Raw genomic sequence first — 57671 nt, 5'->3', positions numbered from 1 at the left:
ACGAGCTTGCTGCGCCAGGTGGCGAGAAAGCGTTCGTTGCGCACCGTCCGCTCATCGGGCGGGCTCAGCTCGACCATCATGGAGGCGAGCTGATCGCCCCTGGGCTCGCCCCCGCCCGCACTGACAATCGTGCTGCCGAGTCGCGACACCGCGGTCTGCACCAGACCGCCGCCCAGTTCGCGTTCGGTTTCGACCAGGGCGCGCTCCATGTCGGCAAGGAAGGCCGCCGTTTGCGCGCGCGGCGTACCGGCTACGAAGGTCGCATTCGCATACACCATCTGCCCTTCCGGAGTCGGGAAAAACACGAAGTTGATGCGCCCGCCCGCCAGCAGGCCGATGGCAAGCACCATCGTCGCCAGCGTGATCGCGACCGTCGTGCCGCGCCAGTCGAGGGCCAGCGTGGCGGCACGACGGAAGGGGCCGTCGCGAAAGGACGTGAAGGCCTTGTCCAGCCGCTCGCGCATGCGCGAGGTCTTGCGCGACGCAGCGCCCTGCAGTGCATGCTTCAGATGGGACGGCAGAATCAGGAAGCTCTCGAGCAGCGAGGCCAGGATCACCATGATCATGACGAAGGGAATGTCGCCAAGGATATTGCCGATGATGCCACCGACCATCATCAGCGGAATGAAGGCTGCAACCGTGGTGAGCGACGCTGCCAGCACCGGCAGCAGCATGCGTCGCGCGCCGCCCAGCGCAGACTGTTCCGGCCCCTCACCCATGCTGCGGTGCGTGTCGGCATCTTCACTGACCACGATGGCATCGTCGACGATGATGCCCAGCGCCATGATCAGCGCGAACAGGCTCATCATGTTGATCGTGCCTCCGAACACCATCATCAGGCCCAGGGTGCCGAGAAAGGCGGTGGGAATACCGACCATCACCCAGAACGCCACCCGCGCGGGCAGGAAGACATAGAGCACCAGCACGACCAGCAGCAGGCCGGACAGACCGTTGCTGATCAGCAGCTGGATACGGTCGCGAATCAGCTCCCATTGCGCATCGAAGACTTCCAGGCTGATCGAGGCCGGCAGGCTGGGCCGCGTCTTCTGCAGCCACGCGTCGAAGGCTTCCGCCGCCTTCAGCGAATGACCGCTCTCGGCCCGCTGCAGCAGCATCTCGACCACCACATCGCCGCCCTCGCTCAGCGCCAGCGAGCCCGGGCGCGGCTCACGCGTGATGGTGGCAAGTTCGCCAAGCGTGATGCGTCCCCCGCCATCGCTGACGACCGCCAGATTGTCGAAAGCCAGCGCATCGCGACGTTGCTCCAGGCCGCGGATCTCGCGCGCGCCATCCTGCTCACCCGCCACACCGGCCGGCACGTCGCGGGAAATCTGCGCAACCCGATCGCCGACATCGACCAGGGACAGTCCCAGCGTTTGCAGGGCTGCGGACGGCAGTTCGATGGCGATGCGCTCCTCGGGCAGACCGGTGATCGTCACCCGGTCGATGCCACCCGCGAGCAGCTCGCTCTCGAAGCGTCGCACCCAGGGTCGCAGCTCCTCGACGCTGCTGCCGCGAATCAGCAGGCGGGCAATCTGGTCGTAACGCGAGACCCGGCTGACCTGCGGCGTCTCGGCGTCGCGCGGCAGGTTGCGGAACTCGTCCACCCGCTGCCGCACCTGGTCGAGCGCCTGCAGGGGCTCGGTTCCCTCATGCAGTTCGAGCGTAATGCTGGAGACGCCCTGCGCCGAGGTCGACGTCATCTTCTTGAGGCCGTCGATGGTCTTCAGGCGCTCTTCCAGCGGCGTGGTGATGCCGATCTCGACGTCTTCGGACGAGGCGCCGCTCCACACCACGCGCACCGAGATGATGTCGAGTTCGAACGTGGGAAAGAACTGCACGTTCATCCGGGTGACGCCGATCACACCGACGATGAAGGCGAGCAGCATCAGGACGTTGGCGGCCACCTTGTGACGCACCAGCGTTGCGAGCACCCCCTTCTGCTTCATGGTGTAGCCACCTCGACCGCAAGGCCATCGATGGCATTGGGCAAGTGCGTACGCATCACCGGTTCACCCGCGCGCGCATCGGGCACGCGCACCAGCAGCTGCACGTCATCGCCTTCGCGGCGCTCGCCGACGCGCGTCACCTTCAGGCTTGCAAGGCGACCGTCGCGCACCGCATAGATGCGGTCACCGCCATGCAGCGCGGCAAAGGGCAGGACCAGTACGTCCGCGACCGGCGGACGCTCGAGTACCGCGTTGACGAAGGCACCGACCGGCAGGTTGGCGCCGTCCTCGATGCGCAACAACACATCCACACCACGCGCGTCGGCTTCGCCGCTGATGCGCTGGAGGCGGGCACGGATGGTGGTGGCACCAAAGTCGGCCGTGGCCTGCAACTGCTCGCCGCGCGCCAGTGCCATGCGCAACTCCTCGGCGTAGATCGCAGGCACGCGTGCGCGCAGGAAGAGCGCGTCCGACGCATACAGGCTGAGCAGCGCCTGCCCCGGCTGCACCTGATCGCCGGCAGCGACTTCAACCTTGCCGATGCGCGCGGCAAAGGGCGCTACGATCTCGCCCCGGCGCGCGTCGCGCTCGGCCTCGGCCAGTTTTGCCTGCAGCTGCGAAAGCCGCGCCGGGTGTTCGGCGATCGCCTGCTGGCGCTGGGTCAGCGACAGGCGCACGCGCGCCACCTCCTCGCGGGTCTGGTCATACGCGCTTTCTGCGCCAAGGCGGGCGTTCTTGAGCTTTTCGAAGCGCGCCTGCTTGGCCTCGGCAAGTGCAAGCAAGGCCTTTTCCTGCTCGATGGCGGCGAGATCGCCGCGGTGGCGGATGCGTTCGCGATCGACATCGCCGCGCGCCTGTGCCACCCGTGGCTGCAGGTCACGCGGGTCGAGTCGCGCCAGCACCGTGCCGGCCGCCACGCGGTCGCCATCGCGCACCACCACCTCAAGCAGGCGCCCTGATACCGGCGCTGCCGCCCTCAGGCGGTCCGGTGCCTCGATCCGGCCGTAGAGCACCAGCGTGGGCCTGGCCTCGACCGGCACGCTGGCACTGGCTTCGATCCGCCACACGCGCTCGCGGACCTCGACGGCAGGGGGTGCAGGACGCGTTGATTTGAGAAGAACAAAGGCGCCGACGGCGGCGAGAATGATGACGAGCGGAAGCAAGCGACGGCGCATGGATGGGGGTCCGGTCGTGGAACAGACCTCACGGCCGCGTCCGGCCGAAAGCACTGGGGCCGGGCTCATTGGGCGCCGAGGTCTGATTCCAGATTTATATCAGCAACTGCTTATTTTACAGACAACGAACGCACCACGCCGAATCACTCGGTCAATCCGGACGCGGCACCTTCGAAATTCATCAGAAACGGGTCAGGGCGCTTCGCACAGGCAATGGGCATACACGTGTTGCGGATCGTTCCAGCGCAGCAGGTCGCGGGTCTCGACCTGGAGACGATTCAGCATCTGCGCCACCGGCCCGCTGCTCGCCGGACTGCCAGACCCCGCGAGACCGCTGAAACTCAGGAAGCGCTGCATCACCATCTGCGCAGGCGTCAGCCCAACCGACGGCCACACCAGCGAGTGGCGCTCGAGGCCGGCACGCTGCGCAGCCGCTGCGATCGCCGCCTCGATACCGCCGAGCTGATCCACCAGACCAAGCTCGAACGCGGCCTGACCGGTCCACACCCTGCCACGCGCAACCTGATTGACTTCGTCTTCCTTCATGTTGCGCGCAGCGCCAACGACTTGCAGAAAGCGCCGGTAGCCATGCTCGATACCGAGCTGCATGGCTTCGGCAGCCACCGGATCGAGCGGCCGGCGTGGGTCGAGTGCGCCGGCAAGGGGCGCGGTGGCCACGCCGTCGACAGTAATCCCGAGCCGGCGCAGCGGTTCGGCAAACTCGGGGAACATCGCAAACACACCGATCGAGCCGGTGACGGTGCCCGGGGCCGCCCAGATCTCGTCGGCGCCAGCCGCGATCCAGTAACCACCGGATGCGGCCACGGAGCTCATGGAGGCGATGACCGGCTTGCCCGCCTTGCGCGTCAGTTCGAGTTCGCGCCGGATCTGCTCGGAGGCCCAGGCGCTGCCGCCGGGACTGTCGATACGCACCACGAGTGCCTTGATCGCATCGTCTTCGCGTGCCTCGCGGATCATGCGGGCGAAGGTATCGCCGCCGACCACGCCGGGCGGTTGCTCGCCGTCCGCGATTGCGCCCTGCGCAACCAGCACGGCGATCTTGTCGGCAGCCGACTTTTCCGCCCCGCGCACGACCGCGAGATAGGCGCCGGCATCGATCTGATGAAAGTCCTTGCCCGAAGCATCGGTGCCAAAGCGCTCGGCAAGCTGGGCCCGCCACTCGTCGGGGGTCGAAAAGCGGTCGATCAGGCCTGCACGACGTGCGGCTTCGGCAGTGTCGCCGGCGGTTGCAGCGAGCGCATCGCGGTAGCCGACGATGTAGCCATCAAGCGCCTCGGGCGTGAGCTTGCGCGCAGCGGCCACATCGGTGCGGAAGTGCGCCCACAGGCCGTCGAGCAGATCGCGGGTTGCGCTGCGGTCCTCGTCGGACATGTCACTGCGGGTGAAGGGCTCGGAGAAGGACTTGTACTCGCCCACGCGGAACACATGGACCTTGACCCCGAGTGCATCGAGCGCACCGCGGAAATAGGTCGAATAGCGCGACAGGCCACGCAGCAGCACGAAGCCGTCGGGCGCAAGCTGCACCTCGTCGGCAATCGAGGCCAGATAGTACTGGCCCTGGGTGAAGCGGTCGCCGCGCGCGAGCACCGGGCGCCCGGTGGCCTTGAAGTCGGCAATGGCTGCACGCAGTTCGGCCAGCTTGGACAGGCTGGCCGCTTCGAGATCGTCGGTCTCGAGCACCAGGGCTGAAATCCGGCTGTCATCACGGGCGGCGCGCACGACTTCGAGCAGATCGTGCAGCACGGTCTGCCCGCCATCCTCACCCCGCATGCTGAGCAAGGCCAGCGGCTCCTCGAAGGTGCTCTGTTCCACCAGCGCGCCGGACGGGCGCAGCACCAGCGCCGCACCGTCGGGCACCTGCGGCTCGGGGTGGAAGAAGGTCATCAGCAGTGCCGCAAGCAGCACCAGCAGCAAGAGGTTGAAGACCGTGCGACGCAGCAGGTCCAGCGAACGCCACAGCGTTCTCAACACCCGCCCCAGAAACCTGAACATGCCACCGATCACGACCTTGCCTCTCTATTTGTTGTCGGCCATCAGCCGCGTCGACGAAACACCAGATCCCACACCCCGTGCCCCAGCCTCAGACCACGGTTCTCGAATTTCGTCAGCGGACGGTAGTCCGGTCGCGGCGCGAAGCCGTCTGCCGTGTTTTCGAGCGCTGGCTCGGCGGCAATCACTTCCAGCATCCAGTGCGCGTAGTTCTCCCAGTCGGTGGCGCAGTGCAGATAGCCACCGGGTGCGAGCTTGGAGGCCACCAGCGCGACGAAATCGGGCTGGATGATGCGACGCTTGTGATGCCGCGCCTTGCGCCACGGATCGGGGAAGAACACATGCACGCCCGCCAGCGTGCCATCCGGAATCATGTCGCGCAGAACCTCGACCGCATCGTGCTGCATGATACGGACATTGCCGAGCGCCTGCTCGGACACCAGTTTGCACAGCGCGCCGACGCCCGGCGTATGCACCTCGATGCCAAGGAAGTCCGTCCCGGGCGCCGCTGCGGCGATCTTCGCCGTGGTCTCGCCCATGCCGAAGCCGATCTCGAGGATCTTGGGTGACTTGCGCCCGAAGACCACATCGAGGTCAATCGGCGCAGTCTGATAAGGCACGCCGATCTTGGGCAGCATGTCGTCCATGAAGCGCTGCTGAGCACCCGACATCCGACCCTGGCGCAGCACGAAGCTGCGGATGCTGCGGCTGGAAAAGCGGTGTTCGGGGCTGTCCTGGCCGATGATCTCGACCCGTTCCGGTGTATCGCTCATGAACCGATCAGCCCCGTGGTCGGCGAGCTCGGATCGGCCGAATAGAACTTGCGCGGCATGCGTCCTGCACGGAAGGCCTCGCGACCGGCCTCGACGGCCTTCTTCATGGCGCTGGCCATCAGCACCGGCTGGCTGGCCGCGGCGATGGCGGTGTTCATCAGCACGCCGTCGCAGCCGAGCTCCATCGCGATTGCAGCGTCGGACGCAGTGCCCACACCAGCATCGACGATCACCGGCACGCGGGCATTGTCGATGATCAGGCGCAGGTTCCACGGATTGAGGATGCCCATGCCGGAACCGATCAGGGAGGCGAGCGGCATGATGGCCACGCAGCCGATTTCTTCCAGCATCTTGGCCTGAATCGGATCGTCGGCGCAGTACACCATGACGTCGAAGCCGTCCTTGACCAGGGTTTCCGCGGCCTTGAGCGTTTCCGGCATGTTCGGGAACAGCGACTTCGGATCGCCGAGTACTTCGAGCTTGACCAGGGCGTGGCCGTCGAGCAGTTCGCGACCGAGACGCAGGGTGCGCACCGCATCTTCGGCGGTATAGCAGCCAGCGGTGTTGGGCAGAATGGTGAACTGGTCGGGCGGCAGGGCGTCGAGCAGGTTGGGCTCGTCCGCATTCTGGCCAATATTGGTGCGCCGGATCGCCACGGTGACGATGTTCGTACCGCTGGCATCAATGGCTTCGCGCGTTTCGGCGAAATCCTTGTACTTGCCAGTACCGACCAGCAGACGGGAGCCATAGCTCTTGCCGGCAATCACCAGGGGATCGTGGATCATGTTGGGACCTGTAGAGGAAGATCAAAAAGGCCGCGTTGCGCGCTGACTGCAGACAACACGAACGGGACCACGAAGGTTCAGCCGCCCCCGACCGCAACCACGATCTCGAGGCGGTCGCCTTCGGCGAGCGCGGTTTCGCCATGGCGGGCACGCGGCACAATGTCGCCGTTGCGCTCGACCGCGAGACGTTTGCCAACGAGCCCGCGCCGCTCGAGCAGGGCAAGTACCGTGAGACCGTCGTCCAGGGTTTCGGGCTGACCGTTGAGAATGATGCTGATCATGCGGGATGATGTGGCGGGTTCAAGGCCTGCGATTTTACCACGCAGGCCACACGGGGCTTGTTGCGATTGCGGTGCCTCCACCGTGCTTGCGGACTGGGGCAACATGCCGGGCAGACGTTCGCGGCCTTCGGCTTCCCGGGTGAATGGGGCTCAGCGGGGAAACAAGGCGATGCATGTTTGAGCCCGGGTTTATCGGGCGAGTTTGCATCGCCGCCCCGATGAGCCCCATTCACCCGGCGCTCTCGACAGCCCGTCACGCTGCCCCAGCCCGCAATCACTGCACCATCGCTTCATCTGGAAAGCACCCGGTTTGACATTTGCAGGCACGCGCGCTAATTTCGCAGCACTTAGCGCCGATTTGATCCATAGCTTGCGGGCGCTTAATAAATACGGCTAAAGCGAGGGCAACCCAGTCCGCGTTTTTCAGCCGGCTGGGTTTTTTTGTTTTTAGCAGACACCGACCATGATCCAACCGCAATCCGTCGGCATCGTGGCGCCGCAGACGGCCCACTTTGCAACGCCCCTGCCGCTTCGCAGCGGCGGCTCGCTGCCGAGCTACGACCTGGTATACGAAACCTACGGCACGCTCAACGCCGACGCGTCGAATGCCGTGCTCGTCTGTCACGCGCTGTCAGGCTCGCACCACGTCGCCGGGCGCTACGCGGACGACCCCGACAGCCTGGGCTGGTGGGACAACCTGGTCGGGCCGGGCAAGCCGCTCGACACGCGCAAGTTCTTCGTCATCGGCGTCAATAACCTCGGCAGCTGCTTCGGTTCGAGCGGACCGAGCTCGATCAACCCGGCCACCGGCAAGCCCTGGGGCGCGGCCTTTCCCTTCGTCACCGTGGAAGACTGGGTCGACACCCAGGCCCGCCTGGCAGACCGGCTCGGCATCAAGCGCTTCGCCGCGGTCGTGGGCGGCAGCCTGGGCGGCATGCAGGCGCTGTCGTGGACGCTGCAGTATCCCGACCGTGTCGCTCACGCCGCCGTGATTGCATCGGCCCCCAAGCTCACGGCGCAGAACATCGCCTTCAATGAGGTGGCGCGCCAGGCCATTCTCACCGATCCCGACTTTCACGGCGGCAACTTCTACGATCACGGCGTGGTGCCGGTACGCGGGCTCAAGCTTGCGCGCATGATCGGCCACATCACCTATCTCTCCGATGACGCAATGGGAGAGAAGTTCGGTCGCAGCCTGCGTCACGGCAAGGCGGTCTACAGTTACGACGTCGAGTTCGAGATCGAGTCCTACCTGCGCTATCAGGGCGACAAGTTTGCCGGCTTCTTCGACGCCAACACCTATCTGCTGACCACGAAGGCACTGGATTACTACGACCCCGCCTTCGCCCACGCGGGCAATCTGCCCGCCGCCCTCGCCAGCGCCGAAGCCGACTTCCTCGTGGTGTCCTTCACCACCGACTGGCGCTTCTCGCCCTCGCGATCGAGGGAGATCGTCTACGCCCTGCTGCACAACCGGCGCAACGTCAGCTACGCCGAGATCGACTGCGCAGCAGGTCACGACTCCTTCCTGCTCGATGAACCCCAATACCACGCGGTGCTTTCCGCCTGGTTCGACCGCATCAAGGTGTAAGCATGGCTGCCTACCGTTATGACTATGAAGTCATCGCCCAGTGGATCGAGCCGGGCGAAAAAGTACTCGACCTCGGCTGCGGCGACGGCAGCCTGCTCAAGCACCTGATCGACGTCCGCCAGGTGCAGGGCTACGGCGTGGAGAACGACCCCGACAAGCTGCTGGCCTGCGTGAAGAACGGCGTCAATGTGATTCAGGCCAACATGGACAAGGGCCTGAGCGATTTCGAGGACGGCTTCTTCGACCACGTGATCATGAGCCTGTCGCTGCAGGCGATGCACAACACACAGGGCATCCTCGCCGAGATGCTGCGTGTCGGCCACGAAGCTGTGGTGAGCTTTCCCAACTTCGGCTACTGGCGTCACCGCCAGAGCATCATCAACGGCCGCATGCCGGTGTCCGAGAGCCTGCCGCACCAGTGGTTCAACACGCCCAACGTGCGCTTCTTCACCATCGCCGATTTCGACGCCCTGTGCGAAATGAACGGCATCGCCGTGCGCGAACGCCTGGCGTTCGACGATGGCAAGGTGGTGGTGGACGAACCGAACTTCCTCGGCAGCATGGCGGTGTACCGCCTCGGGCGCGACTGATCGACAGATCCGGCTGCTGAAATGCAAAACGCCCCGCCATTGCACCGGCGGGGCGTTTTTTCGTCCACGGAGATCAGTGGTTCAGGATCTGACCCAGGAAGAGCTTGGTGCGCTCGGACTTCGGATTGGAGAAGAAGACCTCGGGCTCGGCTTCCTCGACGATCTCGCCCTTGTCCATGAAGATCACGCGGTCGGCCACGGTGCGGGCAAAGCCCATTTCGTGGGTGACGCACAGCATCGTCATGCCGTCTTCAGCCAGTCCGATCATGGTGTCGAGCACTTCCTTGACCATCTCCGGGTCGAGCGCCGAGGTGGGTTCGTCGAAGAGCATGATCTTGGGCTTCATGCACAGCGCGCGCGCAATCGCCACCCGTTGCTGCTGACCGCCCGAAAGCTGGCCCGGGTACTTGTTCGCCTGCTCAGGAATCTTCACGCGGTTGAGGTACTCCATCGCGATCTCCTCCGCCTCACGCTTTGGAATCTTGCGCACCCACAACGGCGCCAGCGTGCAGTTCTCCAGCACGGTGAGGTGCGGGAAAAGGTTGAAGTGCTGGAACACCATGCCGACTTCGCGGCGGATGGCCTCGACGTGCTTGAGGTCGGAAGTGAGTTCGACGTCATCGACAATGATCTTGCCCTGTTGATGCTCTTCGAGGCGATTGATGCAGCGGATCGTCGTTGATTTTCCCGAACCGGACGGGCCGCACAGCACGATCCGTTCGCCCTGCCGCACGCTCAGGTTGATGTCCTTGAGCACGTGGAACTCGCCGTACCACTTGTGCATGCCTTCGATGCGGATCATTTCCTTGTCACCGAGCGCATGTTTGATCTTGGCTTCACTCATTACCTAAACTCCTAACGCTTGTGGCCCGTGTCGAGCTTGCGCTCCAGGTGCATCGAATAGCGGGACATACCGAAACAGAAAATCCAGAACATGAGGGCCGCAAATACATAGCCTTCTGTCGCGAAGCCGAGCCAGGCGGGGTCGACCGTGGCCTGGTGGATGCTGTTGAAGAGATCGAACAAGCCGATGATGATCACCAGGCTGGTGTCCTTGAACAGCGCGATGAAGGTGTTCACGATGCCCGGAATCACCAGCTTCAAAGCCTGCGGCAGAATGACCAGGCCCATCATGCGCCAGTAGCCAAGACCCATCGCACCGGCGGCCTCGTACTGTCCCTTCGGGATCGCCTGCATGCCACCCCGCACCACCTCGGCCACATAAGCGGCCTCGAACAGCGTGACCGCGATCAGCGCCCGCAGCAGCTTGTCGATGTTCACCTCTTCAGGCAGGAACAGCGGCAGCATCACCGAGGACATGAACAGCACGGTGATCAGCGGCACGCCGCGCCAGAACTCGATGAAGGTGACGCAGATCACCCTGACCACCGGCATGTCCGAGCGCCGTCCGAGTGCCAGCAGGATGCCCAGCGGCATGGCGCCCGCGATACCGACGACCGCAATCACCAGGGTCAGCATCAGGCCGCCCCACTTGCTGGTTTCCACCAGCGTCATTCCCATGAAACCGCCATGGAGCAGCCAGTAGGCAAGCACCGGGTAGGCCAGCAGGAAGGCCGCACCGTAACGCAGCTTCCGCGGCATGGCCTTGATGAACAGCGGCGCAGCGCCAAAGATGGCCAGCAGCACCGTCAGGTCCACCCGCCAGCGCAGTTCCTCCGGGTAGAAGCCATAGAAGAACTGCGCCATGCGCACCTTGATGAACACCCAGCACGCACCACCGCTGGTGCAGCTTTCACGGTTGTCACCAATCCAGTCGGCACTGAAAAACGCCCAGTTGAGGATGGGTGGGATGGTGATCCACACAATGTAGAGCGCGAAAAGCGTGAGCAGGGAGTTGAACCAGTTCGGAAACAGGTTCGCCCGGATCCAGCCCATGGCGCCGACCGACATGTTCGGCGGCGGAAGACTCGGTTTGAAAGTATGTGTAGTCATGAGCTCGACTCTCTAGCGTTCGACCAGGGCGATGCGCTTGTTGTACCAGTTCATCAGCATCGAGATGCTGAGACTGATGGCGAGATACACCGACATCGTGATGGCAATCGTCTCAATCGCCTGTCCGGTCTGGTTCAGCACCGTGCCCGCGAACAGCGACACCAGATCGGGGTAACCGATGGCGGCAGCAAGCGAGGAGTTCTTCACCAGGTTCAGGTACTGGCTGGTCAGCGGCGGAATGATCACCCGCATGGCCTGCGGGATGACGACCAGGCGCAGGATGAGCCCCGAACGCAGACCGAGCGAACGCGCCGCTTCAGTCTGGCCATGGCTGACGGCGAGGATGCCGGAACGCACGTTCTCGGCGATGAAGGCAGCGGTATAGATACTGAGCGCAAAGGTGATTGCGACCAGTTCCGGAATCACCGCCCAGCCGCCGACAAAGTTGAAGCCCGTCAGCTCGGGAAACGACCAGTGGAAGGGCTTGCCGAACAGCATTGCGGCCATGCCCGGGACGATCACCAGCAAGGCGAGGGAAACCCACAGCACGGGGAAACGTTGCCCGGTGTCTTCCTGACGACGGCGCGACCAGCGCGCAAGCCCGATCCAGGCTGCGATCACGATGACCAGACTGATCAGGAAGGGCATGAGTCCGCCCGCGGCCTCGGGCGCCGGCAGGTACACACCACGGATATTCACGAACACCGCTTCGCCAAAGCTGTAACTCTGCCGTGGCGAGGGCATGGCCCGCAGCACTGCGAAATACCAGAAGAAGATCTGCAGCAGCGGCGGAATGTTGCGGAAAATCTCGATGTAGACGGTGGCCAGCTTGTTGATCAGCCAGTTGGGCGACAGGCGCGCCACACCGAGCAGAAAGCCGAGCACCGTAGCGAAGAAAATGCCCAGCACCGACACCAGCAGGGTGTTGAGCAGGCCGATGACGAACACCCGGCCGTAGCTGTCGCGCTCGGTATAGTCGATCAGCGACTGCAGAATGCCGAAGCCGGCCGAATTGTCGAGAAAGGCAAAGCCAGAGGTGATGCCGCGATTGGCAAGGTTCTGCTGAGTATTGTGAAACAGGTACCAGCCTACGCCGACGACGACGAGGATGGAGAGGATCTGAAAGGTCCAGGCACGGGCCTTGGGATCGGTCAGTAGCGATCCCCGCGGAGCGGCAGCCTTGGGCGCATCACTTTGCATGGAAACGTCCTTGTAAACAAGAGTATGGCCACCGTCTTGCGACGGTGGCCATCCGGCTTAGCGTACCGGCGGTGCGTACTGCAGGCCGCCCTTGTTCCACAGTGCGTTGATGCCGCGTGCGATCTTCAGTTCGCTGCCTGCGCCAACGTTGCGGTCAAAGACTTCACCATAGTTGCCGACCTGCTTGACGACCTGAACGACCCAGTCCTTGGGCAGCTTGAGGTCCTTGCCCAGTTCACCCTCTGCACCCAGCAGACGGCGCACGTCCGGGTTCTTGGAGGCTTTTGCTTCCTGCTCCACGGTCTTCGCGGTCAGACCGGCTTCTTCGGCGTTGATCATCGCGAACAGGGTCCAGCGCACGATGTCGAACCATTCCTCGTCACCCTGACGCACGACGGGGCCAAGCGGCTCTTTCGAGATCACTTCCGGCAGCACGACGTAGCCTTCCGGGTTGGCGAGCTTGATGCGCTGCGCGTAAAGCTGGGACTGGTCGGAGGTCAGCACGTCGCAACGGCCGGCCTCAAGCGCCTTCACCGTCTCATCAGACTTGTCGTAGCTGATCGGGGTGTACTTCATGCCGGTCGTGCGGAAGTAGTCCGACAGGTTGAGTTCGGTGGTAGTACCGGCCTGAATACACACGGCCGCACCGTCGAGCTCCTTGGCACTCTTCACGCCGAGCTTCTTGCTGACCAGAAAGCCCTGGCCGTCGTAATAGGTCACACCGGCAAAGTTCAGGCCCATCGCCGAGTCACGCGAGCTGGTCCAGGTGGTGTTACGCGACAGCACATCGACTTCACCCGACTGCAGGGCGGTGAAGCGTTCCTTTGCGGTCAGCGGAGTGAACTTGACCTTCTTTGCATCGCCGAAAACCGCAGCGGCGACCGCACGGCAGACATCGACGTCGATCCCTTTGAACTGACCCTTTTCATCGGTGTAGGAGAAGCCGGGCAGGCCATCGCTGACACCACACTGTACGAAACCCTTCTTCATCACGGCATCCAGCGTCGAGCCGGCACTTGCCTGAGTGCTCACACCTAGTGCAGCAGTTGCGGCGACAAGTGCGAGGGTAGTCTTGACTACTTTCATACGACATCTCCAGAGATTACACAGGGTCTGCCGACACGCAATATTCCTTGGCGAAGCATTGCGCACCAGGCAGATGGACGAGGCACCAAAACGGGGCCGCGGATGCACCAAAAATGACTCATGCATTGCAGCAATATTTCCCGTCTGCACCCTTAGTATTAGAGCGAATCTCAATGATTGCAATGGCTCTAGGGAAACTACCTAGTGTCACAACTCGCGGATTCGGACGAAAAAAAACCGCTCTGGCAAATGTTTGCCAGAGCGGTTTCTAGCGCTTTCCGGCCTGTTTACCAGCCGTTCAAGCGCAGTCGTCTCCTGCCCGTAAACCCGTGTTCTTTTGCGGCGCACCATGCGGTGCCAAGCCGCTTTCAGCCAACAGTGAAGTTGCTCACATCCACTTTCATGACCGGTCGCGCGAGCACGACCGCAGTGACGGCAGCGAACTTCTTCGCCCAGTCCCCGCCTTGTTCAAAACGATGCTCGCCGCCGTACTTTGCAACGTTGAGGATCATGTCCAGCACCAGGATCTTGCCCATGGGGTTGGACGGGGTGCATTCGAGATCCTCGAACTCCTTCGCCAACCAGCTACGGGCCTGATCCCTTTCCATCCCGGCCACGTCCGCGTCGTGCACGAGAAACTCGTACTCGCGGTCTTCGCCGAATGACACGATCACGGTTTGCGACATGCCGGCCTCCTCCTTTGGTCTGGACTCATGTTGTGCCGCATTGTTGTCGGACTTGGAGGGAAGTGCAAGGAACGTATCGAATTGTGTAAACGTGGAATTATTCGGGACTTTCCGCGCTGCACTGCAAGGTTGTTTGCATAGAGGGCGGCTGTCAGAATCTCGGCTCGTTCCACCCCGGAACGACTGCATCATGGTGCACAACCAGAATCGGAACCCGCGTCATTTTCCCCCGCCAGAGCTCATCCCCGCCGCCACGCCACGACTTGCCGCGTCCGCTGCTCGTAGCCGTCAGCGCACTCATCGCAGCGTTCGCGATCGCGTTCTGGGCCTTCTACGCCCATCAGGCGGACGAGCTGGAGCGCGACGCCGGCGCCGAACTGCAGATGACTGCGCAGATGCTGAGCGACGACTTCGAGCGCTGGCGCGCCGAACGCATCGGCGACGGCGACGTGCTGCGCAGGAACGGCCTCGCGCTGTCACGGCTGGATGACGAGATTCGAAGGTCCGGGAACCTGTCGAATGCCGACATCCGTTACTGGCTCCGGGGCTATGTCGAGGTATTCGACTATGCAGGCGCCCTGGTCCTCGGCGCCGGGGCACACCCGCTGTTTGCGACGGGCCAGCCATTTGCGGTTTCGGCGGAATCACGCAGGCTGATTGCGCAGACCCTCGGAAACAGCGTGCCGGCGCTCAGCCAGCTGCAGTACGACGGCAACGGCGAAAGCTACATCGACCTCGTCGTCCCGGTGGCAAAGCCCGAAGAAGAGTGGGCGGTGCACTCGATCGTGCTGCGCATCCGGCCCGAGCGCCATGTGTTTCCAATGCTCGAACGACGGCTCGGATCCCGCCCGGGGAAACGCAACCTGTTGCTGATGGATGCTGGAACCCAGTTCATCCCGCTTGAGCCGAACCTGCGTACCCACACACTGCAGGCGCCAATTCCCGCAGACCAGCCCCTGCTGCGGGCCACCCTGGCATCGGCCACGGCACACAGCGGCACGCTCGAAGCCGGTAGCGCCCCGGTTCAGGCCGCGGCGAGCCGGATCACAGGCACCGACTGGGTCGTTCTGAGCCAGATCGATCGCTCGACAATGCTCAGCGGCCTGCGCGCGCGCGCGCTCGTCGCCGCGATCGTGATGGCTGCCCTGCTGCTGGCAGCTGCACTCGCCGTCAGGCGCTTCTGGCAGCAGGCATACCGCACATGCGACACGGCACTCGTGGCCGAATCCAGGCGCCGCGAGGCGGCGGAAGCGCTGCACGACGAACTCGAAGGCGCCATGTCGATGGCACAGCTGGGACGCTGGGAGCGCCACCTGAAGCAGGACCACCTGTGGTGGTCGCGGCAGACACGCGAGCTGATCGGCATCCCGGCCGACGAACCGGCAAGCTACGCGGGTTTCATGCGTCGTGTTCATCCTGCCGATCGCGAACAGCTGGCCTCGACGCTGAAGGCCGCCTACGCTTCGGGCGAGGGCGGTGCCTTCTCCTACCGGGTGATTCACCCCGATGGCACCGTGCACTACTTCCACAACGAGTTGCGCATCGAACTCGACGCGAACGGCAGACCGCTGCGCGCGATCGGCACGGTTCAGGACATCACCGCACAGCAGAACACTGCATTGGAGCTGCACCGCCAGACCGCCTACCTCACCGCCATCGTCAACCATCTTCCGCAAGGGATCAGCGTCTTCGACGAGCACCTGCGGCTGCAGTACTGGAACGCACTGTTCGTCGAGATACTCGAGCTTCCGCCCGAGGTCGTGGTCAGGAACGTCAGCTTCGACGAGCTGATCATGGTGGCCGCACAGCGCGGCGACTACGGTCCGGGCGACCCGTTCGAGAAGGTGCGCGAACGCCGCGCGCTGGCCGAGGAGTTCAAGCCGCATTGCATCGAGCGCACCAAACCCAGCGGACGTTCGCATCTCGTGATCGGCGAACCCCTGTGGCTCGATGGCAAGGTGGCGGGCTTCATCACCACCTACACCGACATCACCGAACGCAAGCGCATCGAAGAGGAGCTGGCACGTAACAACGAGACTCTCCGCACCATCATCGACAACATTCCGAGTGCCGTCTCGCTGATCGACGAAGACCTGCAGGTCGTTGCCTGCAACGATCAGCTCCGGCGTCTGCTCGACTTCCCCGACAGCCTCTTTGCGGCGGGGCTCCCCAGCCTCGAATCGCTGCTGCGGTTCAACGCCGAGCGCGGCGAGTACGGACCGGGCGATCCGGAGCTGATTACGCGCGAACTGCTCGAGCGTGCGCGACGTGGTGAGCCCCATCACTTCGAGCGCCTCCGTCCGGGCGGGATGGTGCTCGACATTCAGGGCCGGCCTGTCGGCAACGGCGGCTTCGTCACCATCTACACCGACATTACCGAGCGCCGCCGAACCGAAGAGCGCCTGCAGCTCGCAGACAAGGTGTTCGAGCACAGCCCGGAAGCCATCGTGATCACCGACGGCGAGCACCGCGTGCTGTCGGTCAATCCGGCGCACGAGGTGATCTCCGGCTTTTCCGGCAGCCGCGTCGTCGGCGAGGTCTTCGTGCCCGATCAGGCGGAAACGGCATCCGCGCACGACACGCCGTGGGAGGCAACGGCAGGCAGCGGCTTCTGGGCGGGCGAAACCACCGGTATCCGTGCCAATGGCGAGGCCTATTCACGCTGGCTGAGCATCAGCGTGGTGCGGGAGGCTGCCGGCGCGCCACCCACTCATTACATCGCGATCTTCTCCGACATCACCGAGCGCAAACGCGCCGAAGCGGCAATCAAGCACCTCGCCCATCACGACACCCTGACCGGGCTGGACAACCGCTTCTCGCTCGGTGTGCGCCTGCAGCAGGCGATCGCGACCGCAGTCCGCAACGCGCAGCCGCTCGCAGTGCTGTTTCTCGATCTGGACCGCTTCAAGACCATCAACGATTCGCTCGGCCATCATGTCGGCGATGCGCTCCTGGTGCAGGTCGCCGAACGGCTGCGCGAGACCGTGCGTGAAAGCGACATCGTCGCCCGCCTCGGCGGCGACGAGTTCGTGGTGATCCTGCAGGGCACCCACGACCAGAACGACGCCGCACATGCCGCCGCCAAGATCCTCGACCGCCTTTCCCTGCCCTACACCGTCGGGGAGAGCCTGCTGCACACCACACCTTCGATCGGGATCAGCCTCTTCCCCGGCGACGGCGACACCACCTCGGCGCTGATGCGCAACGCCGATACCGCGATGTATCACGCCAAGTCGCTCGGCCGTGCAAATTTCCAGTTCTACGCCGAGGAACTCAACCGCAGCGCAATGGAGCGCATCGAACTCGAACGCAAGTTGCGCCAGGCCCTCCAGCATCAACAGTTCGAACTCTGGTACCAGCCCCAGTACTGCGCGGCCAAGGGCACACTGAAGGGCGTCGAAGCCCTGCTGCGCTGGCGCCACCCGGTCGACGGGCTGATTCCGCCGGTCCGTTTCATTCCGATCGCAGAAGAAACCGGCATCATCGTGGAACTGGGCGACTGGGTGCTGGATACCGCCTGCGGTCAGGCCCGGCAGTGGCAGGTGGCCGGCTTGCCGCCCTTGCGCATGTCGGTCAACCTGTCCGCAAGGCAGCTGCGTGCAGGCGAACTCACCACCCGCGTGGCCGATGCGCTTGCCCGCAGCGAGCTGCGCCCGGACTTGCTCGAACTTGAGATCACCGAGAGTTCGATCATGGAAAAACCCGACGAGGCTGCCGCCTTGCTCACGCGACTCAAGCAGCTCGGCGTGCAGATCGCGATCGACGACTTCGGCACCGGTTACTCCTCGCTGTCCTACCTCAAGCTGTTCCCGCTCGATCACCTCAAGATCGACCGCTCCTTTGTCTCCGACATCGAGACCGACGCCAACGATGCCGCAATCGTCGCCGCTGCGGTCTCGCTGGCCCACAATCTGGGCCTGTCGGTCATCGCCGAGGGCGTGGAAACCGCAACCCAGGTCGCGCGCCTGCACGAGCTTGGTTGTGACGAACTGCAGGGCTACTACTTCAGCAAACCGCTGCCGGCAGCCGAAATCGAGGTGCTGATCCGCAAGGGCGCGGTAACACGCTGATTCCATGCGCGGCCGCCCCTGAGGCCGCCGATCTGGGATAATCGCCGCTTCGACCAAGCCAAAGCCGCCCGTGCCCCATTCCCGCCCTGCCTGGCTGAACACCCTGCTCAACCGCCGGATGCTGATCTGCATCTTCACCGGCTTTGCCTCGGGGTTGCCCCTCTACCTGCTGCTGAATCTGGTTCCGGCCTGGCTCAAGACCGAAGGTCTGTCTCTCAAGACGATCGGTGCCTTTGCCCTGATTCAGTTTCCCTACACCTGGAAATTCCTGTGGGCACCCCTGCTCGACCGCTTCGGCCTGCTGCCCTGGCTCGGGCGCCGGCGCAGCTGGATGTTCGTGTCGCAGCTGGGCCTCGTGGCCTCGATTGCCTGGCTCGGTCAGCTGTCACCGGTCGATCACCTGCCACTGGTGATCACCCTCACCGCCACGCTGGCCTTTCTCTCTGCCACCCAGGACATTGCGCTCGACGCCTTCCGCCGCGAGATCCTGCCTGACGAAGAGCTCGGCCTGGGCAACGCGATTCACGTCAATGCCTACCGTATCGCGGGGCTGGTGCCGGGGTCGCTGTCGCTGATCCTCGCCGATCACCTGCCGTGGAGCATGGTGTTCATGATCACCGCCGCCTTCATGCTGCCCGGCCTGTTCATGACCCTGTCGGTGAAAGAGCCCTTCGCTGCGGCCGGCAGCCCGCGCACCCTGCGCGACGCCGTGATCGAGCCATTCCGCGAGTTTTTCGGTCGCCACGGCGTGCAGTCCGCGCTGCTCGTGCTCGCCTTCCTGTTCTTCTACAAGCTCGGCGACTCGCTGTGCACCGCACTGGCCACGCCCTTCTATCTGGACATGGGCTACTCCAAGACCGAGATCGGCATCATCGCCAAGAACGCCGGCCTGTGGCCGATGGTGATCGGTGGCATCCTCGGCGGCATCTGGATGGTGAAGATCGGCATCAACCGCGCATTGTGGCTGTTCGGCGTGGTGCAGTTCGTCACCATTCTCGGCTTCGTGTGGATGGCATGGTTCGGACCCGGCGAATCCAACGCCGCCCGCCTGGCCGTGCTCGCCACCGTGATTGCGGGCGAGGCGGTCGGCGCCGGACTGGGCACGACGGCGTTCGTCGCCTTCATGGCCCGGACCACCAACCCGGCCTACACCGCGACCCAGTTCGCCCTGTTCACCAGCCTGATGGCGGTGCCACGCACCTTCATCAATGCCACCGCAGGCTGGCTGGTGGAAGCGATGGGCTGGTACAGCTTTTTCTGGCTGTGTTTCTTCCTCGCCATACCGGGCATGCTGCTGCTGATCAAGGTCGCACCGTGGAACGGAGATCAGCTGCCTGCCAACGTGGCGCTCGACGCGCCCGGAGCCGGCGGGCGATGAGCCGTCTGGCACTGCGCGAGTTCCTTGCGGGCTGCCGCGATGAAGCCCCTCTGCTGCTCGGTGCCGTGCCCTTCGGCATGCTCTACGGCATCTCTGCCCTGGCGGCCGGCATCCCCGCGTGGCTTGCGCAACTCGCATCTGCAGTGGTGTTTGCAGGTGCGGCTCAGCTGGTCATCGTGCAGATGCTGGCTGCCGGCGCCGGTATGCTGCCCACCGCGCTCACCTCGGGTCTGCTCAATCTGCGCCACCTGCTGTACAGCGCCTCGATGGCCACCTACGTCGGTCACCTGCCCAGGCGCTGGCGCATGCTGCTGGCCTACCTGCTGACCGATGAGGCCTATGCTGTCGCGGTGCTGCGCTACCAGGCGCGCCCGCCTGCCGAAGGGCCCGACCTGCGCCACTGGTACTTCTTCGGTGCGGGCTTCACGCTCTGGTTCGCGTGGCAGCTGTCCACCGCCTTCGGCCTCGTGTTCGGCGCAGCGATTCCGCCCGCATGGGAGCTCGATTTTGCGGTGCCGCTGACCTTCATCGCCCTGCTCACCCTGTTGCTGCGCGAGCGCCCCGGTCAGGCCGCGGCGCTTGCAGCCGGTGGCGGCGTACTGCTGTTCGCCGCACTGCCGTTCAAGCTCGGGCTGGTACTTGCGATCCTTGCGGGGCTCGGTGCCGGGGTGTGGACGGCACGCCGTCGGGAGCAGGCATGATGAGCACGCTTGCGCTGATCGCGCTGGTGGTCTGTGTCGGTGCCGTCACGTTTTTCTATCGTTACGCCATGATCGGGCTGTTCGCGGGCGATCGGCTGCCCGGCTGGCTCCATGCGCTGTGCCGGCACATCGCACCGGCCAGCTTCGCCGCTCTCACCGTGAGTGCGCTGTTCATCGACGCCGGCGCTGTCAGCATCGCGCTCGATGCGCCCAAACCCTGGGCAGCACTGATTGCCGCGCTGGTCGCCTGGCGCAGCGGCAGCGTACTGGCCACGATCGGCGCGGGCATGGCTGCGCTCTACATCCTCAAACTCATTCTCTGAACCGCAATGACTGCCTCCGCCCTGATTGCCGCCGCACACGAACTCTCCGCCACCGTCGACGGGATGCGCTTCGCAGCGCCGGTCACGCATGTCTACAACCCGCTCGATTACGCCGGCGAGATTCACGACAACTATCTGAGGCGCTATGGCGAGGGGCGCAAACGCGTGGTGTTCATCGGCATGAACCCCGGCCCCTTCGGCATGGCGCAGATCGGCGTACCGTTTGGCGAAATCGGCACCGCACGCGACTGGCTCGGGCTCGAAGGCCCGGTGGGCCAGCCTGCGCAGAGCAACCCGAAACGACCGGTTGAAGGCTTTGCCTGCAAACGCTCGGAGGTCAGCGGGCAACGGCTGTGGGGTCTGTTTCGCGACCGTTTTGGTACGCCGGATGCCTTCTTCGCTAATCATTTCGTCGCCAATTACTGCCCCCTCGCCTTCTTCGAGGACGGCCGCAACCTCACGCCGGACAAGCTGCCGGCCCATGAACAACGCCCGCTGCTGTCAGCCTGCGATGCACACCTGCGCCGCCTGGTCGACACCCTGGAGCCGGAGTGGGTGATCGGTATCGGCGTGTGGGCGGAACAGCGCGCGCTGGGCGCGCTGGGTGACGTTGCCGGCCTGCGCTTCGGTCGCATCCTGCATCCCAGTCCGGCAAGCCCCGCGGCCAACCGCGGCTGGTCGGAAGCGGCGAGCAAACAACTCATCGACCTCGGCATATGGTGATGACCCGAACACGCGCCAGGTACGTCAGATGGCATTCGGGAACACCATCCGCGGAGGAATGGATAAAGGCGGAAAGCCTGTCCGGTGGCGGGGAGACAGCAAGTAATTCATAATTATGAGCATATTTCATTGCTCACTTTCCGTCAGGACCAACGAATGAGCCATCAACTCGACCCCCTCTTCAAGAACAACAAGGACTGGTCGGACCGCATGCACAGCGAGGACCCCGAGTTCTTCGCCCGGCTTGTAAACCAGCAGTCGCCCGAATACCTCTGGATCGGCTGTTCGGACAGCCGCGTTCCGGCCAACCAGATCATCGGTCTTGCTCCGGGTGAGGTCTTCGTTCATCGCAACATCGCCAACGTGGTGGTGCATACCGACCTCAATGCACTGTCCGTCATCCATTACGCAGTGGCAGTGCTGCGGGTGAAGCACATCCTCGTCGTGGGGCACTATGGCTGCGGCGGGGTCAAGGCCGCGCTCAACGACAATCGCATCGGTCTCACCGACAACTGGCTGCGTCATGTCCAGGATGTCCGCGACCGCCACGAGAATCTGCTCAACACGGTCGAAGACCACGCAGACCGGGTCGACCGTCTGTGCGAACTCAATGCGATGCAGCAGGTCGTCAGCATCAGCCAGACATCGGTGCTGCGCGAGGCCTGGGAGCGCGGTCAGGATGTCAGCATTCATGGCTGGTGCTACCGGCTGGACGACGGGCTGGTGCACGACCTCGGCATCAGTGCCACCTGCCGCGACGAAGCGCTGGAACTGTACCGCGACGGCATCGAACGCATGAGCCGCGACTAAGCCATGATCCGGCTCGGAATCGACCTTGGGGGCACGAAGATCGAGATCGTTGCCCTTGCCAGCGACGGGCGCGAACTGTTGCGCCGGCGCGTACCGACGCCTCAGGGGGATTACCGCGCCACGCTCGAAACCCTGGTCGAACTGGTCGGCTTTGCCGAGGCCAGACTGGGCGAGCGCACCAGTGTCGGGGTCGGCACGCCGGGCTCGCTGTCGCGGATGACGGGCTGCATCCGTAACGCCAACTCGACCTGTCTCAATGGACGCCCGCTGCGGCGCGATCTCGAGGCCATGCTCGAGCGCGAGGTCAGGCTCGCCAATGACGCCAACTGCTTTGCCGTTTCCGAGGCCACCGACGGCGCAGGTGCCGGGGCGGAAACGGTGTTCGGCGTCATTATCGGTACCGGCGTCGGTGGCGGGGTGGTCGTGGGCGGTCGTCTTCTTGCGGGAGCCAACGGCATTGCCGGCGAGTGGGGGCACTCCCCGCTGCCGCTGCCCACCACCGACGACCTGCCGCTCCCCCCGTGCTATTGCGGCCGGCGCGGCTGCATCGAAACCTATCTCTCCGGCCCCGGACTTGCCGCCGATCATGCACGTCGTCATGGCGGCGGACTGAGCGCCCGTGAAATCGCGGACGCAGCGGCGGCGGGGGATGCGGCCAGCGAGGCCACACTGCAGCGCTATGAAGCGCGGCTGGCACGCGCGCTGGGCACGGTGATCAACCTCATCGATCCCGACGTGATCGTCCTCGGCGGCGGCCTGTCGAGGCTCGAGCGACTGTATGCCAATGTGCCGGCACGATGGGCCGAACACGTCTTCTCCGATCAGATTCTTACCCGGCTGCGGCCGGCCCGTCATGGCGACTCGTCCGGCGTGCGCGGCGCAGCCTGGTTGTGGCCGGCAGGCACTGAAGCGCGTTAGCCCTGCGCGCCTGCGGACCGCGGATCATCCGGTGCGAACGGACTGCGCCCCGGTGCCGGTTGCCCCAAATCTGACGTCTGTCGCCAACGGGTGCGCACGCTCAGACATCGAGCGGATCCACATCAAGCTGCCAGCGCAGCTCGCGCGGCGTGCGCTGGGCGTAGAGCATGGTCATCCACTGGCCCAGAAAGCCCTGCAGATCTGCACGGCTGTCCGCCTCGACCAGCAACTGCGCACGCTCGCGGCGTGCCAGCCTAGACATGCGCATCGGCACCGGATCGAACAGGCGCAGGGTCTCGGGCGCACACGACTGCGCCAGACGACGGGCGTGCTGCAGAAACTCGACTGCATCCGACAGCGCCGGTGCATCGGCCCGCAGCATGGCCTGGTGCGTGAATGGCGGAAAGCAGGCGACCCTGCGCTCATCCAGCGCCATCTTGGCGAAGGCATCGAAATCATGGCGCCCGAGGTGCTGATAGAGCAGGTGGCCGGGGTACTCGGTCTGAATCAGCACCTCGCCCGGCAGACTTCCACGCCCCGCACGCCCCCCGACCTGCATCAGCTGCTGGAAGAGCCGCTCTGGCGCACGGAAGTCAGCCGCATGGAGCGAGGAATCTGCCCCGACGACGCCCACCAGGGTGAGCTTGGGAAAATCGTGCCCCTTCGCCATCATCTGCGTGCCGACCAGGATGTCTGCTTCGCCGGCAGCGATCTTGTCGAGGAGCGCCTCCCATTGCGCACGGGTGCGCGCGGCATCGCGATCCACGCGCAGCACGCGGGCCTCGGGAAAGAGCTCGTTCAGTCTGGCCTCGATCCGCTGGGTGCCGCGACCGAAGGGCTGGATATCCTGATTGCCGCAGCTCGGGCAGGCATGCGGAATCCCGCCATCGCAGCCACAGTGGTGGCAACGCAGGCGCCGGTCGGCCAGATGCACGACAAGGTTGGCCGAGCAGTGCGGGCAGCGGCTCACCCAGCCACAGGCCGGACATGACAGCACCGGCGCGTAGCCGCGGCGGTTGATGAACACCAGGCTCTGCTCGCCCCGCTTCAGACGCTCGGAAATCGCCGCGTGCAGCGCCGGGCTGAGACCTTCGTCGAGCTTCATGCGCCGGATGTCGACCGCACGCACCTTGGGCAGGGTCGTCGCCACCGCACGATGCGTCAGGCGCAGCAGACCATAACGCCCGTTGCCGGCATGCTGCCAGCTCTCCAGCGACGGCGTGGCCGAGCCGAGCAGCACCGGCACAGCACGCTGGCGCGCCCGCCACACGGCGACATCGCGTGCCGAATAGCGGACGCCCTCCTGCTGCTTGTACGAGGCATCGTGCTCTTCGTCGACCAGGATGATGCCAAGGCGGGGAAGGGGCGCAAACACCGACAGCCGGGTGCCGAGAACGATGTCCGCGTGGCCGCTCAGGGCCTGGACGAAGCCACGCGAGCGCGCCCCTTCGGCAAGCCCAGAATGCAGGCTAACAACGTTGGCTGCCGGAAAGCGCTGCGCCACCCGGTTCTCGAGCTGCGGCGTCAGGGCAATTTCGGGTACGAGCATCAGCACCTGCTCGCCAGCCGCCAGCGCCCGTTCGGCGAGACGCAGATAGACTTCGGTCTTGCCGCTGCCGGTCACGCCATGAAGCAACCAGGCGTGGAAGCCGGTGCCGGAAGCGACCACGGTATCGATCACCGCGGCCTGTTCCACGGTCAGTTCGGGGCGGCCCGCAGCGAGATGCCGACCGCCACCATCGTCACGTGGCACCAGCCAGCCGCGCCGGATGAGGTCGCCCACCGCGCTGCCTGCGTCAAGAGCCCGTACCGCGCTGCGCCGCGCGGGCCCGCCCAGCGCCTCGGTCGCCTTCAGCAGCGTCAGCGCACGGCTCTCGCGCCGCGCCTCTGCGAGTGCGGCACGACCTGCGGCGGAGAGTTCGAGCAAGGGGTCGACATCCTCTCCACTCACCCCGTCCGCACGACGCAGGCCCGGCGGCAGGGCCAGGGCGACGACTTCGCCCAGTGGGGCGTGATAGTAGCGCGCAACGAAACCGACGAGTTCGAGCCAGTCGGCCGGAAGAGCCGGCACCTCACGCTGAACATGACTCACCACCTTGAGGCGGCTGCAGTCAACATCCGCCTCGGCGGGCAGGGAAACGATCAATCCGCTCTTTTCCCCACGTCCGAAGGGCACGCGCACACACCGTCCAATATCTGAATGAACTGCATCTTCTGCAATGTAATCAAACAGTTGTGGAATCGGCAGAGGCAGTGCAACGCGTATGATCGGCATGGGGAATCGCGATGTATCCAGAATAGCTCTTTTATTTCAGTGATTTAGCGTTGAAAGTTGAAGCCGATACGCGGAAAACAGCGCTAAACACTTGCCGCTAAACCCCCCTTCGTCTTGTCCACAAAAGCTGTGGATAACTTTGTGGGAAACCAGGGTAAATCGGGCTGAAACCGGCGTGAAACAAGCACTTCTGTCACTTTGCCTTAACATAGTGCAACGTTTTTATTCTTATAAATCAACAGCTTGAAAATTTCATCGCATATGCGCACTATTTCGGTGAATATTTTTACCCAAATGGCTTCCGTGTGCATAAGTCAAGCGAAAAACCCACTTTTTTTTGTTGACATGCACCGGAAGTAGTAAGCGAAGTTACCCCCTCCTGTGCCGTCAGAAAACGCCCGTTCAGCCTTGAGCGCGCACGATGCGGCTATGTTCATGCGCCGTATCGACCATCACCGCCACATTCTCCGGCGGCGTGAACTGCGAAATGCCATGACCAAGGTTGAAGACGTGGCCAGGATGCGCGCCAAAAGCGTCGATCACCTTGCGGGTTTCGGCTGCAACAACCTCTGGCGGTGCGAAGAGCACGTTGGGGTCGAGGTTGCCCTGCAAGGCCACCTTGTCGCCCACCAGCTGTCGGGCGCGGCCAATGTCCATGGTCCAGTCCAGCCCGACCGCGTCGCTGCCGATACCGGCAATCGACTCCAGCCACAGTCCGCCGCCCTTGGTGAATACGATGCTCGGCACACGCTCGCCATCGCGCTCGCGAATCAGGCCTGACACGACCTTTTCGAGATAGGGCAGGGAGAACTCCTTGTACGCGGCCTCCGACAGCACCCCGCCCCAGGAGTCGAACACCATGACGGCCTGGGCGCCCGCTTCGATCTGGGCGTTGAGGTATTTGACCACCGCGTCGGCAGTCACGCTCAGGATGTGGTGCATCAGGTCAGGCCGGCTGTAGGCCATGCTCTTGACCTTGCGATAGTCGTCCGACGAACCGCCTTCGACCATGTAGCACGCCAGCGTCCACGGGCTGCCGGAGAAACCGATGAGGGGGACGCTGCCATCGAGCGCGCGACGGATCTCGGCCACGGCATCCATGACGTACTGCAGCTCGACGTGAGGATCGGGTGCAAACAGGTTGCGGATCTCCCACTCTTCGCGCAGCGGGCGCTCGAAGCGCGGCCCCTCGCCTTCGGCAAAGTACAGCCCCAGCCCCATCGCGTCCGGCACCGTCAGGATATCGGAGAACAGGATCGCGGCATCGAGGTCATAGCGTGCCAGCGGTTGCAGCGTGACTTCACAGGCCATGGCCGGGCTCTTGCACAGCTGCAGGAAGCTGCCCGCACGCTTGCGCGTCTCGCAGTATTCCGGCAGGTAGCGTCCGGCCTGGCGCATCAGCCACACGGGCGTGTATTCGGTGGGCTGGCGCAGCAGGGCGCGCAGGAAAGTGTCGTTCTTAGGGCGGCTCACGTCGAGTCCTCTTTTCCAGCCGATTGGCAACAAGGCGTGATTATCGCCTGTCACGGGCCCGGATGGGTTGAGCACCGTCAGTTTGGACATCCGGAAAGGAGCCAGACGCAGGCAGGCCAGCAGCAAACGGCGGGCCGTCACAGCGCCCCGATACGCGTGCGCAGGTGACCTTACCGGCGCCAAAATGCCGGCGTCATGACCACCAGCAAGGTGAAGATCTCGAGCCGCCCCAGGATCATCGTGAACGACAGCACCGCTGTCTGAAAATCATTGAGCGACTGATAGTTGGAGGCCGGACCCACGGCATCGAGCCCCGGGCCGGTGTTGTTGAGACAGGCCACCACCCCTGAAAACGCGGTGATCAGTTCGAGGCCACTGGCCGACAGCAGCAGGGTCAGCGACACGATGCTGACCATGTACATGAAGCTGAAGCCGAGCACCGCGTGGAGAATGCCCTCGGAGACGGGCTGCTTGCCCATCAGGACCGGGCGCACCGCATTGGGATGAAGCGAACGGATGATCTCGCGAAACACCTGCTTGTACAGGATGATCGCACGCATCATCTTGATCCCGCCGCCGGCCGAACCCGAGCACGCAATGAAGCTCCCCAGGAACAGCACCCAGATCTGCGCGAACATCGGCCACAGCGTGTAATCGTAGGTCGCCAGACCCAGCGAGGTGGAGATCGACACCACATGAAAGGACACATAGCGCAAGGTGGTGGCCAGGTCGGCATGCACGTTGAACTGCATCAGGTAGAACGTCAGCAGCAGGATGCTGACGATCAGGACTGCGAAGAAGAAGGGAATCTCGGGGTCGCGGAAGTAGGGCAGCAGTGAGCGCCGCGACAAGGCCAGATAGTGGGTGGCAAAGTTGAGCGCGGAAGCCAGCGCAAACACCATGGCCACCATCTCCACATCGAGATTGTGGAAGTGTCCGAGCGAGGCGTCCTTGCTCGAAAAGCCGCCCAGCCCCGCGACCGAGAAGGCATGGATGACCGCATCCCAGCCTTCCAGGCCGGCGAACCAGAGGCTGAAGCCACAGCCGACGGTTAGCAGGATGTAGGTGAGCCACAAGCCCTTGGCCGTCTCCGCGATGCGGGGCGTGAGACTGCTCTCCTTCATCGGCGTGGGCACCTCGGCCTTGAACAGCTGCCGGCCACCGATGCCGAGCAGGGGGAGAATGGCGACCACCAGCACGATCACCCCCATGCCGCCGATCCAGTGCATGAAGGTGCGCCACAGGTTGATCGAGGTCGGCAGGTCGTCAAGCCCGGTGAGGATCGTCCCGCCGCTCGCCGTCAGGCCTGATACCGCTTCGAAGTACGCGTCCACCAGAGACAGGTGCGGAAGGTAGCCCAGCAAGGGCAGCGCGCCGAAGACCGGCAGTACCACCCAGGTGGACGCAACCAGAAGAAAACCGTCGTGCACCCGCAGGTCGCGACGACGCCCGCGCGTCCCCAGCCACAGCAGCGCGCCGCACAGCAGGGTCACCACGATCGCCTGATCGTAGGCCATGGTTGCACCGTCATCGAGCCAGAACGAAACCGACAACGGGAACAGCATCAGCAAGGCAAAGATCACGATGATCAGGCCAAGCGCGTTGAGGGCAGGGTAGTAGGCGCGCACCGGGGACGAGTACATGAACTTAAAGGAAGGTGAAACTGACCTGGAACAGCTTCTCGACCTTGCTCACCAGATTCTTGTGGGTACAGAACACGATCACGTGATCCTCGTTCTCAATCAGCGTGTCATGGTGGGGAATGATCACCATCCGCCGGATCACCTTGCCGTCGCCACCGCGCCGTTCGTCACGCACGATGGCGCCAATCGTCGCCCCCTTGGGAAGAGTGATCTCGTCGATGCGACGACCCACCACCTTGGAGTCCTTGGGCTTGCCGTGCGCAATGATCTCGAGCGCCTCGGCGGCCCCGCGGCGAAGGCTATGGACCGCCACCACATCGCCACGACGCACATGCGCAAGCAGCGATCCGATGGAGGTGTGTGCAGGCGAGATCGCGATGTCGATCGGCCCACCCTGCACCAGGTCAACGTAGCTCTTGCGGTTGATCAGCGCCAGCGTGCGGCGCGCGCCCATGCGCTTGGCCAGTGAAGCGGACATGATGTTGTCTTCTTCATCGTTGGTCAGCGCCACGAACAGATCGGTCTCGTCGATCCCCTCGTTCTCGAGCAGCTTCTCGTCGGTTGTGTCACCCCGCAGCACCAGGGTATGGCTGAGCTGGGTTGCCAGCATCTCGGCCCGGCGCTTGTCGACCTCGAGAATCTTGACGTGATAGTCGTTCTCGATCGAGCGTGCGAGGCGGAAGCCGATGTTACCGCCGCCGGCAATCATGATCCTGCGCATCGGCTTGTCGGTGCGGCGCAGTTCCCGCATGACCTGCCGGATATGCACGGTCGCTGCCAGACAGAACACTTCGTCGCCGGGGACGATCACCGTGTCGCCCTCGGGAATGATCGGCTCGCCATTGCGGTAGATGGCGGCAATGCGCACCTCGACGTTGGGCAGGTGAAAGCGCAGCGCCTTGAGCGGATGCCCCACCAGGGGTCCGCCCTCGAACGCACGGACACCGATCAGGCTGACCACGCCATCGGCAAAATCCAGCACCTGCAGCGCCTCGGGAAAGGCAATCAGACGCTTGATGTGATCGGTGACGATCTGCTCCGGACAGATCGAGAAATCGACCGCGAAGTTATTTTCGTCGAGGAGCTCGGGGTGGTCGACATAGTCGGTCGAGCGCAGGCGCGCGATCCGCGTGGGCAGATTGAACAAGGCCTTGGCCACGCGGCAGGCGCACAGGTTGGTCTGGTCCGACTGTGTCACCGCGATCAGCAGATCGGCGTCTTCCGCACCCGCTTCACGCAGGACCGATGGCGACGCAGCGTTACCGCACACCGTGCGTACTTCCAGCCGTTCGCGCAATTCCGCGAGGTAGTCTGCACTGGTGTCGACAAGGGTGATGTCGTTGGCTTCAGATACCAGATTTTCAGCAACCGACGCACCGACCTGGCCGGCACCAAGAATGATGACTTTCAACGGGATAGCCCCAGATGAACGCAAGAGCGGCCGATTCTACGCGGTGTTTCATCGACATGAAACAGAATGTTGCAATGCAGCAACCTGCGTATCGATGCGGCCCCCGTCGCGCCCACGCGGCCTATCCCTTGAGCATCAGTTTTCCTCGTGCCGCCTGCCTGCCTGCAGGCCCAGTTGTTTGAGCTTGCGATAGAGATGCGTGCGCTCCAGCCCGGTCTTCTCGGCAAGGCGCGTCATGTTGCCGCTCTCGAGTCTGAGATGGTGTTCGAAGTACATGCGCTCGAACGCTTCACGGGCTTCACGCAGCGGCTGGTCGAGCGGAATCGCACTCGCCGCCGCATCGGGATTGGGCGCAAGCAGACGTCGCACTTCGGGCAGGCCGATCTCCTCTTCGAGCGTTGCCAGCGCCAGCGATCTCACCGCGGCGCGCAATTCGCCATAGCCTCCGGTCCAGTTGTGCGTGCGCAGGTGATTGAGCGCAGCCGTGGAAAACCGGCGCAGCGGCACATCGTTCGCTTCGACCAGATGCAGCAGCACCTGTGCTGCAAGCTCGGGCAGATCGTCACGGATGTCACTCATTGCCGGTGGCGCCAGGCTGATCTCGAACAGGCGGTCGAGCACGGCCTCGTCCCAGCCCTCGCTGAGCAGTGCATCGTGACTGCGCTCGGTGGCCACCACCAGACGCAGGTCGTAGCGGTCCAGGCGCTCGAGCGCGAAGGCGAGATTCTTCTGCTGCGCACGCGACAATCGTGCGAGCTCGGCGACATACAGCAGCCCGCCCTGGCTCGCCTGCAGCTGGTTGATGTCCAGCGGCACATTGACCGCCGTGAGGTCGAGCCAGGGTGCGCCGCCGGCCTGCAGGCTGCGCGCGACCAGTTCGGCCAGGCTGCCTCCACCGACGCGCAGCAGGAGCACTCTCGAACTGTCCGCGATCTGCTCGATCCGCCGCTTGAGCTCGCGCAGCGGCGCAGAGCGCGTAAAGGCCGCAAGCGTCAGCGGTGCCGGCGCGCCACTTGCGACCGGGCGCTGCAGGCCGCGCTTTACCGAGGCCAGCAGCTTCTGCAATGCGATCGGCTTTTCCAGATAGTCGATGGCGCCAATGCGGGTCGCCTCGACCGCCGTGTCGATGGTGCCGTGGCCGGACATCATCACCACCGGCATGTTCAGCTGGCCGTTGGCCGACCATTCCTTGAGCAGGGTGATGCCGTCGGTGTCGGGCATCCAGATGTCGAGCAGGACCATGTCGGGGCGCTCTGCATTGCGCGCTGCGCGCGCCGCTGCCGCGTTCTCCGCGAGCTGGATGTCGTGCCCTTCGTCACGCAGGATCTCCGAGAGCAATTCCCGGATTCCCATTTCATCATCAACGATGAGTAGCTTGGCCATGGTTCAGTGTTCACCGTTTGTCAGGATCGTCCGCAGACGAATGCGTACTTCGGCTCCGCCGATGTCGCGATTGGCAATTCGTATTTCGCCCCCGTGCTCAGCCACGATCTTTTTCACCATCGCCAGACCGAGTCCGGTTCCCTTTGACTTGGTAGTGAAATAGGGCTCGAAGGCACGGGCGAGAATCTCGGCCGGGAAACCCGGACCGTTGTCACGGCAGACCAGCAAGACCCGGTCGCCGTCAGCGCGTGCAAGCAGCGTGATCTCGGCGTCGTCTTTGCCGAGCACCGCATCCTGCGCATTTTGCAGCATATTGTGAATGATCTGGCGAATCTGCGAAGCGTCGCCCAATACCTTGGGCAGGTCGTCTCCGACCTGCAGGCGGATGCGCACCGCAGCGCTTTCGTAAAGGTGCAGCACTTCCCGCATCAGCGCTGCAAGGTCGAGCGCGACCAGCTCCGGCGCAGGCAGTCTCGCATAGTCCCTGAAGGCATTGACCAGATTCTTCATTGCCTCGACCTGATTCACGATCGTCCGCGTCGCGCGCTCGAGCATGGCCTTGCCGTCTTCGTCGAGCTGATCTGCAAGCTTCAGCGCCAGACGTTCGGCCGAGAGCTGGATCGGTGTCAGCGGGTTCTTGATCTCGTGCGCCAGGCGGCGGGCGACCTCTGCCCAGGCGGCGGTGCGCTGTGCATCGACCAGCCGGGTGATGTCGTCGAACACGACCACCAGGCCACCGCCCGTACTCTCCGGCAGGCGCGAGCCATGCACCAGCAGCGTCAGCGGGGTGCTGTCCGGCGAAGGGATCTCGATCTGCTCGTGCCAGTCGCTCTCATGCGCCGCAAAGCCTTCCAGCAGCGCGTCGCGCAACACTCCGTGACGCACCCAGTCGGCAAGCGCGATGTCTTCGAAACCGGCGAGATCATCGGCAAGGATGTCCATCGCACCGCGGTTTGCCGCGCGCAGGGTGCCGTTGCCCGCGAAGGCGAGCACACCGGTCGAAAGGTTGGCGAGCACGCTTTCCAGGTAGGCACGCGCGGCTTCGACTGCCGCACGGTTGCGGTCCGCGGCCGCGCGGGCGTCTTCAAGCTGGCGCACCATCTGGTTGAAGGATTGGGTCAGGACGCCGAGCTCGTCCCGTGCCGGCAAGGCCTGGCGCGGGCGATAGTCGCCCTGCGCCACGGCCTGGGTGCCTTCAGCCAGGATCAGCAGCGGCGCAGCCAGCCTGCGCGCCAGCACGAAGGCAACCGCCATTGCGGTGAGCAGGGCGAGCAGCAGGGTCAGGGTCAATGTAAGGCTGTAGATGCGCTTCAGACCGTCGCGCCCAAGGGTGAGCTGCTGGTAGTCCCGATAAGCCTCCTGTACGGCCTCTGCGTGGCGGGAAAAGGTATCCGGCACGGGCTGGGTCAGCTGCAGCAGCTGCGGTTCGCTCAGAATCGAGCGCGTCGGGATCGGCACCACAACCCGAATCACCAGGCGTCCATCCGGATGGCTGTCCACCGTGCTGACGCTGCGACTCTGTCGTGCCTGGCGCAACTGCGCCGAGGAGGGCAGATCAGGCAGCAAGGCGACGCCGCCGTCACTGGCGGTGGCGACAACCTGACCGTTGGGCGCCAGCACCGTGGCGTTGCTCACGCCCGCCGTCTCGCGCAGGCGGCTGAGGGTCGCAGGCGACACGGTCTCGAAACCCTCGAGATCGAGCGCCATGTCGCCGGCCTTGGCGTTGACCTGGCTCACCAGATAATCGAGGGCGTTCTGCCCCAGCGCGATGCCCCCTTCAAGCGCCGAGTCGACGCGGACGTCGAACCAGGACTCAATGCTGCGCACGACAAACTGCAGCGACACGGCGTATACGACGAGACCGGGCAGCAGCGCCATCAGCGCGAACATCATCATCATGCGGTACTTGAGACGGGAACCGAATTTGCGCGCGCGGTACTCCCGCCACAGCGAGCGCAGCTGCACCCCGACCAGCCCGGCAAGCCCCACGGCGACCACGCCGTTGAGCGCCAGCAGATACGGATAGCGATCGGCGAACAGGTCGGAATTCGCACTGGCCGAGGTCAGCAGATAGAGCGATATGCCGGCAATGGCGGCAATGATCGCAAGCGCAACGCGTTTCATCGCGAGGTCGCCGCCCCGGGCAGGAAGGTCCAGCGCAACCACTCGGTGCCGACATTCCAGTCGCGGCTCCCGATCGCCGTGACCTGGAAGGGCTTGGGCAACTGCGCGGTATCGTGACGGAAGCGGAGCGATACCTCGTGCGAGACGCCCGGCGCGAGTTCATCGGCGCCGGCAATCTGCCAGTTGCGGATGCGTTGCATGGTCAGCAAGGCGGAATCCAGATTGTCGAAGCTCTGGTGGAAGGCACCGATCGACAGACGGTAGCTGCGGGTGATGGCGTGGTACGAGATGCGGTAGTTGAGTTCGCGCTCAACCACGACCTCGTTCAGCCAGTACCAGCGCGGTCGCTCGACCAACAGTTCAGCCACGAAATGGAGGGCGACGCCGCGGGTAATGGCGTCAGTCAATCGTGGGTTGATATCGAGTTCGATGTCGGCATTCAGTACGTAGCCACCCTCCCCCGGCACGATCTCGGCAAAGGTGATCTGGCTGTCGTCTGCCCCGAAGGCCGGCAGCGACAGCAGTGCCAGCGTCAGAAACAGCTGGCGAAAGAGACTAGCGAAGTTTGCGCAGGCGCGCATAGTAGAAGCCGTCATGATCGGCAGTCGGTGGCAGGGAACGCGTGTCGCTGGCATCAATGGCATGCGTTTCGGCATCCGGATGGCGGGCAAGAAATGCATCGATCTGGCGACGGTTCTCTTCGTCGAACACCGAGCACGTCACGTAGAGCATTGTGCCACCGGGCGCCAGCGTCTGCCAAAGCGCATCCAGAATTTCTGCCTGCTGTGCGGCAAAGCGCGGGATATCCTCGTTTCGACGCAACCATTTTATGTCGGGGTGACGGCGAACCACACCCGACGCAGAACACGGAACGTCGGCAAGAATGCGGTCGAAGGGTTCTCCGTCCCACCAGGTGTTCAAGCGCCGGCAGTCGGCAACCGTGATGCGAGCAGTGAGTCCGAGCCGGTCGAGATTTGTCCGTACGCGTGCGGCCCGCGTCGGGTCGAGTTCGAGGGCGGTGAGATCGATGTCGGCACGCTCGAGCAGGTGCGCGCTCTTTCCACCCGGCGCTGCGCAGGCATCGAGCACGCGCTCGCCATCGACTGCACCGAGCCATTGTGCCGCCCATTGCGCCCCGGCATCCTGCACCGACACCAGACCTTCGGCGAAGCCCGGCAGGCGCTGCACCGGTACGGGATGCGCCAGCAGGATTGCACCGTTTTCCAGTTTTCGGGCCGGGATCCCGGCTTTCTCAAGCGCTGCAAAGACGTCTTCGACCGAAGCACGGCGCGCGTTCACGCGCAATGACATCGGCGGATGCAGATTGCCGGCCTGGAGAATCGCTTCCCAGTCTGCAGGATGATCGTATCGCACGCGCGCGATCCACCATTGCGGACAGGCGTAGCGTGCTTCGATATCCGCGTCGCGCCAGCCTTCGAGCTTCATGGTCTCGCGCAGCACGTTCCGCAGCACGCCATTGATGACACCCTTGAGCGCAGGCACCTCAGCGGCTGCAGCCTCTACGGCCTGATCGACCAGCGTGTGCGACTGGGCCGGGCGCTGCTCCAGACGGTAGAGTGCGACCAGGAGCAGCGCATGGAGATAGGTCGGCAGCGGCTTGTGCAGATAATGCCGCAGCACCGCGTCTCCCCGACCGAACTCACGCAAGGTAGACCAGGTAAGGTCACGGACCGCACCGCGAGTCGCGTCCGGCCAGCTCGGGTTGGCGCTGAGCATGGCCTCGTAGCCGTCGGTCAGGTTGCCACCCTCAAGCACGCCCGCAACCAGCGTGGATGCCTGCTTCAGCGCATAGGCGAGGCTGTCCTGCGGCAGGCTGGGCCGTGACGTCGCGCGCGGGGGCAAGCCGCGTCGATCATGCGAGGTGCTGGAGGGGCTGCGGGTTTGGGTACGACGATTCACAATGGTCTTCTTGTTTCGATGGATGATCTGAGCCTCGACCCGAAAGGTTTCGGCTCTCTCAAGGAATGGTAGCGGCAACGCCGGACTGTTGCATGCGGTGGTGTCTGCGCACCTTCACTCGAAGGGCAACTGAAAGTCGCTCGTACGTTTCGAGTCATTCTCTCGCGTTTGGTGCCCTGTTTCACGTGAAACACGTCGCACTACAGGGCTGCGAGTGTGTCGTATGCAAGTTTTGCGATCAGGACTGACACGACTGCCAGGAACATCTTACGCACAAATCCCGTTCCATGACGAAGCGCTGTGCGTGAGCCCACGACGGCGCCGCAAAGATTGCATGCAGCCATGAGCAGCCCGAGCTTCCACAGAATCTCGACGTTGTTTGCAAAGTACGCGATGGCCGCGAAGTTCGTTGCGACGTTGACGATTTTCGCCGTGACCGACGCGCGAAGGAAGTCCATGCCGAGGAATCGGATGAACAGAAAGATCAGGAAGCTGCCAGTTCCGGGACCGAAGAATCCATCGTAGAACCCGAGCACGAGGCCGATCGCCGCAGCGGTCAGGGTCGCCCGAAAGTCATGTGGCCCCTCACGCGAGATGGAGCCAAGGTCCTTGCGCATGAAGGTATAGCCGGCCACCAGAATCAGCAGCACCAGGATGAGGGGGCGCAACACCGTCGGCGGCATGTAGGCCACGGCCTTTGCGCCATACCATGAGCCGACCAGCGCACCGACCGCACCAGGTATGGCAATGCGCCACGGTATGGTTACACGACGCCCGTACTGGATGGCTGCGCTCGTGGTCCCGATGATGCTTGCGATCTTGTTCGTGCCGAAGAGCACGGCGGGCTGAACCGAAGGAAAGGCCGCAAAGAGGGCCGGTATCTGTACCAGCCCTCCACCGCCGACGACAGCATCAATGAACCCGGCGCAGAACGCACCGATAGCAAGAACCAGATACAGAGCGCTCGAATCAATTAACATGTTTCACGTGGAACACGATGTACAGGCCCACGCGCAAGCATGAACAGCCTCTTGAAAGGGAAAAGCACCGAACCATCAGGTCGGGCCGGATAGGCCGAGGCCAGCATCGGCTTCAGCTGCAAAACAAAAGCCCTCGTTTGCGCCTCACTCAGGCAGGCAAAATACGGAACGAGGGTACTCCCCGCCAGCCACTCGAAAACCGCATCCTCACCGGAAAGCCGCTGGTAGTAGGTTGTCTCCCACAGCTCAAGCTCTTCGAAGTGTGCCGAAAGCAGCGACTGATATACTTCTGGCTCAAGCACCTCACCCATTCGCACTTGCGCTAACGCGCCCTCCCATTCGGCGCTCGCCGCCAGATCCCGGATCAGTCGATGGGACGGCGCGGAAAAATTCGCCGGCATCTGCACAGCCAGAACACCATCCGACTCAAGCATCGCCGCCAGTCGCGCGAACAGCGCCGGATGATCGCCGACCCAATGCAAGGCCGCGTTTGAAAACACCAGGTCGACCGGCGCATCCGGCTGCCAGCATGAAATATCTGCCTCGACCCATTGCGCGCGCGGGAGCACGGCGCGCGCCCGCACCAGCATTGCGGCCGACTGATCGACGCCGGTCAGGTTCGCATCGGGCCAGCGCTGCAAGAGAAGCGGGGACACATTCCCGGGACCACAGCCAAGATCGACGATGGTGCGAGGCGGCGTCATGGCGATCCGCCCCATGAGGTCGAGTGCCGGACGCAGACGCAAATCGTGAAAACCGAGATATCGGTCCGGGCTCCAGCTCATCATTCAATCTCCGGTCGCACATGCGCGACAGCAGGCCGAACAGCGGCGCTCGCGAGCAGTTCCGCCGCCTGCTCTCGCCAGTAACGCAAAGCGAAAAAGTAGCCTTCCCAAACACAGCCGTTACAACCGCGTCCGCAACACGTTGTCGGTACCGGTGGTGCGTGCCGAAAACTCAGGCCCGCCTGTGCAAGCAGTGCCTCGACCTCAGCGACGACCAGATTCGCATCGTCGACATGACGCAGTGGCCGCAGGAACGGATCGGGTCGGGTCATGGATCACCAGTCAGAAAAATAGGAACGAAGGGCGCGAACACCGCCGCCGAAGCCCGAAAACCGGAGATACGCGGCATGCCGCGGCATATGATGACATGCGCATCATGAATGCACGGTGGTCACTTTCCGATGCAGAACCTCGAAAAGATCACCCCGAGGAGATCGTCAGCCGAGAACTCTCCGGTAATCTCGCCAAGTCGTTCCCCGGCAAGTCGCAGCTCCTCGGCAAAGAGTTCGAGCGCTGAAAGCTGATCTCCAGCCAGGCGCACATGCGCGAGCGCCGCCCGCAATGCCAGCAGATGACGTTCGCGCGCAAGAATCACGTCTTCGCCATGCGCATGCCACCCCGCCACTCGCAGCAGCTCCTTGCGCAACAGATCGATCCCCAGGCCTTCCCGCGCCGAAACGTGCAGTTCGACTCGACCGTCGTGCTCAACCCGTGCCGGGTCAAGATTGCACAAGTCGATCTTGTTGATGACGGTGATGCATTCAACGCCGGGAAGAAGATCGAGATCGATATCCGTACCGCCCTCGGTTTCGCCCGGGCGACCGGCGTCGACGAGGCGCAGCACCACATCGGCACGCTCGAGTTCGCGCCGGGTGCGTTCGATACCGATGCGCTCCACCACATCGCTGGTATCGCGCAAGCCCGCCGTATCGATGACGTGCAGCGGAATGCCTTCGATCTGTATGGTTTCGCGCAAGGCATCGCGGGTCGTGCCGGCCACCTCGGTGACGATTGCACGATCCTCGCCTGCAAGCTGATTGAGCAGACTCGACTTGCCGACGTTCGGCGCGCCCGCCAGGACCACGTTGAGGCCGCTGCGCAGCAGTGCCCCCTGACGCGCGCGGTCAAGCACACCTTCGAGCTGCTCGCGAATCGAGGCCAGACGCGGCAGCGCCCTGGCCTTTTCGAGGAAGTCGATTTCCTCTTCGGGAAAGTCCAGCGTTGCCTCGACGAGCATGCGCAAGTCGATCAACGCGTCCTTGATAAGATGGATTTCCTGCGAGAAGCGGCCGGACAGGGAGCGAACGGCCGACTGCGCGGCGGCGGCGGTAGACGCCTCGATCAGGTCTGCCACGCTTTCGGCCTGGGCCAGATCGAGCTTGCCGTTGAGAAAGGCACGCCGGGTGAATTCACCGGGCTCGGCCAGTCGCGCGCCCAGTGCGAGGCAGCGATCGAGCAACATCTGCATCACCACCGGGCCGCCATGGCCCTGCAGTTCGATCACGTCCTCGCCGGTAAACGAAGCGGGCGCACGGAAGTAAATCAGAAGCCCTTCATCGATGGGCTCGCCCTTCGCCCCAAGAAAGCGGCTGAATGCCGCAAGCCGGGGCTGGGGATCGCGTCCGGTCAGTTCGCGCGCAAATGGCGCAAGACCCGCCCCGGAAACGCGAACGACGCCGACACCTCCTCGGCCCGGCGCCGTTGCAATCGCGGCGATGGTGTCAGGCGGGCTTGCTGCCGGCCTTGGCACTCTCGATCATCCGCGTAATCTGCCATTGCTGTGCAATCGACAGGATGTTGTTCACAACCCAGTACAGCACCAGACCGGACGGGAACCACAGGAACATGAAGGTGAACACGATCGGCATTGCCATCATGACCTTGGCCTGCAGCGGATCCGGCGGCGTCGGGTTGAGCTTCATCTGGATCAGCATGGAGGCACCCATGATGACCGGCAGGATGAAGTACGGGTCCTTGGCGGACAGATCCTGAATCCAGCCCAGCCAGGGCGCCTGACGCATCTCCACGCTACCGAGCAGTACCCAGTACAGCGCGATGAACACCGGAATCTGCACCAGGATCGGCAGGCAACCGCCGAGCGGGTTGATCTTCTCGGTGCGGTAGAGATTCATCATCTCCTGCTGCATCTTGGCCTTGTCGTCGCCGTACAGCTCCTTCATGCGCTGCATGCGGGGGCCGAGTACGCGCATCTTCGCCATCGACTTGTAGCTGGCTGCGGACAGCGGGAAGAACAGCAGCTTCAGCAGGACCGTCACCAGAATGATGGCCCAGCCCCAGTTGCCGAGCATGTCGTGCAGCCACGACAGCACCCAGAACAGCGGCGCAGCAATCACGGTCAGCCAGCCGTAGTCGACCACCAGATCGAGTCCGGGGGCGATGTCCTGCAGCTTGTCCTGCTCCTGCGGGCCGACATACAGGCGGGACTCCGCCGTACCGCTCGCACCCGGTGCAATCGCATCGACCGGCAGGATCACGCCGGCCGAGTACAGGCCATTGGCAACCTTGCGGGCGAAGAACTCGCGCTCGACACCGACCTCAGGCAACCAGGCGCTGACGAAGTAGTGCTGGACCATCGCCACCCAGCCATCGGGTGCGGTCTTGGCAAACTTGGCCTTGCCCTCGGCGATCTCCTCGAAATGAACCTTCTGGAACTTGGCCGCATCGGTGTAGAACGCCGGACCGGTGAAGGTTGTCACGCCGAAAGCCTGCACCTGCTCTGCCGGCTCGCCGTCACGCGTGAGCTGGAAGTAGGCATGGCCGGAGACGGGGTCGCCGCTGCCGTTGGCGATCTCGTAATCGACATTCACCAGATAGCTGCCACGATGGAAGGTCATCACCTTGGTGACCTTGACCCCGTTCTGTTCCGGCGCCTCGAGGCGCAGCACCAGGGTGTCCTCGCCGTCCTTCATCACCTGTTCGCCTTCGGGCAGCGCGAACACCGTACGGTGAGTGGGGAGATCGGTACCGATCAGGCCGGACTCGGCCGAATAGCGGTGAACCTCGCCGTTGTCGAACAACAGGAAGCCACGCTCATGATCGGCGGTGGATTTGTGTTTCACCAACTCGAGCCGGACGATGCTGCCGCCTTCGGCGGACACGTCGGCACGCATCAGGTCAGTGACCACACGCACCGTCGGCGCAGCCGAAGCGGCCGCAGTTGCGGGCAGTGCCGATGCACCAGGCGCGGCGAGCGCACTTGGCGTGGGAACCGAAGCCCCCCCGGAGTTGGCAGCGGCGGCAACAGGTGCCGGCGCGGCGGGTTGGTTATGTTTGATCCACCCGTCCCACAGCATGACCAGGGAAAGGGAGAAAACCAGGAGTAGGATGAGGCGACGTTGATCCATCGGGTTCGTGGTCGTACGGTCGTTAGTCAGGGAACGGAATGATACCCGCCCTGAGAGAAAAACAAGCGCGGCCCGGCATCAATCTGACCCCGGGGCGAAAAGAACCATGCATGATCGACGGCCCGATGCTCACAAACGCGGCAAGCGCGACAGCAACTGCAGCAGATCCTGATTGAGCTCGGCTCGCGTTGCAGTTGCCACAGGCGCATGCAGACGCACGATCAGATCGCACGCAGGCGTGTCGGTACGCTGGCGCCGAAAAATCTCGCGCGCAATGCGTTTCACCAGATTGCGTACATTGGCCCGCTTCGCCAGCTTCTTGGCCACGACGACACCCAGACGGGCGGTGTCGAGCCCGTTGGGCCGGTAATGCAGCATGTAGAATCGGCCGCGAAGGGCACGCCGAAAAGCAAAAACGGATGAAAATTCATCCGTTTTGTGCAGTCTGTGAGCGCTGCGAAAACCTTGATCAGCGCTCGAGGGGTCAATCACCTCAGACGGCGAGGCGATGACGGCCCTTGGCGCGACGGGCACGGATGACCGCACGACCGCCACGGGTCTTCATGCGGACCAGAAAGCCGTGGGTGCGCTTGCGACGAACGACGGAGGGTTGGTAAGTGCGTTTCATGATCGGCTGCCAGTGGTAAGGTCAAACGATATATTTAATGTGATAGCCCCCTGTTTGTCAAGAGGAATTCACATCCATCAGGTTACCTGCCTCCAGCGACGATTCCACGACTTCAATGCGCGTGCCTGTGGATAAGTCTCGCGTCGACGGGTAGAATTGCGCTCTTGACCAACCCGCCGGCACACGACTCAGCGCTTTTCCGTGCTGACGTCGACGGGCTTATTCCCAGAACAGGCCTTAAGGCCGTCGCTCCCGCTACGCCTCGTGTTGCAGGCGCGGCATGCATGTATTCGAGACCCGTGCCGCAAACACAAACCGTCCCTTCCGTGAATCAGGATTTCTGGCCCTTCTGCCTTGCGCATCTTGAACAGGAACTGCCTCAACAGCAGTTCAATACCTGGATCAAGACGCTTCAGGTCGTCTGCGGCGAAGCTGCGGACGGCGGACCCACGCTCACCCTGACCGCCCCGAACCGCTTCGTGATGCAGTGGGTGCGTGAGCGTTACCTGCGTCGAATCGGCGAGCTCGGCGAAGAGTTTCATGGCGTGCCCCTGCAACTCGACCTGCAGCTGCCTGCGCCCGGCGCGGCACGCACGCCGGTCAAGCCGGTGGCAAATGCGGCGCCGGCTGCCGGCGCAGCGCTCGCCGAGACACCGGGGAGCGCAAGCAGCCCGGCGGCGGCAGACAGCGCACCGGCACAGCCGCGACAGGCGGCACCCTCGGCGATCATTCGCAGTTCGTCGCCCGAACCCTTGTCAGGCGCCGAACTTGCCTACGAGAAGACCCGCCTCAACGCCGACTTCACCTTCGATACCCTGGTGACCGGGCGTGCCAACGATCTCGCCCGCGCCGCTGCCATGCAGGTGGCGCAGAACCCCGGCACCTCGTACAACCCGCTGTTTGTATACGGTGGCGTCGGCCTCGGCAAAACCCACCTGGTGCACGCCATCGGCAATGCGGTGTTCCGTCAGAATCCCCGTGCGGTGGTGCGCTACGTCCACGTCGAGGACTACTACGCCGACGTCGTGCGCGCCTATCAGCAGAAGAGCTTCGACGCGTTCAAGCGCTACTACCGCTCGCTCGACATGCTGATCATCGATGACATCCAGTTCTTCAACAACAAGAACCGGACCCAGGAAGAATTCTTCCACGCCTTCAACGCGCTCACCGAAGCCAAGAAGCAGATCGTCATCACCTGCGACACCTACCCCAAGGACATCCAGGGTCTGGAAGATCGCCTGATCTCGCGCTTCGACTGGGGCCTGACGGTACAGATCGAGCCGCCCGAGCTCGAGATGCGGGTTGCGATCCTGCAGAAGAAGGCCGAAGCCCTGCGCGTGGCAGTGGATGACGACGTCGCCTTCCTCATCGCCAAGAACCTGCGCTCGAACGTGCGCGAACTCGAAGGCGCGCTAAACAAGGTCGTGGCCTACGCCCGCTTCCACGGTCGCGGCATCTCGCTCGAAGTGGCCAAGGACGCGCTCAAGGACCTGCTCAACGCGCACAACCGCCAGCTGTCGATCGAACACATCCAGAAGACCGTCGCCGACTATTACAAGATCAAGATCGCCGACATGCACTCCAAGAAGCGCACCCGGGTCATCGCCCGTCCGCGCCAGGTCGCCATGTGGCTGGCCAAGGAGCTCACCCCGATGTCGCTGCCCGCGATCGGCGAAGCCTTCGGCGGCCGCGACCATACCACCGTGCTACATGCTTGTCGTACCATCACCGAGCTGCGCCTCGGCGACCACCAGCTCAACCACGATGTTCATGTGCTCACCCAGGTCCTGCGGGGCTGAGCCAGCAATGACTTTCCGATCAATTTTCTGACCAGACTGACGCCATGCTCCTGCTCAACACCACCCGTGATGCGCTTCTCGCCCCGCTGCAGTCCGTGGCCGGCATCGTCGAAAAGCGCCACACCCTGCCCATTCTGTCGAACGTGCTGATCGAGAAGCAGGGCGACCGCCTGACGCTGCTCGCCACCGACATCGAAATCCAGATCCGCACCACCACCGCCGGCAACGCCGGGGGTGAAGACGTCTCGATCACCGTGGCCGCGCGCAAGCTGCAGGACATCCTGCGCGCACTGCCCGACACCGACGTCAATCTCACCCTCGACGACAAGCGCCTCACGGTGAAGGCCGGCAAGAGCCGCTTCCAGCTGCAGACCCTGCCCGCGGCCGACTACCCGCGCATGAACCTGCCCGATGGCGACGCCACCCGCTTCAGCGTGCCGCAGCGCACCTTCAAGCGTCAGCTCGCCCAGGTCGCCTACGCAATGGCGCAGCAGGACATCCGCTACTACCTCAACGGCCTGCTGCTGATCGCCGACGGCAACGAGCTGCGCATGGTCGCCACCGACGGTCACCGCCTCGCCTACGCGGCCAGCGAACTCGAAGCCCCGGTCAACCAGCGCTGCGAAACCATCCTGCCGCGCAAGACCGTGCTCGAACTGTCGCGCCAGCTCGCCGACAACGACGATCCGCTCGAAGTCATCCTCGCCGGCAACCAGGCCGTGTTCCGCTTTGGCGCCATCGAACTCGTCACCAAGCTCATCGACGGCAAGTTCCCCGACTACCAGCGCGTCATTCCGCAGAACCACCCCGGCCTCGTCACCCTGCCGCGCCAGACCCTGCTGTCTTCGCTGCAGCGCGCCGCCATTCTCACCAACGAAAAGTTCCGCGGCGTGCGCCTGGTGCTCGAAGCCGGCACCCTGCGCATCGTCAGCTCCAACGCCGAGCAGGAAGAAGCGCAGGAAGAACTCGAAATCGACTACCAGGGCGACAAGCTCGACATCGGTTTCAACGTCACCTACCTGCTCGACGTGCTCAACAACCTGTCGTCCGAAACCATCGAATGGCGTTTCAACGACGGCAACTCCAGCGCGCTGATCACCCTGCCTGGCAACGAGCAGTTCAAGTATGTCGTGATGCCGATGCGCATTTGAAGCACGCGCATCGCTTCCCCATGAACTCGGCCTGGCCGGGTTCGCTGCCCCCTTCACCGGGGGCACGTTCTTTATGAATCACCCGAGATGACCATGTCCGAACCGCAAAACCTGCCCACCGCGTCCGCAATCGCGCACGAAGACTACGACGAAACCAGCATCCAGCAGCTCGAAGGCCTGGAGGCGGTTCGCAAGCGCCCCGGCATGTACATCGGCGATACCTCCGATGGCACCGGTCTGCACCACATGGTGTTCGAAGTTGTGGACAACGCCATCGACGAGGCCCTGGCAGGCCATTGCGACGACATCGTCATCACCATCCACGCCGACAACTCCATCTCCGTCACCGACAACGGCCGCGGCATCCCGGTCGGGGTCAAGATGGACGACAAGCACGAGCCCAAGCGCTCGGCGGCCGAAATCGTCATGTGCGTGCTGCACGCCGGTGGCAAGTTCAACCAGAACAGCTACAAGGTGTCGGGCGGCCTGCACGGCGTGGGCGTGTCGTGTGTGAACGCGCTGTCCAAGTGGCTGCGCCTCACCGTGCGCCGCGACGGCAAGAAGCACTTCATGGAGTTCAACCGCGGCGTGCCGCAGGACCGGCTCATCGATGTCGTCAACGGCATCGAGACCAGCCCGCTCAAGGTCATCGGCGACACCAGCAAGCGCGGCACCGAAGTGCACTACCTGGCTGACGAAGAGATCTTCGGCACCATCGAGTACCACTACGACATCCTCGCCAAGCGCCTGCGCGAACTGTCCTTCCTCAACAACGGCGTGAAGATCCGCCTCCTCGACCAGCGCACCGGCAAGGAAGAAGACTTCGCCTTCGCCGGTGGCGTGAAGGGCTTCGTCGAGTACATCAACCGCACGAAGACCGTGCTGCAGCCCACGGTGTTCTACGCCGCCGGCACTACCCGCATCCCCACCGGCGCCGGCCACGATGCCGAACTGTCGGTCGAAGTCGCGATGCAGTGGAACGACAGCTACGCCGAACAGGTGCTGTGCTACACCAACAACATCCCGCAGGCCGATGGCGGCACCCACCTCACCGGCCTGCGTGCAGCGATGACCCGCGTCATCAACAAGTACATCGAAGAAAACGAGATCGCCAAGAAGGCCAAGGTCGACATCACCGGTGACGACATGCGCGAAGGCCTGGCCTGCGTGCTGTCGGTCAAGATGCCCGACCCCAAGTTCGCCAGTCAGACCAAGATGAAGCTGGTTTCAAGCGAGGCCCGTCCGGCGGTGGAAGAAGTCGTTGCCAACAAGCTCACCGACTTCCTGCTCGAAAACCCGCTCGACGCCCGTACCATCTGCAACAAGATTGTCGAAGCCGCCCGCGCCCGCGACGCCGCCCGCAAGGCGCGCGACATGACCCGCCGCAAAGGCATCCTCGACGGCGTCGGCCTGCCCGGCAAACTCGCCGACTGTCAGGAAAAAGACCCCGCCCTGTGCGAACTCTACCTGGTCGAGGGTGACTCCGCAGGCGGCTCGGCCAAGCAGGGCCGTGACCGCAAATTCCAGGCCATCCTGCCGCTCAAGGGCAAGATCCTCAACGTCGAGAAGGCCCGCTTCGACAAGCTGCTGCAGAGCCAGGAAATCGCCACCCTGATCACCGCGCTCGGCACCAGCATCGGCAAGGACGACTACAAGCCCGAGAAGCTGCGCTACCACCGCATCATCCTGATGACCGATGCGGACGTCGACGGTGCTCACATCCGTACCCTGCTGCTCACCTTCTTCTATCGCCAAATGCCCGAACTGGTCGAGCGTGGCCACATCTACATCGCCCAGCCGCCGCTGTACAAGATCAAGCACGGCAAGAGCGAGATGTACATCAAGGACGATCACGAGCTCAACAACCACCTGCTCAAGCTCGCGCTCGAAGGCGCCGTGCTGCTGCCGCGCGCCGATGCCGACCTGATCACCGACGAGACACTCGGCGGCCTCGCCCGCAGCTACCTGCTGGCCGAAGCCGTCATCCGCCGCCTCGCCAGCTACATCGACCCCGAAGTGCTGCAGGCCATGCTCGCGCACGACCTCCCGGTCAGCCTTGAGGACGAAGCCGCTGCGCGCGACTCCGCCGCCCGTATTCAGCCCCATCTGCCGGAAGACCTGCAGATCTACGCCGAATACCACGAAGAGTCCGAAGGCTGGCGCCTCACCATCGAACGCCTGCACCACGGCAACCGCAAGTTCGGCTGGGTCGAGCACGACTTCGTCGTCTCCGGCGACTACCGCACCATTCGTAACGCCAGCGAGTCCATCGCCGGCCTCATCGGTGCCGGCGCCGAAATCCGCCGTGGCGAAAAGCGTCAGCCCATCGTCCGCTTCGCTGACGCCATCACCTGGCTGCTGTCCGAAGTCGAACGCGGCCTGAGCAAGCAGCGCTACAAAGGTCTGGGCGAAATGAACCCCGATCAGCTGTGGGAAACCACCATGGACCCGGCGGTGCGCCGCCTGCTGCGCGTGCAGATCGACGACGCCATCGCCGCCGATGAAATCTTCACCACGCTGATGGGCGACAACGTCGAGCCGAGAAGGGCATTTATCGAAAGCAATGCGCTGTATGCGCAGAACATCGATATCTGAGGTGTTGTAGCGGCGACCATAAACTGGCAAGTTGCTAGCCATAAACTGGCAGAGGGCCAGCCAGTTTGCCGTCGTCGGGAGCTCGTGAAAGGGAAAACAAAGACGAGACCCAGCGCTATAGCAACCGATGAAGCCAATTTGAGGAGCTAGAACAGTCCTTATCTGACGCCTCCAACTTTCCCCAATGGGGAAAAGTGGGGGCGTTGCTCCTTCTGCGGCCATGTAAATTTTCATGCCGAAGCGATAACGGGTAAATTAGCGTCTTTGGCTACAGCACTCGAAAGTCATAACGGATGAATGCCGAGCATTTTCATACGGATATCGTCATCCCAAGCCGCCCGCTTGCGCTTGAGGCGCAGGCTGGTCTTGACGGTGTCGGTCTTGTCCGCACGAATGAGGTTAAGGACGATCTTCTTAAGCACGGAGAGGTTTTGCGGCGCATTGTCCTTGCGAATCATGCAGTCATCCTCGCCGAAATAAACATCGAGCATCCAGTGAAGCCGATTCTCAATGCCCCAATGCGCTCGCACAGTGCGAGCCAACTCCGCTGCACTCAACACTCTGGAGCTGATGTATTAGCGTTCTTCCAGTTGGGCAACCTTGTCGCCTACGACCCGTTGCGAGACGACGCAACCAACCGTCTTACAGACGGGCCACAGCGCGGGATCGATTTCCTCGCCAGAAGGGGCCGCCCAACTCAATTGCATCACAATTCAGCCTTGGGATCGATCGACGTACTTGAACCCGTCGCTGCCGGCCTGGGCATCGCTGATCAGGTCGCGCACCTGTTAGAGCAACGTGGGCTGATTGCCTTTGACCGCGAGCAGGTAATCCGCGCCTTTCTCGATGATCTTGGCAGCAATGTCCCGCTGGCAGCCCATGGCCTCGATGCTTACAAGCAAACCCTTGAGATGCAAGGCCGCCAGTGTGTGAGCGCAGGCCCGCCAACTGTGAAATCTCACCTGAGTTGACCAGCCACCCTTTGGGCGGCATTCGGCCAGAAGCAGTCATCAACAAACAGCGGAAAGCGCCTCTCTGAACGGCTGGTCTCGGATCACGAAGCCGCTCTTTGCGATGTGCTGTCACGATTACGTTGTTGGCTGGATTGGCTGCATTATTTCGTCCCGGTCATCAGAGAACGGACTGACATGACTGCCGCTGCCACCTCTGCCCCGCTGCAAGTACCCTTGGGGTGCGCTTCGCCGCGCAACGGCGTCTCCCACTTTCGCCAACCTCGTGGTGAGGTTGCTCAGGCGCTTCGCTTGGCGTTCATCGATGGCTCCGTAATGTGATTGTCGACGCCACCATGAACGCGGGGTGCGATCAGGAAGCCAAGTTTCTCATGGCTGATGAATGGCCATGATGCTAGACTTTCAACGATTTAAGACTACTTTGAAGTCTCAATTCCCGAGCGCCTATGCCATGAATGCCGAACCGTGGGTTACCGCAAGCGAAGTCGCCCAGCATCTGGGTGTCGTGAAAGACACCGTCTACCGCTGGCGAGAGCGCAAGGGCCTGCCAGCACACAAAATTGGTCGGCTGTGGAAATTCCAACTGTCTGAAGTGGATGAATGGGTTCGTGCGGGCGGCGCGAATGAACAACAAGACCTGATAAATGGCGGAGCCATTTGATATGGATAAACGCCAGCTCAGCGAGCGCGATATCTGCACAAAATTCATCACCCCCGCACTTGAACAGGCGGGATGGGACATTGCCACCCAGGTGCGTGAAGAGTTTCCGCTCACCAAGGGCCGCATCATCGTCCGTGGCAAATTGCACACTCGCGCCCAAAATAAGCGTGCTGACTATGTGTTGTTTCATAAGCCCAACATGCCCATCGCGGTCATAGAAGCAAAAGACAACAAACACTTGCTGGGGGATGGCATGCAACAGGGGCTGGGCTATGCCGACATGCTGCAGGTGCCGTTTGTATTCAGCAGTAACGGCGACGGGTTTCTGTTCCACAACAAGATTGCCAAGGATGGCGTCATCGAACGGGAGCTGGCACTTCATGAACTGCCCGGTCCTGAGACGTTGTGGCACTGGTGGTCGGAGCACCTAGGGCTGAATACAGCACAGAGCGAGCTAGTCTCACAGGACTACTACAGCGACGGTAGTAACAAAACCCCTCGCTATTACCAGCTTCTGGCGATCAACAAGAGCATTGAGGCTATCGCGCGTGGGCAGAACCGCTTATTGCTGGTGATGGCCACCGGCACGGGCAAAACTTACACTGCCTTCCAGATCATCTGGCGTCTTTGGAAATCCAAAGCCAAGAAGCGGATCTTGTTTTTAGCCGACCGCAATATCTTGGTCGACCAGACCATGACCAACGACTTCAAGCCCTTCGGCTCAGCCATGACCAAGATCCAGAAGCGGCAGGCCAACAAGTCGTATGAGATCTACCTGTCCTTGTATCAAGCAGTCACCGGTACAGAAGAAGAACGCAACATCTACAAGCAATTCAGTCGTGATTTCTTTGACCTGATCGTAATTGACGAATGCCATCGCGGCAGCGCGGCAGCAGACTCGGCCTGGCGCGAGATTCTCGAATATTTTTCGTCGGCCACCCAAATCGGCCTGACGGCCACACCCAAGGAAACCAAAGAAGTCTCCAACATCGATTACTTTGGTGAGCCGATTTACACATATTCCCTGCGCCAGGGCATCGACGATGGCTTTCTCGCGCCGTACAAGGTGGTGCGCATTGATCTGGATAAAGACCTTACCGGCTGGCGCCCAGACAAAGGCATGGTCGATAAGCACGGCAACGAAATTGAGGATCGCATTTACAACCAGCGCGACTTCGACAAAAACCTCGTGCTGGAAAAGCGCACCGAATTGGTGGCAAAGAAAATCAGCGATTTCCTCAAGCAGACTAATCGCTTCGACAAAACCATTGTTTTCTGCGACAACATTGACCACGCCGAGCGCATGCGACAGGCACTGGTGAACGAAAATGCCGATCTGGCCGTACAGAACAGCAAGTACGTCATGCGCATCACAGGCGACAACGAAGAAGGAAAAGCGGAACTCGACAATTTCATCTTCCCGGAATCCAAATACCCGGTGATTGCCACCACCTCAAAACTGATGACCACGGGCGTCGATGCCCAGACCTGCAAACTCATCGTGCTCGATCAGCGCATTCAATCCATGACCGAATTCAAGCAAATCATCGGCCGTGGCACGCGCATCAATGAGGACTACGACAAGTACTACTTCACCATCATCGACTTCAAAAAAGCGACCGAACTGTTTGCCGACCCCGACTTTGATGGTGATCCGGTACAGATTTACGAACCACAAGGCGATGTGTCGCCCGTGCCACCCGATGATGGCGAAACCGCACAAGCTGATGACGGCTTCACCTATCCACCAGCCGAGGAATCGCCGTGGACCGGCGTAACCGAGCCGCAGCCCGGCGAGGAAGGCGGCAGTGTTCGCCGCTATGTCGTCGCCAATGTTGAAGTCAAAGTAGCCGCCGAGCGGGTGCAGTACTTCGATGCCAGTGGAAAACTGATTACCAAATCACTCAAGGACTACACCCGCAAGGCGCTGGCCAAGGAATTCAGCTCACTCGATGATTTTTTGCGGCGCTGGAACAGTGCCGACAAGAAGCAGGCCGTCATCGACGAATTGGCCAATGAAGGGGTTTTCTTTGCCGCGCTGGCCGAAGAAATTGGTCGCCAGTCCGGCAAGGAATTTGACCCCTTCGATCTGGTCTGCCACATCGCCTGGGATCAACCGCCGCTTACCCGCAAAGAGCGAGCCGAGCAGGTCAAAAAGCGCGATTACTTCAACCGCTATGGCGAACAAGCGCAGCGTGTGCTGCAAGCCTTGCTGGACAAATACGCCGACGAAGGCGTCGGGCCAATCGAGGAGACACAAATCCTCACCATCGCCCCGTTCACCAGTTTCGGCACACCCATGGAAATCATCCGCGCCTTTGGCGGACTGGATCAATATCAGCACGCCGTGCATGAACTCGAACAAGCGCTCTATGACTTTTCACAGCTGCGCGCCTAACAAAACCCCGGAAACCAACCCATGTCTATCGGCACTCTGATCAAAACCATTCAAGACATCATGCGCAAGGACGTCGGCGTCGATGGCGACGCCCAGCGCATCAGTCAGATAGTCTGGCTGCTTTTCCTGAAAATCTTTGACGATAAAGAACAGGAATGGCAACTCACCATTCCCGGCTACAAGTCGCCACTGCAAAACCGCTTCCGCTGGAGTAACTGGGCCAAGGATGCAGAAGGCATCACTGGCGAAGAGCTGATCGACTTCGTCAACAACGAACTCTTCCCTTCACTCAAGAAACTGGCCACCGCTGCTGGTGTGACGCCAAACGGCAGAGTGGTTGGCTCGGTGTTCGAGGACGCCTACAACTACATGAAATCGGGCACCTTGCTGCGGCAAGTGATTAACACCATCGAGGTGGATGTCGATTTCAACTCATCGACAGATCGTCACCTGTTCAACGATATCTACGAAAAAATCCTGGCCGACCTGCAATCTGCGGGCAATGCGGGTGAGTACTACACCCCGCGCGCCGTCACCCAGTTCATGGTGGATATTCTCAATCCACAACTGGGCGAAAGCGTGCTCGACCCGGCTTGCGGCACCGGCGGTTTTTTGACCTGCACCATCGAGCACCTCAAAAATCAGGTCAAAACAGCGGTTGACCGCAACACCCTGCAAGAGAGCATCCACGGCGTAGAGAAAAAACCGCTGCCGCACATGCTGGCCATGACCAACCTGATGCTGCACGGCATCGACGTGCCCAGCAACATCCGCCACGACAACACCCTGAGCCGCCCGCTGAAGGACTACGGCCCGAAAGACCGCGTCGACATCATTCTCACCAACCCGCCTTTTGGTGGCATGGAAGAGGACGGTATCGAGAACAACTTCCCGCGCAAGTACCAGACCCGCGAAACCGCCGACCTGTTCATGGCGCTGATCATGCATCTTCTCAAGCACGACACCGGCCGCGCCGCTGTCGTGCTGCCCGATGGCTTCCTGTTTGGCGAGGGTGCCAAAACCACGCTGAAACGCGAGTTGCTGGAAGAGTTCAACCTGCACACCATCGTTCGCCTGCCCAAGGGCGTATTCGCCCCGTACACCAGCATCGCGACCAATGTGCTGTTCTTCGAGAAGGGCGAACCGACGAAAGATGTCTGGTTTTTCGAGCATCCTTACCCTGATGGCTACAAGAGCTATTCCCGCTCTAAACCGCTGGATATCAAAGAGTTCGATCTGGAAAAAGGCTGGTGGGGTGGCCCGATGCGTGAAGGACGAAAAACCACCGAAAACGCCTGGAAGGTTTCTGCACAAGAAATAGTAGAGAAAAACTACAACTTAGATGCCGTTGGAAAGAATCCCCATGCTGTCGTGGTGAACCATCGTAATCCGGCAGAATTAATGGCGGAATACCAGGAAATCACCCGTCAACTGGCCGAGGCGCAGAGCGCGCTGAAGGCAGAGCTAATGCTCGCGCTCGGAGGGCAGTGATGGTATTGCTGGAGCAACACTTCGAAACGGCATTTTCTGCGCCGGATGGCATTCAAAAGCTGCGTGAACTTATCCTGACGCTGGCGATGCAGGGCAAGCTGGTGCCGCAAAACCGGAACGACTCGCCGGCCATTGAACTGCTTAAAGACATAGGTGCCGAGAAAAAGCGGCTGGTGAAGGCAGGCAAGATAAAAACCCCCAAGCTGCTGCCGGAGATTATTTCCGGTGACGTGCCGTATGTTTTGCCACAGGGCTGGCAGTGGGTTCGTCTCGGCAGTATTGGCAACATCTTCAATGGCAACAGCATCAACGCCTCAGAAAAGGAATCGAAGTACGCCGGTGCTGAAGGTCTGCCATATATCGCGACCAAAGATGTCGGCTACGGTTTTGATCCGCTGGACTACGAAAATGGAATCTGCATTCCACCCGATGAGGCGAACTTCAGAGTCGCGCACCAAGGCGCAGTGCTGATCTGTGCTGAAGGTGGCAGTGCCGGAAAAAAATGTGGCCTGACCGACCGCGACATCTGTTTCGGTAACAAGCTATTTGCCAATGAACTGTATGGTCACATTCCATCCCGGTTCATTCTCTACGCTTATCTGTCGCCCGTCTTTCGGGCATCGTTTGCAGCGGCAATGACGGGGATTATTGGCGGTGTCTCCATTGCGAAATTTGTCGAGATACCGCTACCGCTTCCGCCGCTTGAAGAACAACACCGAATCGTCGCCAAAATTGATCAACTGATGGCGCGTTGCGATACCTTGGAAAAGTTGCGCGGCGCACAAGAAGCAAAGCGCCAGGCCGTTCACGCTGCCGCGCTCTCGCAACTACTTGATGCCGCCGGTGACGGTAGCCCCGACGATGCTTGGGCCTTCATCACCCAACACTTCGATGACCTTTACGCAGTCAAAGAAAACGTTGCTGAACTGCGCAAGGCCATTTTGCACCTCGCGATTAGGGGAAAGATTACAGAGCAACGCAAGGAAGATCGTCCGGTTAAAGAACTCCTAGACAAAATTAAATCCGAGAGATCCCGCTTGCTAATTCGCGGCGTATCCAGCGACCAAGTTGATCTCAAAAGCCTAAGCTACTCGATTCCAGAAAGTTGGGCGATTTTGCCACTTGATGCCATCTTGATCTGTGGCCCCACCAATGGGTACTCCCCCAAAGCTGTGGATTACGAAACCAAGGTTAGGTCCTTGACGTTGAGTGCGACAACGTCTGGTGTATTCAAAGGTGAGCATTCAAAGTTCATTGCTGACGATATACCAATGAGCTCTGACCTTTGGTTGCAGGACGGTGATATTTTGGTGCAGCGAGGAAACACCATTGAATATGTAGGGGTTCCGGCGATTTATAGGGGCGAGCCAAACAGCTACATTTACCCAGATCTAATGATGAAATTACGCGTTTCGTCTGAGCTTGATAGTGACTATGTTTGCTTTGTAATGAGTGCATCACCTAGTCGTGATTTTCTGCGCGAGCGTGCTTCTGGCACGTCGGGGACGATGCCAAAAATAAATCAAAAGACATTAACGAGTCTTCCGGTTCCGATTCCCCCATTGGCTGAGCAGCGGCGAATAGTTTCAAAAATACAAAAGCTTATGATGCAATGCGATCAACTTGAGAGCCAAATCGACTTGGCAAACATAAAGTCATCCGAATTATTGGCTGCCGTAATGGCACAAGTGTGAGTGGATTGCCATGCACCTGAAATCGGTTTTCATCAGCCAATACAAAAACCTCAAAGATTTTTCTCTGAGTTTCGATGGCACGAGTTTCATCGATGTATTTGTCGGCAAGAACGGCAGCGGCAAATCGAATTTATTCGAAGCGCTAATTGAAATATTTCGTCATCTTGATCAGCTCAGCCGCGCGGATAATGACATCACCTTTGATTACCGCGTGAGTTACGAGATCGGGGGACAAGAAACCGAAATCGAATGGAAGGCTGGCAAGCTTCGCATCAACAAGGAAGAAGACCGTAAGACGCTTGGACAGACACCATTTCCCGATAACGTCTTGATTTACTATTCCGGGCACAACACCACAGTGTCTGGCTTGATTGCAGAATACGAAACGAAATTTCGTGGGCGCATCAAAGGCGCTAATCTGGAGGACTCCCGTCGCTTTCTCGGTATCGGCCAGGAGTACAAGGCACTGCTATTGGCAGTATTGCTGGTACAGCCCGCAAATAGCAGAGCTCACACATTTATTCGTCAAAAACTGGGGATCGACAGGCTTGGCATTACCAAGCCCGGTACTGACGACGTTTCTGAGCCTGTGCTTAGAGTCGATTTGCAGCGGCCAGACTACGCACGAGGCAGCGAAAGAGAGAAATACGACATCGACTCCGTCGATACCGCCACCCGCTATTGGCGACCTGTCGGCATCACAAAGGATTTTCTCGACACGTTGAGCGCTTGTATTTGGGACAACACAGAGAAATTAACGGTCACAGAAGGTTATTTCCCCAATGATGATCGCTACGTTCTGTACCTGTCCATCAGCAAATTGCAAGAGAAGTTCGTCGGCAAGTGGCAAGAATTATTCCGCCAGTTCGACAACCTGAAAACACTGGGGATGCTGCTGGACGCCATTTCCGTGCCGCTTCGCCTTACTTCAGGCACAGAAGGAAATGTCAGCCACTTCAGCGATGGCCAGTTTCAATCGGTTTACATCTACTCTATTGTCGAGCTATTTAAAGACCGAAACTGCTTAATCTTGCTGGATGAACCGGATGCATTCCTGCATCCGGAATGGCAGTTTGATTTTCTGCGGCAAGTATTCGACATCACTGATGTGGCAGCCAAGACTAGCCATGTTTTGATGAGCAGCCACAGCGCATCCACAATTACCTGCGCCAACGATAGCGTTATCAGCTTGTTCGAGTTCGACGGCGAGAAGGTGGCGCTGACCAAGGTGAACAAGGCCGACATCATCAAATCGTTGTCTGCGGGCTTGATTAGTTTTTCCGAGAGTGAAGCGCGGCTGAACATTCAGCACGTATTGAAGAACACTAGTGGGCCTGTACTCTTCACAGAGGGCATCACGGATGAAATGATCCTTGAAACTGCCTGGCAGAAGCTGTATCCAACGGTGAAGCGACCCTTCGAGATACAAAACGCATTTAGCTGCGGCTTCCAGCGTGTTCTTGTTCAAAATAACGTGCTGTATCAGAACCATCCGGGCAGGACGTTTTTTGCGCTTTTTGATTTTGATGAGGCCTACAACGACTGGAACCAGCTGGGTCAAGATGTAGAAACCGATCCAACCCTGTGCCTGACCAAGAAACGTAATGGCTGCGAAAGTTACGCTCTTTTGCTGCCCGTTCCGACCGCTGGCCAGATTCGCGGACAGGTGATCAACCCACACACTGGCGGCAATTTCGGAAACAAATCGCTTCTAACCATAGAGCTTCTGTTTCACGGCGTGCCTGGTCTTGATGCTTTTTTCGCTATCGATACCGAGAGGACGGACGGATTCATCAAATTCATCGGTGATAGCCAAAAGACGACTTTCGCCCAGAATGTCGTGCCGACGCTTGATGCAGAGCACTTTTCAGTGTTTCGTCCCCTCTTTGATTTTATCAAGTCAAAGTGTGCTGGAGGCGTACCTGCATGAGCACCAAGCTCCCCATCAACCTCACCGACCTGTTGCGCCAGCGCACCGTCGAGGGCGAGCGCATCGAGTACAAGACCGGATGGAATCCGGACGCGATCATTCGCACCCTGTGCGCCTTCGCCAACGACTTTGAAAACCTCGGCGGCGGTTATGTAGTGATCGGGCAGAACTGCGATGCCAATGGTCAGCCGGTATTCCCGCCTGTCGGGTTGGCCGAGAAGCAGCTCGACAAGGTTCAGCAGGAATTGCTGGCAGCCTGCCAATTGATCCAGCCGCCTTATTTCCCGGTGTTGAGCATCGAGGAAGTCGAAGGCCGCAAGCTGATCGTGCTGTGGGCACCGGGTGGACAGAATCGGCCCTACAAGGCACCTGAAGCCGTCACCGCAAAGAAAAAGACCTGGCACCACTACATCCGGCGCTACAGCAGCACGGTCGAGGCCAAGGGCGACACCGAGCAGGAGTTGTTGAGCTTGGCGGCCAAGGTGCCGTTTGATGACCGTTATAACCAGTTGGCACTGCTCGATGATCTGTCCAAACCGCTGATGCAGGCTTTCTTGCAGGAGGTGGACAGCGCATTGGCGGCGGATGCGCCCGGGCTGCTGGTCGAGGCATTGGCACGGCAGATGAATCTGGCGGGCGGGCCAACAGAGTCGCCGTGGCCCAAGAACGTGGGCTTGCTGTTTTTTAATGAGACTCCGGAGCGGTTTTTCCCCGGCGTGCAGATCGATGTGGTTTGGTTCCCTGAAGGCGCAGGCGGTGATCGCTTCGAGGAAAAGATTTTCAAGGGGCCGCTGGCGCGAATGACGCGTGAGGCCCTGAGCTACATCCAGCGCAATTTCCTGATCGAAACTGTGCTCAAGCACCCGGACCGGGCCGAGGCCACTCGGGCGTGGAACTTCCCCTACGCCGCCATCGAGGAAGCCTTGGTCAACGCGGTCTATCACCGGTCCTACGAGGAGCGCGAGCCCATCGAAGTGCGTATCAGCCATGACGAGTTGGTTATCGTCAGCTTCCCCGGCCCGGATCGTTCCATTCGGCTGGAAGACCTTCAGGCAGGTCGAGCAGTCAGCCGCCGCTACCGCAATCGGCGGATCGGTGAGTTCCTGAAAGAGCTTGATCTGACGGAAGGCCGCTCGACCGGCGTCCCGAAAATTCTCAAGGTCATGGCTGCCAACGGCTCGCCCTCGCCGCTGTTTGAAACGGATGACGACCGACTTTCGTTTCTGATCCGCTTGCCCAGTCACCCTCTGGCAAGGGGGGGCATCACGCCTACCGGGGAAGTCACCGGGGAAGTCACCGGGGAAGTCGAGCGCTTACTTCGGACGATGCTTGGCGACATGTCCCGCCAGCAGATTCAGGAGGCACTGGTTCTCAAGCACGAGGATCATTTCCGCAATGCCTATCTGAAACCGGCTCTGACCCTTGGGGTGATCGAGATGACCCAGCCCGACAAACCACGCAGTAGCAACCAGCGCTATCGCCTAACCGCCCTCGGGCAATCCTGGTTGGAAAAGCATCCGGACGCCCGCGCAGGTTGAAATCTGCGGGTGGTGCAGTCGATCAAAAGTCACTTGACCAGTTGCCATAAGCGGCCGCAATGTGCGCTAAGCTGCCTCATGACTCCAGCATTCGGCATATCTCTTTTGGGTCGGATCCGGAAGTAGCCTGAAGTGCCAAGCGGTCACTCGACCAGAATTTTTTGCTACGACCGCTGACCGGCTCATTGCAGCCGTTCCTGGTGCGATACCCCAACGACAGGTCAGGCCGAAGCCCTGTCGGTGAGCAGTCGCCACGAACGGCCGGTCTACTCTGTCACCAGTCGTATCAGTCGGGATACGGTTTAGGACCGCTTTGGGTCGGATCCTGCAAGCCGGCAGCAAGGAAAGATGCCGTTCGGCCTTAAAGTAGCCTGGATGAGCGCTGACTGCCTGATAGCACTCACTCCTTCCACTGACCATGAGCGTCAGGAAAGGCCGACGACCCGTGCTCGGC

The 57671-nt window shown here is 61.8% G+C and carries 45 protein-coding genes and 1 pseudogene (1 of these 46 running past the window's edge); 18 read left to right on the top strand and 28 right to left on the bottom strand.

The window, feature by feature from the left end:
* The 6 genes from AC22G6_RS16120 to thiS all read right to left on the bottom strand — a co-directional run.
* Positions 1-1949 carry the 5' portion of an efflux RND transporter permease subunit gene (locus AC22G6_RS16120; RefSeq protein WP_487367595.1) on the bottom strand. It extends 1177 nt beyond the left edge of the window, so the window shows 1949 of its 3126 coding nt (coding positions 1-1949); its start codon is at positions 1947-1949; its stop codon lies off the left edge, out of view.
* The gene (locus AC22G6_RS16115) at positions 1946-3124 is read right to left on the bottom strand and encodes an efflux RND transporter periplasmic adaptor subunit (RefSeq protein WP_487367594.1); all 1179 of its coding nucleotides are present in this window, start codon (positions 3122-3124) and stop codon (positions 1946-1948) included. Before AC22G6_RS16115 ends, AC22G6_RS16120 begins: the two co-directional genes overlap by 4 nt.
* Positions 3125-3316: 192 nt before the next feature.
* The gene (sppA, locus tag AC22G6_RS16110) at positions 3317-5137 is read right to left on the bottom strand and encodes a signal peptide peptidase SppA (protein ID WP_487367593.1); all 1821 of its coding nucleotides are present in this window, start codon (positions 5135-5137) and stop codon (positions 3317-3319) included.
* Between the two features lie 41 nt (positions 5138-5178).
* On the bottom strand, positions 5179-5907 hold the full coding sequence (trmB, locus tag AC22G6_RS16105) for a tRNA (guanosine(46)-N7)-methyltransferase TrmB (RefSeq protein WP_487367592.1): 729 nt from the start codon (positions 5905-5907) through the stop codon (positions 5179-5181).
* On the bottom strand, positions 5904-6689 hold the full coding sequence (locus AC22G6_RS16100) for a thiazole synthase (RefSeq protein ID WP_108951414.1): 786 nt from the start codon (positions 6687-6689) through the stop codon (positions 5904-5906). Before AC22G6_RS16100 ends, trmB begins: the two co-directional genes overlap by 4 nt.
* Before the next feature lie 80 nt (positions 6690-6769).
* Positions 6770-6973 (bottom strand): sulfur carrier protein ThiS, encoded by a 204-nt coding sequence (gene thiS, locus AC22G6_RS16095; protein ID WP_108949885.1) that lies wholly within the window; start codon positions 6971-6973, stop codon positions 6770-6772.
* Positions 6974-7436: 463 nt separating this feature from the next.
* On the opposite strand from thiS, the gene metX reads away from it, so the two are divergent.
* Both metX and metW read left to right on the top strand, forming a co-directional pair.
* The gene (gene metX, locus AC22G6_RS16090) at positions 7437-8564 is read left to right on the top strand and encodes a homoserine O-succinyltransferase MetX (RefSeq protein ID WP_108949886.1); all 1128 of its coding nucleotides are present in this window, start codon (positions 7437-7439) and stop codon (positions 8562-8564) included.
* A gap of 2 nt (positions 8565-8566) precedes the next feature.
* The gene (gene metW, locus AC22G6_RS16085) at positions 8567-9154 is read left to right on the top strand and encodes a methionine biosynthesis protein MetW (RefSeq protein ID WP_108949887.1); all 588 of its coding nucleotides are present in this window, start codon (positions 8567-8569) and stop codon (positions 9152-9154) included.
* Positions 9155-9227: 73 nt separating this feature from the next.
* Here metW and AC22G6_RS16080 read toward each other — a convergent pair whose 3' ends face one another.
* The 5 genes from AC22G6_RS16080 to AC22G6_RS16060 all read right to left on the bottom strand — a co-directional run bounded on the left by AC22G6_RS16080 (position 9228) and on the right by AC22G6_RS16060 (position 14079).
* Positions 9228-9956 carry an amino acid ABC transporter ATP-binding protein gene (locus AC22G6_RS16080; protein ID WP_487367631.1) on the bottom strand — a complete coding sequence of 243 codons (729 nt, stop codon included), beginning with the start codon at positions 9954-9956 and terminating at the stop codon, positions 9228-9230.
* Positions 9957-10009: 53 nt separating this feature from the next.
* On the bottom strand, positions 10010-11107 hold the full coding sequence (locus AC22G6_RS16075; RefSeq protein ID WP_487367591.1) for an amino acid ABC transporter permease: 1098 nt from the start codon (positions 11105-11107) through the stop codon (positions 10010-10012).
* A 12-nt stretch (positions 11108-11119) separates the two neighbouring features.
* Entirely contained in the window at positions 11120-12307 is a 1188-nt protein-coding gene (locus AC22G6_RS16070; protein WP_487367590.1) for an amino acid ABC transporter permease, read from the bottom strand.
* A gap of 57 nt (positions 12308-12364) precedes the next feature.
* Positions 12365-13393 carry an amino acid ABC transporter substrate-binding protein gene (locus tag AC22G6_RS16065; protein WP_487367589.1) on the bottom strand — a complete coding sequence of 343 codons (1029 nt, stop codon included), beginning with the start codon at positions 13391-13393 and terminating at the stop codon, positions 12365-12367.
* Positions 13394-13761: 368 nt separating this feature from the next.
* Positions 13762-14079, bottom strand: coding sequence for a hypothetical protein (locus AC22G6_RS16060; RefSeq protein ID WP_487367588.1), 318 nt, complete (start codon positions 14077-14079; stop codon positions 13762-13764).
* A 263-nt stretch (positions 14080-14342) separates the two neighbouring features.
* Between AC22G6_RS16060 and AC22G6_RS16055 the strand changes: the two genes are divergently transcribed.
* The 7 genes from AC22G6_RS16055 to AC22G6_RS16025 all read left to right on the top strand — a co-directional run bounded on the left by AC22G6_RS16055 (position 14343) and on the right by AC22G6_RS16025 (position 23002).
* The gene (locus tag AC22G6_RS16055) at positions 14343-18149 is read left to right on the top strand and encodes an EAL domain-containing protein (RefSeq protein ID WP_487367587.1); all 3807 of its coding nucleotides are present in this window, start codon (positions 14343-14345) and stop codon (positions 18147-18149) included.
* Positions 18150-18219: 70 nt separating this feature from the next.
* Positions 18220-19527, top strand: a complete 1308-nt coding sequence (locus AC22G6_RS16050) for an AmpG family muropeptide MFS transporter (RefSeq protein ID WP_487367586.1) — start codon at positions 18220-18222, stop codon at positions 19525-19527.
* The gene (locus tag AC22G6_RS16045) at positions 19524-20228 is read left to right on the top strand and encodes an AzlC family ABC transporter permease (RefSeq protein WP_487367585.1); all 705 of its coding nucleotides are present in this window, start codon (positions 19524-19526) and stop codon (positions 20226-20228) included. The genes AC22G6_RS16050 and AC22G6_RS16045 overlap by 4 nt, the downstream gene beginning before the upstream one ends.
* Positions 20225-20551: an AzlD domain-containing protein gene (locus AC22G6_RS16040; protein ID WP_487367584.1), complete on the top strand. Its 327-nt coding sequence runs from the start codon at positions 20225-20227 to the stop codon at positions 20549-20551. The genes AC22G6_RS16045 and AC22G6_RS16040 overlap by 4 nt, the downstream gene beginning before the upstream one ends.
* Before the next feature lie 6 nt (positions 20552-20557).
* Positions 20558-21274 (top strand): uracil-DNA glycosylase family protein, encoded by a 717-nt coding sequence (locus tag AC22G6_RS16035; protein WP_487367583.1) that lies wholly within the window; start codon positions 20558-20560, stop codon positions 21272-21274.
* A gap of 156 nt (positions 21275-21430) precedes the next feature.
* Positions 21431-22084 carry a carbonate dehydratase gene (gene can / locus AC22G6_RS16030; RefSeq protein ID WP_108949896.1) on the top strand — a complete coding sequence of 218 codons (654 nt, stop codon included), beginning with the start codon at positions 21431-21433 and terminating at the stop codon, positions 22082-22084.
* A gap of 3 nt (positions 22085-22087) precedes the next feature.
* Positions 22088-23002 carry an ROK family protein gene (locus AC22G6_RS16025; RefSeq protein ID WP_487367582.1) on the top strand — a complete coding sequence of 305 codons (915 nt, stop codon included), beginning with the start codon at positions 22088-22090 and terminating at the stop codon, positions 23000-23002.
* A gap of 100 nt (positions 23003-23102) precedes the next feature.
* Here the strand turns inward: AC22G6_RS16025 and AC22G6_RS16020 are convergent, their stop codons facing one another.
* The 15 genes from AC22G6_RS16020 to rpmH form a co-directional block, all read right to left on the bottom strand.
* Positions 23103-25277: a primosomal protein N' gene (locus tag AC22G6_RS16020; RefSeq protein WP_487367581.1), complete on the bottom strand. Its 2175-nt coding sequence runs from the start codon at positions 25275-25277 to the stop codon at positions 23103-23105.
* A gap of 402 nt (positions 25278-25679) precedes the next feature.
* Positions 25680-26750: a uroporphyrinogen decarboxylase gene (gene hemE / locus AC22G6_RS16015; RefSeq protein WP_487367580.1), complete on the bottom strand. Its 1071-nt coding sequence runs from the start codon at positions 26748-26750 to the stop codon at positions 25680-25682.
* Between the two features lie 170 nt (positions 26751-26920).
* On the bottom strand, positions 26921-28378 hold the full coding sequence (locus AC22G6_RS16010) for a TrkH family potassium uptake protein (protein WP_108951417.1): 1458 nt from the start codon (positions 28376-28378) through the stop codon (positions 26921-26923).
* A 19-nt stretch (positions 28379-28397) separates the two neighbouring features.
* Complete coding sequence (gene trkA / locus AC22G6_RS16005) at positions 28398-29804, bottom strand: Trk system potassium transporter TrkA (RefSeq protein ID WP_108949900.1); 1407 nt, start codon at positions 29802-29804, stop codon at positions 28398-28400.
* A 135-nt stretch (positions 29805-29939) separates the two neighbouring features.
* Entirely contained in the window at positions 29940-31187 is a 1248-nt protein-coding gene (locus AC22G6_RS16000) for a sigma-54-dependent transcriptional regulator (protein WP_108949901.1), read from the bottom strand.
* A 3-nt stretch (positions 31188-31190) separates the two neighbouring features.
* Positions 31191-33311: a sensor histidine kinase gene (locus AC22G6_RS15995; RefSeq protein ID WP_487367579.1), complete on the bottom strand. Its 2121-nt coding sequence runs from the start codon at positions 33309-33311 to the stop codon at positions 31191-31193.
* Entirely contained in the window at positions 33308-33907 is a 600-nt protein-coding gene (locus AC22G6_RS15990; protein ID WP_487367578.1) for a DUF4390 domain-containing protein, read from the bottom strand. Before AC22G6_RS15990 ends, AC22G6_RS15995 begins: the two co-directional genes overlap by 4 nt.
* Positions 33867-35144: a 16S rRNA (cytosine(967)-C(5))-methyltransferase RsmB gene (gene rsmB / locus AC22G6_RS15985; RefSeq protein ID WP_487367630.1), complete on the bottom strand. Its 1278-nt coding sequence runs from the start codon at positions 35142-35144 to the stop codon at positions 33867-33869. Before rsmB ends, AC22G6_RS15990 begins: the two co-directional genes overlap by 41 nt.
* Before the next feature lie 287 nt (positions 35145-35431).
* The gene (locus tag AC22G6_RS15980) at positions 35432-36205 is read right to left on the bottom strand and encodes a sulfite exporter TauE/SafE family protein (protein ID WP_487367629.1); all 774 of its coding nucleotides are present in this window, start codon (positions 36203-36205) and stop codon (positions 35432-35434) included.
* Positions 36205-36999 (bottom strand): methyltransferase domain-containing protein, encoded by a 795-nt coding sequence (locus tag AC22G6_RS15975; protein WP_487367577.1) that lies wholly within the window; start codon positions 36997-36999, stop codon positions 36205-36207. Before AC22G6_RS15975 ends, AC22G6_RS15980 begins: the two co-directional genes overlap by 1 nt.
* Positions 36996-37268, bottom strand: coding sequence for an oxidoreductase-like domain-containing protein (locus AC22G6_RS15970; RefSeq protein WP_487367576.1), 273 nt, complete (start codon positions 37266-37268; stop codon positions 36996-36998). Before AC22G6_RS15970 ends, AC22G6_RS15975 begins: the two co-directional genes overlap by 4 nt.
* A gap of 119 nt (positions 37269-37387) precedes the next feature.
* On the bottom strand, positions 37388-38746 hold the full coding sequence (gene mnmE / locus AC22G6_RS15965; protein ID WP_487367575.1) for a tRNA uridine-5-carboxymethylaminomethyl(34) synthesis GTPase MnmE: 1359 nt from the start codon (positions 38744-38746) through the stop codon (positions 37388-37390).
* Entirely contained in the window at positions 38718-40361 is a 1644-nt protein-coding gene (yidC, locus tag AC22G6_RS15960; RefSeq protein ID WP_487367574.1) for a membrane protein insertase YidC, read from the bottom strand. Before yidC ends, mnmE begins: the two co-directional genes overlap by 29 nt.
* 129 nt (positions 40362-40490) lie before the next feature.
* A complete protein-coding gene (rnpA, locus tag AC22G6_RS15955; protein WP_108949905.1) occupies positions 40491-40853 on the bottom strand; it encodes a ribonuclease P protein component in 363 nt (120 codons plus the stop codon).
* Position 40854: 1 nt separating this feature from the next.
* Positions 40855-40989 carry a 50S ribosomal protein L34 gene (rpmH, locus tag AC22G6_RS15950; RefSeq protein WP_002926183.1) on the bottom strand — a complete coding sequence of 45 codons (135 nt, stop codon included), beginning with the start codon at positions 40987-40989 and terminating at the stop codon, positions 40855-40857.
* A gap of 326 nt (positions 40990-41315) precedes the next feature.
* Here rpmH and dnaA point away from each other — a divergent pair, with 326 nt between their 5' ends.
* The 3 genes from dnaA to gyrB all read left to right on the top strand — a co-directional run bounded on the left by dnaA (position 41316) and on the right by gyrB (position 46534).
* Positions 41316-42788 carry a chromosomal replication initiator protein DnaA gene (gene dnaA, locus AC22G6_RS15945; protein ID WP_199917124.1) on the top strand — a complete coding sequence of 491 codons (1473 nt, stop codon included), beginning with the start codon at positions 41316-41318 and terminating at the stop codon, positions 42786-42788.
* A gap of 44 nt (positions 42789-42832) precedes the next feature.
* Positions 42833-43939, top strand: coding sequence for a DNA polymerase III subunit beta (gene dnaN / locus AC22G6_RS15940; RefSeq protein WP_108949907.1), 1107 nt, complete (start codon positions 42833-42835; stop codon positions 43937-43939).
* A 93-nt stretch (positions 43940-44032) separates the two neighbouring features.
* Positions 44033-46534, top strand: a complete 2502-nt coding sequence (gene gyrB / locus AC22G6_RS15935) for a DNA topoisomerase (ATP-hydrolyzing) subunit B (protein WP_487367573.1) — start codon at positions 44033-44035, stop codon at positions 46532-46534.
* A 284-nt stretch (positions 46535-46818) separates the two neighbouring features.
* Here the strand turns inward: gyrB and AC22G6_RS15930 are convergent, their stop codons facing one another.
* Both AC22G6_RS15930 and AC22G6_RS15925 read right to left on the bottom strand, forming a co-directional pair.
* Entirely contained in the window at positions 46819-47064 is a 246-nt protein-coding gene (locus tag AC22G6_RS15930) for a transposase (protein WP_487367572.1), read from the bottom strand.
* Between the two features lie 264 nt (positions 47065-47328).
* Positions 47329-47451: pseudogene (locus tag AC22G6_RS15925) on the bottom strand (ISAs1 family transposase); the annotation flags it as partial.
* A 436-nt stretch (positions 47452-47887) separates the two neighbouring features.
* On the opposite strand from AC22G6_RS15925, the gene AC22G6_RS15920 reads away from it, so the two are divergent.
* Genes AC22G6_RS15920 through AC22G6_RS15895 form a run of 6 tightly spaced genes read left to right on the top strand, consistent with a single transcriptional unit; the run spans position 47888 to position 57217 of the window.
* Positions 47888-48166: a helix-turn-helix domain-containing protein gene (locus tag AC22G6_RS15920; RefSeq protein ID WP_487367571.1), complete on the top strand. Its 279-nt coding sequence runs from the start codon at positions 47888-47890 to the stop codon at positions 48164-48166.
* Between the two features lies 1 nt (position 48167).
* A complete protein-coding gene (gene hsdR / locus AC22G6_RS15915) occupies positions 48168-50564 on the top strand; it encodes an EcoAI/FtnUII family type I restriction enzme subunit R (RefSeq protein WP_487367570.1) in 2397 nt (798 codons plus the stop codon).
* Positions 50565-50585: 21 nt separating this feature from the next.
* Entirely contained in the window at positions 50586-52055 is a 1470-nt protein-coding gene (locus AC22G6_RS15910; RefSeq protein ID WP_487367569.1) for a type I restriction-modification system subunit M, read from the top strand.
* Complete coding sequence (locus AC22G6_RS15905; protein WP_487367568.1) at positions 52055-53749, top strand: restriction endonuclease subunit S; 1695 nt, start codon at positions 52055-52057, stop codon at positions 53747-53749. The genes AC22G6_RS15910 and AC22G6_RS15905 overlap by 1 nt, the downstream gene beginning before the upstream one ends.
* Before the next feature lie 10 nt (positions 53750-53759).
* Positions 53760-55679 carry an AAA family ATPase gene (locus AC22G6_RS15900; RefSeq protein WP_487367567.1) on the top strand — a complete coding sequence of 640 codons (1920 nt, stop codon included), beginning with the start codon at positions 53760-53762 and terminating at the stop codon, positions 55677-55679.
* Positions 55676-57217: an RNA/DNA-binding domain-containing protein gene (locus AC22G6_RS15895; protein WP_487367566.1), complete on the top strand. Its 1542-nt coding sequence runs from the start codon at positions 55676-55678 to the stop codon at positions 57215-57217. The genes AC22G6_RS15900 and AC22G6_RS15895 overlap by 4 nt, the downstream gene beginning before the upstream one ends.
* Positions 57218-57671: the final 454 nt, after the last annotated feature.

Source organism: Parazoarcus sp. PS-13 R2A (assembly GCF_057621855.1).
Note: the sequence above shows the minus strand (reverse complement) of the source record. Positions and strands in the feature narration are given on the sequence as shown.

Bases quoted from the DNA above. Each gene is read 5' to 3' on its own strand.
- AC22G6_RS16115 (WP_487367594.1), bottom strand. From the start codon at position 3,124: ATGCGCCGTCGCTTGCTTCCGCTCGTCATCATTCTCGCCGCCGTCGGC.
- sppA (WP_487367593.1), bottom strand. From the start codon at position 5,137: ATGTTCAGGTTTCTGGGGCGGGTGTTGAGAACGCTGTGGCGTTCGCTG.
- trmB (WP_487367592.1), bottom strand. From the start codon at position 5,907: ATGAGCGATACACCGGAACGGGTCGAGATCATCGGCCAGGACAGCCCC.
- thiS (WP_108949885.1), bottom strand. From the start codon at position 6,973: ATGATCAGCATCATTCTCAACGGTCAGCCCGAAACCCTGGACGACGGT.
- metX (WP_108949886.1), top strand. From the start codon at position 7,437: ATGATCCAACCGCAATCCGTCGGCATCGTGGCGCCGCAGACGGCCCAC.
- metW (WP_108949887.1), top strand. From the start codon at position 8,567: ATGGCTGCCTACCGTTATGACTATGAAGTCATCGCCCAGTGGATCGAG.
- AC22G6_RS16080 (WP_487367631.1), bottom strand. From the start codon at position 9,956: ATGATCCGCATCGAAGGCATGCACAAGTGGTACGGCGAGTTCCACGTG.
- AC22G6_RS16075 (WP_487367591.1), bottom strand. From the start codon at position 11,107: ATGACTACACATACTTTCAAACCGAGTCTTCCGCCGCCGAACATGTCG.
- AC22G6_RS16070 (WP_487367590.1), bottom strand. From the start codon at position 12,307: ATGCAAAGTGATGCGCCCAAGGCTGCCGCTCCGCGGGGATCGCTACTG.
- AC22G6_RS16065 (WP_487367589.1), bottom strand. From the start codon at position 13,393: ATGAAAGTAGTCAAGACTACCCTCGCACTTGTCGCCGCAACTGCTGCA.
- AC22G6_RS16060 (WP_487367588.1), bottom strand. From the start codon at position 14,079: ATGTCGCAAACCGTGATCGTGTCATTCGGCGAAGACCGCGAGTACGAG.
- AC22G6_RS16045 (WP_487367585.1), top strand. From the start codon at position 19,524: ATGAGCCGTCTGGCACTGCGCGAGTTCCTTGCGGGCTGCCGCGATGAA.
- AC22G6_RS16040 (WP_487367584.1), top strand. From the start codon at position 20,225: ATGATGAGCACGCTTGCGCTGATCGCGCTGGTGGTCTGTGTCGGTGCC.
- AC22G6_RS16035 (WP_487367583.1), top strand. From the start codon at position 20,558: ATGACTGCCTCCGCCCTGATTGCCGCCGCACACGAACTCTCCGCCACC.
- can (WP_108949896.1), top strand. From the start codon at position 21,431: ATGAGCCATCAACTCGACCCCCTCTTCAAGAACAACAAGGACTGGTCG.
- AC22G6_RS16025 (WP_487367582.1), top strand. From the start codon at position 22,088: ATGATCCGGCTCGGAATCGACCTTGGGGGCACGAAGATCGAGATCGTT.
- AC22G6_RS16020 (WP_487367581.1), bottom strand. From the start codon at position 25,277: ATGCCGATCATACGCGTTGCACTGCCTCTGCCGATTCCACAACTGTTT.
- AC22G6_RS16000 (WP_108949901.1), bottom strand. From the start codon at position 31,187: ATGGCCAAGCTACTCATCGTTGATGATGAAATGGGAATCCGGGAATTG.
- AC22G6_RS15995 (WP_487367579.1), bottom strand. From the start codon at position 33,311: ATGAAACGCGTTGCGCTTGCGATCATTGCCGCCATTGCCGGCATATCG.
- AC22G6_RS15990 (WP_487367578.1), bottom strand. From the start codon at position 33,907: ATGACGGCTTCTACTATGCGCGCCTGCGCAAACTTCGCTAGTCTCTTT.
- AC22G6_RS15975 (WP_487367577.1), bottom strand. From the start codon at position 36,999: ATGATGAGCTGGAGCCCGGACCGATATCTCGGTTTTCACGATTTGCGT.
- AC22G6_RS15970 (WP_487367576.1), bottom strand. From the start codon at position 37,268: ATGACCCGACCCGATCCGTTCCTGCGGCCACTGCGTCATGTCGACGAT.
- yidC (WP_487367574.1), bottom strand. From the start codon at position 40,361: ATGGATCAACGTCGCCTCATCCTACTCCTGGTTTTCTCCCTTTCCCTG.
- rpmH (WP_002926183.1), bottom strand. From the start codon at position 40,989: ATGAAACGCACTTACCAACCCTCCGTCGTTCGTCGCAAGCGCACCCAC.
- dnaN (WP_108949907.1), top strand. From the start codon at position 42,833: ATGCTCCTGCTCAACACCACCCGTGATGCGCTTCTCGCCCCGCTGCAG.
- gyrB (WP_487367573.1), top strand. From the start codon at position 44,033: ATGTCCGAACCGCAAAACCTGCCCACCGCGTCCGCAATCGCGCACGAA.
- AC22G6_RS15920 (WP_487367571.1), top strand. From the start codon at position 47,888: ATGGCCATGATGCTAGACTTTCAACGATTTAAGACTACTTTGAAGTCT.
- hsdR (WP_487367570.1), top strand. From the start codon at position 48,168: ATGGATAAACGCCAGCTCAGCGAGCGCGATATCTGCACAAAATTCATC.
- AC22G6_RS15910 (WP_487367569.1), top strand. From the start codon at position 50,586: ATGTCTATCGGCACTCTGATCAAAACCATTCAAGACATCATGCGCAAG.
- AC22G6_RS15905 (WP_487367568.1), top strand. From the start codon at position 52,055: ATGGTATTGCTGGAGCAACACTTCGAAACGGCATTTTCTGCGCCGGAT.
- AC22G6_RS15900 (WP_487367567.1), top strand. From the start codon at position 53,760: ATGCACCTGAAATCGGTTTTCATCAGCCAATACAAAAACCTCAAAGAT.
- AC22G6_RS15895 (WP_487367566.1), top strand. From the start codon at position 55,676: ATGAGCACCAAGCTCCCCATCAACCTCACCGACCTGTTGCGCCAGCGC.